General features: G+C 60.9%; 56 protein-coding genes and 2 pseudogenes (1 of these 58 cut by a window edge). 31 read left to right on the forward strand and 27 right to left on the reverse strand.

Features of this window, described 5'->3' with window-relative positions; all coding sequences use genetic code 11:
• The first annotated feature begins 67 nt into the window (after nt 1-67).
• Nucleotides 68-1,261 (forward strand): adenylate/guanylate cyclase domain-containing protein, encoded by a 1,194-nt coding sequence (locus J2X43_RS29890; protein ID WP_310301208.1) that lies wholly within the window; start codon nt 68-70, stop codon nt 1,259-1,261.
• Between the two features lie 150 nt (nt 1,262-1,411).
• Here J2X43_RS29890 and J2X43_RS29895 read toward each other — a convergent pair whose 3' ends face one another.
• Entirely contained in the window at nt 1,412-2,113 is a 702-nt protein-coding gene (locus J2X43_RS29895; protein ID WP_162698762.1) for a GntR family transcriptional regulator, read from the reverse strand.
• Between the two features lie 199 nt (nt 2,114-2,312).
• Between J2X43_RS29895 and J2X43_RS29900 the strand changes: the two genes are divergently transcribed.
• The 7 genes from J2X43_RS29900 to J2X43_RS29930 all read left to right on the forward strand — a co-directional run bounded on the left by J2X43_RS29900 (nt 2,313) and on the right by J2X43_RS29930 (nt 8,633).
• On the forward strand, nt 2,313-3,761 hold the full coding sequence (locus J2X43_RS29900; protein ID WP_310301387.1) for an aldehyde dehydrogenase family protein: 1,449 nt from the start codon (nt 2,313-2,315) through the stop codon (nt 3,759-3,761).
• Between the two features lie 140 nt (nt 3,762-3,901).
• On the forward strand, nt 3,902-4,852 hold the full coding sequence (locus J2X43_RS29905) for a substrate-binding domain-containing protein (RefSeq protein ID WP_112390077.1): 951 nt from the start codon (nt 3,902-3,904) through the stop codon (nt 4,850-4,852).
• A gap of 67 nt (nt 4,853-4,919) precedes the next feature.
• Nucleotides 4,920-5,939 carry an ABC transporter permease gene (locus J2X43_RS29910; protein ID WP_310301216.1) on the forward strand — a complete coding sequence of 340 codons (1,020 nt, stop codon included), beginning with the start codon at nt 4,920-4,922 and terminating at the stop codon, nt 5,937-5,939.
• Nucleotides 5,939-6,676 (forward strand): ATP-binding cassette domain-containing protein, encoded by a 738-nt coding sequence (locus tag J2X43_RS29915; RefSeq protein WP_112390075.1) that lies wholly within the window; start codon nt 5,939-5,941, stop codon nt 6,674-6,676. The genes J2X43_RS29910 and J2X43_RS29915 overlap by 1 nt, the downstream gene beginning before the upstream one ends.
• 27 nt (nt 6,677-6,703) lie before the next feature.
• Nucleotides 6,704-7,546 (forward strand): 5-dehydro-4-deoxy-D-glucuronate isomerase, encoded by an 843-nt coding sequence (gene kduI, locus J2X43_RS29920; RefSeq protein ID WP_112390074.1) that lies wholly within the window; start codon nt 6,704-6,706, stop codon nt 7,544-7,546.
• Complete coding sequence (gene kduD / locus J2X43_RS29925; protein WP_112390073.1) at nt 7,543-8,298, forward strand: 2-dehydro-3-deoxy-D-gluconate 5-dehydrogenase KduD; 756 nt, start codon at nt 7,543-7,545, stop codon at nt 8,296-8,298. Before kduI ends, kduD begins: the two co-directional genes overlap by 4 nt.
• A gap of 8 nt (nt 8,299-8,306) precedes the next feature.
• On the forward strand, nt 8,307-8,633 hold the full coding sequence (locus J2X43_RS29930) for a cupin domain-containing protein (RefSeq protein ID WP_112390072.1): 327 nt from the start codon (nt 8,307-8,309) through the stop codon (nt 8,631-8,633).
• Nucleotides 8,634-8,675: 42 nt separating this feature from the next.
• Here J2X43_RS29930 and J2X43_RS29935 read toward each other — a convergent pair whose 3' ends face one another.
• Nucleotides 8,676-9,725, reverse strand: a complete 1,050-nt coding sequence (locus J2X43_RS29935) for a LacI family DNA-binding transcriptional regulator (protein WP_310301229.1) — start codon at nt 9,723-9,725, stop codon at nt 8,676-8,678.
• 464 nt (nt 9,726-10,189) lie between these two features.
• On the opposite strand from J2X43_RS29935, the gene J2X43_RS29940 reads away from it, so the two are divergent.
• From J2X43_RS29940 to J2X43_RS29950, 3 genes are all read left to right on the forward strand, one after another.
• A complete protein-coding gene (locus tag J2X43_RS29940) occupies nt 10,190-11,152 on the forward strand; it encodes a sugar-binding protein (RefSeq protein ID WP_112390070.1) in 963 nt (320 codons plus the stop codon).
• 110 nt (nt 11,153-11,262) lie between these two features.
• Complete coding sequence (locus J2X43_RS29945; RefSeq protein ID WP_112390069.1) at nt 11,263-12,801, forward strand: sugar ABC transporter ATP-binding protein; 1,539 nt, start codon at nt 11,263-11,265, stop codon at nt 12,799-12,801.
• A gap of 34 nt (nt 12,802-12,835) precedes the next feature.
• A complete protein-coding gene (locus J2X43_RS29950) occupies nt 12,836-13,837 on the forward strand; it encodes an ABC transporter permease (RefSeq protein ID WP_112390093.1) in 1,002 nt (333 codons plus the stop codon).
• 186 nt (nt 13,838-14,023) lie between these two features.
• On the opposite strand, the gene J2X43_RS29955 is transcribed toward J2X43_RS29950, so the two are convergent.
• The 3 genes from J2X43_RS29955 to J2X43_RS29965 form a co-directional block, all read right to left on the reverse strand.
• Complete coding sequence (locus tag J2X43_RS29955) at nt 14,024-14,581, reverse strand: DsbA family protein (protein ID WP_112390068.1); 558 nt, start codon at nt 14,579-14,581, stop codon at nt 14,024-14,026.
• A 51-nt stretch (nt 14,582-14,632) separates the two neighbouring features.
• Nucleotides 14,633-14,965, reverse strand: coding sequence for a DUF6665 family protein (locus J2X43_RS29960; protein WP_112390067.1), 333 nt, complete (start codon nt 14,963-14,965; stop codon nt 14,633-14,635).
• Between the two features lie 131 nt (nt 14,966-15,096).
• Entirely contained in the window at nt 15,097-15,597 is a 501-nt protein-coding gene (locus tag J2X43_RS29965; protein ID WP_405049670.1) for a hypothetical protein, read from the reverse strand.
• Between the two features lie 142 nt (nt 15,598-15,739).
• On the opposite strand from J2X43_RS29965, the gene J2X43_RS29970 reads away from it, so the two are divergent.
• On the forward strand, nt 15,740-16,402 hold the full coding sequence (locus J2X43_RS29970; RefSeq protein WP_112390065.1) for a response regulator transcription factor: 663 nt from the start codon (nt 15,740-15,742) through the stop codon (nt 16,400-16,402).
• On the forward strand, nt 16,399-17,769 hold the full coding sequence (locus tag J2X43_RS29975) for a HAMP domain-containing sensor histidine kinase (RefSeq protein ID WP_112390064.1): 1,371 nt from the start codon (nt 16,399-16,401) through the stop codon (nt 17,767-17,769). Before J2X43_RS29970 ends, J2X43_RS29975 begins: the two co-directional genes overlap by 4 nt.
• Nucleotides 17,770-17,841: 72 nt before the next feature.
• Here J2X43_RS29975 and J2X43_RS29980 read toward each other — a convergent pair whose 3' ends face one another.
• The 13 genes and pseudogenes from J2X43_RS29980 to J2X43_RS30040 form a co-directional block, all read right to left on the reverse strand.
• Nucleotides 17,842-18,411 (reverse strand): dual specificity protein phosphatase family protein, encoded by a 570-nt coding sequence (locus J2X43_RS29980; RefSeq protein ID WP_112390063.1) that lies wholly within the window; start codon nt 18,409-18,411, stop codon nt 17,842-17,844.
• Between the two features lie 100 nt (nt 18,412-18,511).
• A pseudogene (locus J2X43_RS29985) lies at nt 18,512-18,661 on the reverse strand (two-component sensor histidine kinase); the annotation flags it as partial.
• Between the two features lie 61 nt (nt 18,662-18,722).
• Nucleotides 18,723-19,502 (reverse strand): ectoine/hydroxyectoine ABC transporter ATP-binding protein EhuA, encoded by a 780-nt coding sequence (ehuA, locus tag J2X43_RS29990; RefSeq protein WP_310301239.1) that lies wholly within the window; start codon nt 19,500-19,502, stop codon nt 18,723-18,725.
• Nucleotides 19,499-20,191, reverse strand: a complete 693-nt coding sequence (ehuD, locus tag J2X43_RS29995) for an ectoine/hydroxyectoine ABC transporter permease subunit EhuD (RefSeq protein WP_112390061.1) — start codon at nt 20,189-20,191, stop codon at nt 19,499-19,501. The genes ehuA and ehuD overlap by 4 nt, the downstream gene beginning before the upstream one ends.
• Before the next feature lie 12 nt (nt 20,192-20,203).
• On the reverse strand, nt 20,204-20,869 hold the full coding sequence (gene ehuC / locus J2X43_RS30000; RefSeq protein ID WP_112539097.1) for an ectoine/hydroxyectoine ABC transporter permease subunit EhuC: 666 nt from the start codon (nt 20,867-20,869) through the stop codon (nt 20,204-20,206).
• 62 nt (nt 20,870-20,931) lie between these two features.
• Nucleotides 20,932-21,783 carry an ectoine/hydroxyectoine ABC transporter substrate-binding protein EhuB gene (ehuB, locus tag J2X43_RS30005; protein WP_112390059.1) on the reverse strand — a complete coding sequence of 284 codons (852 nt, stop codon included), beginning with the start codon at nt 21,781-21,783 and terminating at the stop codon, nt 20,932-20,934.
• Between the two features lie 62 nt (nt 21,784-21,845).
• Nucleotides 21,846-22,862, reverse strand: a complete 1,017-nt coding sequence (doeB, locus tag J2X43_RS30010; RefSeq protein WP_112390058.1) for a N(2)-acetyl-L-2,4-diaminobutanoate deacetylase DoeB — start codon at nt 22,860-22,862, stop codon at nt 21,846-21,848.
• 4 nt (nt 22,863-22,866) lie between these two features.
• Complete coding sequence (doeA, locus tag J2X43_RS30015; RefSeq protein WP_112390057.1) at nt 22,867-24,045, reverse strand: ectoine hydrolase DoeA; 1,179 nt, start codon at nt 24,043-24,045, stop codon at nt 22,867-22,869.
• Nucleotides 24,042-25,055, reverse strand: coding sequence for an ectoine utilization protein EutC (eutC, locus tag J2X43_RS30020; RefSeq protein ID WP_112390056.1), 1,014 nt, complete (start codon nt 25,053-25,055; stop codon nt 24,042-24,044). Before eutC ends, doeA begins: the two co-directional genes overlap by 4 nt.
• Nucleotides 25,052-26,071: a hydroxyectoine utilization dehydratase EutB gene (gene eutB, locus J2X43_RS30025; RefSeq protein WP_162698764.1), complete on the reverse strand. Its 1,020-nt coding sequence runs from the start codon at nt 26,069-26,071 to the stop codon at nt 25,052-25,054. Before eutB ends, eutC begins: the two co-directional genes overlap by 4 nt.
• A gap of 71 nt (nt 26,072-26,142) precedes the next feature.
• The gene (locus J2X43_RS30030; RefSeq protein WP_112390054.1) at nt 26,143-27,591 is read right to left on the reverse strand and encodes a PLP-dependent aminotransferase family protein; all 1,449 of its coding nucleotides are present in this window, start codon (nt 27,589-27,591) and stop codon (nt 26,143-26,145) included.
• Between the two features lie 122 nt (nt 27,592-27,713).
• A pseudogene (locus tag J2X43_RS30035) lies at nt 27,714-27,800 on the reverse strand (ion channel); the annotation flags it as partial.
• Nucleotides 27,775-28,056 (reverse strand): hypothetical protein, encoded by a 282-nt coding sequence (locus J2X43_RS30040; RefSeq protein ID WP_310301249.1) that lies wholly within the window; start codon nt 28,054-28,056, stop codon nt 27,775-27,777. The gene J2X43_RS30040 and the pseudogene J2X43_RS30035, both read right to left, overlap by 26 nt.
• Here J2X43_RS30040 and J2X43_RS31230 point away from each other — a divergent pair.
• Nucleotides 27,937-28,299, forward strand: coding sequence for a hypothetical protein (locus J2X43_RS31230; RefSeq protein ID WP_405049671.1), 363 nt, complete (start codon nt 27,937-27,939; stop codon nt 28,297-28,299). The genes J2X43_RS30040 and J2X43_RS31230 overlap by 120 nt on opposite strands.
• A gap of 43 nt (nt 28,300-28,342) precedes the next feature.
• On the opposite strand, the gene J2X43_RS30045 is transcribed toward J2X43_RS31230, so the two are convergent.
• Nucleotides 28,343-28,813, reverse strand: coding sequence for a hypothetical protein (locus J2X43_RS30045; protein WP_112390052.1), 471 nt, complete (start codon nt 28,811-28,813; stop codon nt 28,343-28,345).
• Nucleotides 28,814-29,054: 241 nt separating this feature from the next.
• Between J2X43_RS30045 and J2X43_RS30050 the strand changes: the two genes are divergently transcribed.
• The 15 genes from J2X43_RS30050 (at nt 29,055) to J2X43_RS30120 (ending at nt 48,053) form a co-directional block, all read left to right on the forward strand.
• Nucleotides 29,055-30,590, forward strand: coding sequence for a DHA2 family efflux MFS transporter permease subunit (locus tag J2X43_RS30050; RefSeq protein ID WP_112390051.1), 1,536 nt, complete (start codon nt 29,055-29,057; stop codon nt 30,588-30,590).
• Between the two features lie 235 nt (nt 30,591-30,825).
• Nucleotides 30,826-31,857, forward strand: a complete 1,032-nt coding sequence (locus J2X43_RS30055) for a substrate-binding domain-containing protein (protein ID WP_112390050.1) — start codon at nt 30,826-30,828, stop codon at nt 31,855-31,857.
• Nucleotides 31,858-31,928: 71 nt separating this feature from the next.
• Nucleotides 31,929-33,473: a sugar ABC transporter ATP-binding protein gene (locus J2X43_RS30060; protein WP_112390049.1), complete on the forward strand. Its 1,545-nt coding sequence runs from the start codon at nt 31,929-31,931 to the stop codon at nt 33,471-33,473.
• Between the two features lie 28 nt (nt 33,474-33,501).
• Entirely contained in the window at nt 33,502-34,491 is a 990-nt protein-coding gene (locus tag J2X43_RS30065) for an ABC transporter permease (RefSeq protein WP_112390048.1), read from the forward strand.
• 1 nt (nt 34,492) lies between these two features.
• Entirely contained in the window at nt 34,493-35,497 is a 1,005-nt protein-coding gene (locus J2X43_RS30070) for a sugar-binding transcriptional regulator (RefSeq protein WP_112390047.1), read from the forward strand.
• Nucleotides 35,494-36,489: an aldo/keto reductase gene (locus J2X43_RS30075; protein ID WP_112390046.1), complete on the forward strand. Its 996-nt coding sequence runs from the start codon at nt 35,494-35,496 to the stop codon at nt 36,487-36,489. The genes J2X43_RS30070 and J2X43_RS30075 overlap by 4 nt, the downstream gene beginning before the upstream one ends.
• A gap of 12 nt (nt 36,490-36,501) precedes the next feature.
• Complete coding sequence (locus J2X43_RS30080) at nt 36,502-38,247, forward strand: glycerol-3-phosphate dehydrogenase/oxidase (protein ID WP_112390045.1); 1,746 nt, start codon at nt 36,502-36,504, stop codon at nt 38,245-38,247.
• Nucleotides 38,244-39,062 carry a class I fructose-bisphosphate aldolase gene (locus tag J2X43_RS30085; RefSeq protein WP_112390044.1) on the forward strand — a complete coding sequence of 273 codons (819 nt, stop codon included), beginning with the start codon at nt 38,244-38,246 and terminating at the stop codon, nt 39,060-39,062. The genes J2X43_RS30080 and J2X43_RS30085 overlap by 4 nt, the downstream gene beginning before the upstream one ends.
• Nucleotides 39,063-39,093: 31 nt before the next feature.
• Nucleotides 39,094-40,623, forward strand: coding sequence for an FGGY-family carbohydrate kinase (locus J2X43_RS30090; RefSeq protein WP_112390043.1), 1,530 nt, complete (start codon nt 39,094-39,096; stop codon nt 40,621-40,623).
• Nucleotides 40,624-40,625: 2 nt separating this feature from the next.
• Nucleotides 40,626-42,239 (forward strand): GMC family oxidoreductase, encoded by a 1,614-nt coding sequence (locus J2X43_RS30095; protein WP_112390042.1) that lies wholly within the window; start codon nt 40,626-40,628, stop codon nt 42,237-42,239.
• Nucleotides 42,240-42,600: 361 nt separating this feature from the next.
• Nucleotides 42,601-43,947: an LLM class flavin-dependent oxidoreductase gene (locus J2X43_RS30100; RefSeq protein WP_112390041.1), complete on the forward strand. Its 1,347-nt coding sequence runs from the start codon at nt 42,601-42,603 to the stop codon at nt 43,945-43,947.
• A gap of 26 nt (nt 43,948-43,973) precedes the next feature.
• Nucleotides 43,974-44,819 (forward strand): ABC transporter permease, encoded by an 846-nt coding sequence (locus J2X43_RS30105; RefSeq protein ID WP_112390040.1) that lies wholly within the window; start codon nt 43,974-43,976, stop codon nt 44,817-44,819.
• Between the two features lie 56 nt (nt 44,820-44,875).
• Nucleotides 44,876-45,880, forward strand: coding sequence for an ABC transporter substrate-binding protein (locus J2X43_RS30110; RefSeq protein WP_112390039.1), 1,005 nt, complete (start codon nt 44,876-44,878; stop codon nt 45,878-45,880).
• A gap of 11 nt (nt 45,881-45,891) precedes the next feature.
• The gene (locus tag J2X43_RS30115; protein ID WP_112390038.1) at nt 45,892-46,662 is read left to right on the forward strand and encodes an ABC transporter ATP-binding protein; all 771 of its coding nucleotides are present in this window, start codon (nt 45,892-45,894) and stop codon (nt 46,660-46,662) included.
• 35 nt (nt 46,663-46,697) lie between these two features.
• Nucleotides 46,698-48,053, forward strand: a complete 1,356-nt coding sequence (locus tag J2X43_RS30120; RefSeq protein ID WP_112390037.1) for an LLM class flavin-dependent oxidoreductase — start codon at nt 46,698-46,700, stop codon at nt 48,051-48,053.
• Nucleotides 48,054-48,116: 63 nt separating this feature from the next.
• Here the strand turns inward: J2X43_RS30120 and J2X43_RS30125 are convergent, their stop codons facing one another.
• On the reverse strand, nt 48,117-48,632 hold the full coding sequence (locus J2X43_RS30125) for a PAS domain-containing protein (protein ID WP_112390036.1): 516 nt from the start codon (nt 48,630-48,632) through the stop codon (nt 48,117-48,119).
• A gap of 268 nt (nt 48,633-48,900) precedes the next feature.
• Between J2X43_RS30125 and J2X43_RS30130 the strand changes: the two genes are divergently transcribed.
• Nucleotides 48,901-49,215: an IclR family transcriptional regulator C-terminal domain-containing protein gene (locus tag J2X43_RS30130; RefSeq protein WP_112390035.1), complete on the forward strand. Its 315-nt coding sequence runs from the start codon at nt 48,901-48,903 to the stop codon at nt 49,213-49,215.
• A 30-nt stretch (nt 49,216-49,245) separates the two neighbouring features.
• On the opposite strand, the gene J2X43_RS30135 is transcribed toward J2X43_RS30130, so the two are convergent.
• From J2X43_RS30135 to J2X43_RS30165, 7 genes are all read right to left on the reverse strand, one after another.
• Complete coding sequence (locus tag J2X43_RS30135) at nt 49,246-50,073, reverse strand: ThiF family adenylyltransferase (RefSeq protein WP_112390034.1); 828 nt, start codon at nt 50,071-50,073, stop codon at nt 49,246-49,248.
• Nucleotides 50,070-51,155, reverse strand: a complete 1,086-nt coding sequence (locus J2X43_RS30140) for a Gfo/Idh/MocA family oxidoreductase (RefSeq protein ID WP_310301265.1) — start codon at nt 51,153-51,155, stop codon at nt 50,070-50,072. Before J2X43_RS30140 ends, J2X43_RS30135 begins: the two co-directional genes overlap by 4 nt.
• Nucleotides 51,156-51,166: 11 nt before the next feature.
• Nucleotides 51,167-51,895, reverse strand: coding sequence for an amino acid ABC transporter ATP-binding protein (locus tag J2X43_RS30145; protein ID WP_112390091.1), 729 nt, complete (start codon nt 51,893-51,895; stop codon nt 51,167-51,169).
• 55 nt (nt 51,896-51,950) lie between these two features.
• Complete coding sequence (locus J2X43_RS30150) at nt 51,951-52,595, reverse strand: amino acid ABC transporter permease (RefSeq protein WP_112390033.1); 645 nt, start codon at nt 52,593-52,595, stop codon at nt 51,951-51,953.
• A gap of 9 nt (nt 52,596-52,604) precedes the next feature.
• Nucleotides 52,605-53,273, reverse strand: coding sequence for an amino acid ABC transporter permease (locus J2X43_RS30155; RefSeq protein ID WP_112390032.1), 669 nt, complete (start codon nt 53,271-53,273; stop codon nt 52,605-52,607).
• Nucleotides 53,270-53,719 carry a type II 3-dehydroquinate dehydratase gene (gene aroQ / locus J2X43_RS30160; protein ID WP_112390090.1) on the reverse strand — a complete coding sequence of 150 codons (450 nt, stop codon included), beginning with the start codon at nt 53,717-53,719 and terminating at the stop codon, nt 53,270-53,272. Before aroQ ends, J2X43_RS30155 begins: the two co-directional genes overlap by 4 nt.
• A gap of 96 nt (nt 53,720-53,815) precedes the next feature.
• Nucleotides 53,816-54,646 carry a transporter substrate-binding domain-containing protein gene (locus tag J2X43_RS30165; RefSeq protein ID WP_112390031.1) on the reverse strand — a complete coding sequence of 277 codons (831 nt, stop codon included), beginning with the start codon at nt 54,644-54,646 and terminating at the stop codon, nt 53,816-53,818.
• A 242-nt stretch (nt 54,647-54,888) separates the two neighbouring features.
• Here J2X43_RS30165 and J2X43_RS30170 point away from each other — a divergent pair, with 242 nt between their 5' ends.
• Nucleotides 54,889-56,404, forward strand: the 5' portion of a protein-coding gene (locus tag J2X43_RS30170; RefSeq protein WP_112390030.1) for a bifunctional sugar phosphate isomerase/epimerase/4-hydroxyphenylpyruvate dioxygenase family protein. It continues 371 nt past the right edge of the window; the window shows 1,516 of its 1,887 coding nt (coding positions 1-1,516); the start codon lies at nt 54,889-54,891; the stop codon falls past the right edge of the window.

Consider the following 56,404-nt stretch of genomic DNA (forward strand, 5'->3'; position numbering starts at 1 on the left):
CCTGTCGAAACTCGTTAGACATAAGCTTATCCTCAAGCCTGTGCTTGAGCCTTCCTGCTTATGCTGAGTGTCCGGTCGAAAGTGGGGGCAGTTCAGTCTCATAACCTGGATCATCGCGACAGGACTTGCCACCGATGATATCGACGCATTGCTCGACGGTGTTGCATCGCGTTTGATCGAAGCGGGCTATCCGCTTATTCGCGCGTCGATCGCAATGCCGTCGATCGACCCGAAGCAACGAGGCTTTTCGGTTGCCTGGTATCGCTCGTCGGGCATTTCGAAGGAAATCCAAGAGCACGGCGAGGAGGGGGATGCGCTCTTCCAACGATCGCCAATCTCCTATCTGCTGCAAAACCAGCTCGAGTTTGTTCGGTGGGCGCTGCCCGCGAACGCCGATACACCGCCGTTTCCAGTTCTGATGGAGCTCAGTGATCAAGGTGCGACCGAGTTTGTCATGAAGATCGCTCCCTTCCCCGGGGGGACCGCCCTGGCGGGAGCAAGCTTTTCGTTGGCGACCGACCAGGCCGGTGGCTTTTCCGAAAGCCAGATTGCCGGGTTTGAAAGCATCATGCCTGCGATGGCGCTCGCCTGCTGCCGGATTGCCACCACTCGCGTGGCAAAGGATGTGCTTGCCGCCTATACCGGGGAGAGAACAAGCGAGCTCATTCTGACTGGCCAGACCCAGCGCGGGGGCGGAACGGCGATCTTCGCCGCGATCCTTCTTGCCGACCTGAAGAATTTTACCTCCTTGAACGAACAGTACGAGCCGAACCTCATCGTCGATTGGCTAAACGAACACTTCGAAGCGATCGGACGGCCGGTCATTGATGAGGGCGGCGAGATTTTGAAGTTCATGGGTGACAGCCTTCTGGCCATTTTTCCGGCGCAAGCAGGCGACACGAGGTCAGCATGCGCAATGGCTCTAGCGGCCGCGCAAGGTGCAATACGATTGAACGAAAAGCTGAATGACCGCAGACGAGCGCGCGGCGAACCCGAGATTCCCGTCGATATTGCGCTTCATCTCGGCGAGATCTTCTACGGCAATGTCGGGACAGATCGCAGGCTCGATTTCACGGTCATCGGCAGAGCTGTCAACGAGGTGGCGCGGATCGAAAAATTGGCTGATAGTCTCGAATGCAACCTGCTCGCTTCGGCACTCTTTGCCTCTCAAACCGGCAATGCCTTCAGGCCCGCCGGCCATTTCAAGCTGAAGGGTGTAGAGCTTCCGGTTGAGATATTTACCTGGAAGGGCGAACAGTAGACACTCGCCGTCCGAAGCGGTGGCGCACAAGCGCAGCTGTATTGACGTCGATCTGGTCCAGCTCAACGCTGCGCCGCGGTCCAGCGTACGCTTCTGTCTGTCCAATGATCAGATCGCAGGCGTCAGGCTGAAATCAACAAGACCTGAGACTCATTCGAACAGGTCAGGATGATCGGCTTCGATCTGTGGCAGGTCTGACAGGATGCCGTTCAGATGCGCTCTCATCGCTGAGGCCGCCGCCTCGGCGTCACGCGTATCGATGGCTTCAATAATGGCCTGGTGTTCGGCAATCAGCCGCATCATCGAATCCGGATGGCGGAGCTGCAGATTGCAGACACGGTCCATATGGGCCTTGATGTCCGAAATCGCGTTCCATGCAAGGCTGCAGCCGGCACCTTCGGCGATCGCGATATGGAACTGTTCATCTTCCCGGCGAAACGCGTTGTGATCCTCGGCTTGCATGGCCGACGTCTGCCTGGCGATAATCGTGTCGATACGCCGCCGCGTCCATGTGTCGAAGCTCTCGCTGGCCCTGCGGGCGACGGCAGTCTCGAGTGCCTCGCGGACAAAGCGCGCTTCCATCATCTGGCGCGCGGAGATGCGCACGACGACGGTGCCGCGGTTCGGACGGATCTCGACAAGCTTTGATTTCCCGAGCGCGATGAGCGCCTCGCGCACCGGCTGGCGCGACACGCCCATGCGGGTGGCGAGATCCTGTTCGGACAGCCGCGTGCCTGGCGCCAATTCCAGCTGGATAATCAATTCGCGTAGGTCGCGCTCGACCTGGGCAGCGGCTGTCTCACCCGTTTCGACTTTCAGGGATTCCACGTTCATATTCTTGGCCGCCGTCATGCGTTGACATCCATCTAAAACCACCATACAGTACCATACAATTCAAACGCAACATAAATCCGGCAATCTCGAAGCCGGGCAAACAGGGAGGGGCCGGCGCCGCATGTCCGGCCTTTGAAAAGCAGTGCTATCCAATCTGTCCAACTTCATCGCGCCCGACTCCAGCGACCCGCGTCTTCGCATTAAATCCCGCTATCAGATGCTTGTCGATGGCAAGTCGATCGAGGCCTCTTCCGGCAAGACGATAGACCGCGTCAGCCCTGGCCATTCCGGCGTGGTGGTGGGCACCTGGCCGGATGCATCGGCCGATGACGTGAAGGCGGCGATCGCGGCGGCGCGGCGGGCCTTCGATACCGGGCCGTGGCCCCGCATGTCGGGCGCCGAGCGTTCGCGGCTCATGTTCAAGGTCGCCGATCTCATCCTGCAGAAGCAGGAGGAGCTGACGCTGATCGAAAGCCTCGAGGTCGGCAAGCCGATCGCTCAGGCGCGTGGCGAAATCGGGTTCTGCGCCGATCTCTGGTCCTATGCAGCGGGGCAGGCTCGTGCGCTCGAGGGGCAGTCCCACAACAACATCGGCGACGATCGGCTTGGGCTGGTGCTGCGGGAGCCGGTCGGCGTCGTCGGTATCATCACGCCGTGGAATTTCCCCTTCATCATTGCCTCGGAGCGCGTTCCCTGGGCGATCGGCGCGGGCTGCACCGTGGTGCTCAAGCCTTCGGAATTTACATCGGGCACCTCCATCCGCATGGCCGAACTCGCACGCGAGGCAGGCATCCCGGACGGCGTTTTCAATGTCGTCACCGGTTACGGCGATCCGGCCGGCCAGGTTCTCGCTGAAGACCCCGGTACGGATATGGTCGCATTCACCGGCTCGGTGCGCGTTGGCACGAAGCTCGGAGAAATCGCGGCGCGGAGCGTCAAGCGGGTCGGTCTAGAGCTCGGCGGCAAGGGGCCGCAGATCGTCTTTGCCGATGCCGATCTGGAAGCGGCTGCCGATGGTATCGCCTATGGTGTCTACCACAATGCCGGCCAATGCTGCATTTCCGGCAGCCGCCTGCTTGTGCAGGAGGGTATCCGCGATGCCCTGATGGAGCGGCTCCTCGACATCTCGCGCAAGGTTACGTTTGGCGATCCCTTGAATGAGCGCACCAAGATCGGGGCGATGATCTCCGAGGCTCATGCGCAGAAGGTTCACTCCTATGTCGAAGCGGGCGTCGAGGCGGGTGCAGAACTGCTGCTCGGCGGAACGCGGGCGGGCGAGGGGGCGGGCCTCTACTACGCGCCGACCGTCTTTGCAGGCGTCACGCCCGACATGTCGATCGCTCGCGAGGAGATATTCGGTCCTGTGCTGTCGACGCTGACGTTCAAGACAGCGGATGAGGCGGTGTCGATCGCCAATGCCAGCGAATACGGGCTCTCGGCTTCCGTGTGGTCCACCAATCTGGAGACCGCGCTGCAGAGTATCCGCCGCATTCGCGCCGGACGCTGCTGGATCAATAGCGTCATCGACGGAACACCGGAAATGCCGATCGGCGGCTACAAGAAGAGCGGCCTGGGGCGCGAACTTGGCCGCTACGGCTTCGACGAATATTCGCAATTCAAGGGAATTCACGTGACGCTGGGTCGCCCGGCGCCATGGTTCAGCTAGGCACGTGAACGAAGCCTGACACAGGAGGAGGGCTGCAACACTTGGGGGAAATCCCGGCTGGCGCGATCTTTGGTCGGAGCTCGCCAGCCGGGAATTGGGTCTTTCGACCCGCATTGCACATCCAAAGGGAGGATACGCAAATGAAATTGACCAGACTGAAATCCGCGGCACTTGCCGCGGCATGGGTAGCCTTGTGCTCGACGACTGCACTTGCAGCCGACGTCAAGGCGACGATGATCATCTACCTCGATCCGAGCGTCCAGTTCTTTAACCCGGTGGTGAAGGGTGCACAAGACGCGGCGGCTCAGTTCGGTGTCGATCTCGACGTCCAATATGCCAACAACGACCCGGTACGCCAGAACGATCTGATCGAGAGCGCGACGGCAAGCGGTGTCGATGGGATCGCAGTTGCGATTTCATCGTCGGATGCATTCGACAGCAGCATTTGCTCGGCGGTCAAGGCAGGCATCATCGTCATAGGTTTCAACAACGATGACCTCGAAGGCGCCAAGGGAAATTGCCGCCAGGCCTATGTCGGCATGGATGAATTTGCGTCCGGCTATGAACTCGGCAACCGCATGATCAAGGAGTTTGGTCTGAAGTCGGGCGATGTGGTCTTCAACCCGCGGGAAATCCCGGAAGCCAGCTTTGCGGTGGCCCGTGGGGGCGGCATCGAAAAGGCGATGACCGAGGCAGGCATCAAGGTCGAAACGGTTCGCGCCGGCCTCGACCCGGCCGAAGCCCAGAATATCATCGCCCAGTTCCTGATCGCCAACCCGAACGTCAAGGCATTGTTCGGCACGGGTTCGGTGACCTCCACGGTCGGTGCAGGCGCCATCAAGGATGCAGGGGTCAAGATACCCTTTGGCGGGTTCGACCTTGCGGTTGAGATCGTCAATGCGGTCGAAAGCGGCGCGATGTTCGCCACCATGGATCAGCAGCCCTATCTGCAGGGCTATCACCCGATCGCCCAGATTGCTCTGGCGAAGAAATATGGTCTGACGCCGACGGACATCGACACCGGGCAGGGCGCCTTCCTCGACAAGTCGCGGATTGGATCCGTCAAGCCTCTGATCGGAACCTACCGGTAATCCGATCCGACGAGCCTGCCGGCAGACCGGCAGGCTCCAGCTTTACCAAAAGATCGAGTCAAAAACCGTGACACCTATTATCGCAGACAGTGCCGCGCCACGCTCGCGGACCCAAAAGCAATCCGTTCTCAAGCAGATCATGGCGATGCCGGCGGGAGCGATCCTTCTCGTTTTCGTCGCACTGCAGATCGCCTGCATTCTCGGAGCGCTGCTCTATCCGGATGACTTTCGCTATCTCTCGCCACAGAACCTGACCATCCTGATGAAGGCGGTGCCCGTTCTCGGCTGCCTGGCGCTCGGCGCCGGCGTGCTGATGATCGCCGGGGAATTCGACCTCTCGATCGGTTCGGTCTACACGTTCACCGCAATCCTGATGGCGACATTGGTCGGCGCCGGCGTCAGCGCCTTCATCGCCGCCCCGGCCGGCATTGCCGCCGGCATGATGATCGGGCTCCTCAATGGCCACATCACCTTACGCTTCGGCCTTCCGTCTTTCATCGTCACCCTTGGTGGCCTGCTGTTCTGGCGCGGCGCGGTACTGCTCTACAATGGTGCCGTGCAGGTTCGTTTCGACCCTGACGCGGTCTTTTCCGCACTCTTCTCGGGAACGTTTCTCGGGATCAATGCGGCGTTCATCTGGATCGTGCTGTTCGTTATCGGCTTTCATTTCCTGACGCACCGCCACCGCTTCGGCAACCATGTCTTCGCAACGGGCGGCAATCGTGCAGCAGCCGAGGCCATCGGCATCAACACCAGCCGCGTCAAGCTCATCGCGTTCGCGATTGCCGGCGCCATGGCTGCGATGGCGGGCATCCTAGCCACCGCCCGTGTTGGCAGCGTGCAGCCGGGGCAGGGCGCCGGGCTCGAACTGCAGGCGATTGCCGCCTGCGTCATAGGCGGGCTCTCGTTGCGGGGCGGGCGCGGCTCGATCGCCGGCATTTTCCTCGGCGTCCTGCTGATCCACACGATGACCGACGTGCTGCTGCTTCTGAGAGCCCCGGGTTTCTATCTCGACATGTTCATCGCCACGCTCATCGTACTGGCGGCGATCTTCAATCAACTCATCGAGCGGCGGGCGGGCGTCTGATGTCGAAAGAAAATCTTCTTGAACTCCACAATATCTCGAAAAGCTTCGGTGCGCTGACGGCCTTGAGCAACCTGAGCTTCCATATCGGCGAAGGGGAGGTGGTGGGTCTGCTCGGCGACAACGGCGCCGGAAAATCGACCGCCGTCAATCTGATCTCCGGCATCCACAAGCCGACGGATGGCTATATCAGCGTCGACGGAAAGCGCACGCTGTTCACATGCCGGTCCGATTCTGCGGAGGCGGGTATCGAGACTATCTACCAGCATACGGCACTGGTCGATTCCCTCTCCATCACCCGCAACATCTTCATGGGCCGCGAACTGACCGATCGGTTCGGCTTCCTGCGGCAAGCAGAGATGCGCGACATCGCGATGGAGGTTCTTACGAACGCCGTTCATATTTCGGGTATCGATTCACCCGACACCCTCGTCGGTAATCTTTCCGGTGGACAGAAGCAGGCGGTGGCCATTGCCCGCGCGGTCCATTTCAAGAAGCGCGTCCTGCTGCTCGACGAGCCGACCTCCGCACTTTCAGTGCGGGAAACGGAAGCGCTCCTTAATCAGGTCTTGAAGCTCAAGGCCGAGAACGTTTCCAGCGTGCTCGTCACCCATAATCTCTATCACGCCTTCCAGGTCTGCGACCGGTTCGTGATCATGAGCCATGGCACGAAGGTCTTCGATGTCCCGAAGTCGGAAACAACCGTCGGGCAACTCACCGAATATGTCGTGCTCAATTGAGCGGCGATTGCACCGAAAGGCAGAAACGTGACCCTAAATGCCAGAGTACGTCAGGTCGTTGGCCCGCAGGATACGGCGCGGCGCAACACGCAGGAGCTCCGGGACGGTTTCGTCATCGATGATCTCTTCCAACCAGGCGCCATCAGCCTCACTTACAGCCACCTCGACAGGATGATCGTCGGCGGAATATCTCCGGTCGCAGGTTCGCTGGTTATCGATCAGGTCGCGGAAACCGGGACCGCCACGTTCCTCGAGCGCCGCGAGGCAGCCATCGTCAATATAGGCGGGCGCGGGACGGTCACCGTTGGCGGCACGCCATATCCGCTGGAGTTTCAGGAAGCGCTTTACGTCGGGATGGGCGAGGGGCCGTTGTCCTTCACGAGCGAGGACGCGGCTCATCCCGCGCTCTTCTACCTCCTGAGCGCGCCTGCCCATCGTGCCTGCGCGACCACACACATTACCCGGGATCTCGCACGCAAGGTGGCAGTCGGCTCGGCCGAGGAATCCAACGCGCGCACGATCAATCAATATGTACATCCGGACGTCTGCGAGAGCTGCCAGCTTCTTGTCGGGCTGACGATGTTCGAGCCGGGATCGGTGTGGAACACCATGCCGGCCCACGTGCACGACAGACGGATGGAAGTCTATCTCTACTTCGGCATGGCCGAACAGACGCGGGTCTTTCACTTCATGGGAGAGCCCGATGAGACGCGGCACGTCGTCCTGAAGAACCACGAGGCGGTCCTGTCCCCTGGATGGTCGATCCATTCCGGCGCCGGCACCGGCCGCTATGCCTTCATCTGGGCGATGGCCGGTGACAACATGAGCTTCACCGACATGGACAAGGTTCCGATGGAAGCGCTGCGGTGACGGCCTTCGATCTCAGCGGCCGTTGTGCCATCATAACCGGCGCGAACACAGGCATTGGCCAGGCGATTGCCGTGGGACTGGCAAGGGCCGGCGCCGATATCGTCGCGGTTGGACGATCATCCATGGCCGAGACCGAGGGAGTTGTCCGCTCGGCGGGACGCGACTGCCTCACAGTCCATGCCGATCTGTCGGCAGCGGGCGCGGCCGCTGAAGTCATGGAAAAATCGGTCGCGCTTGGCGCCAGACCGGATATCCTCGTCAACAATGCCGGCATCATCCGCCGGGCAGACGCTCTCGACTTCTCGGAGGCCGATTGGGACAACGTGCTGGACACGAACCTGAAGTCTGTGTTTTTCCTCTGCCAGTCATTCGCCCGCTCTGCGATCGCCGCAAGCCGCAAGGCAAAGATCATCAACATCGCGTCTCTGCTGTCCTTCCAGGGCGGCATCCGCGTCTCATCCTACACGGCCGCCAAGAGTGGCCTTGCGGGTCTGACGCGGCTGATGGCAAACGAGTGGGCCGCAAAGGGTATCAACGTCAACGCCATTGCGCCGGGCTATGTGGAGACGAACAACACGGAAGCTCTGCGGGCCGACCCCGAACGGAGCGCCGAGCTTCTGAAACGCATTCCGGCTGGCCGCTGGGCCAAGCCGGATGATATGGTCGGGGCGGCGATTTTCCTCGCCGCTTCGGCTTCCGATTACGTGCATGGCACAATCCTGCCGGTGGACGGTGGATGGCTGGCCAGATGAGAGGAACCATGAAGTATTATACGACGCCTGATGACGTATCCTGGACCGAGGTCGCGCCCGGCAACCGCCGCGCCGTTCTCAGCACTCGTCCCGAACTGATGCTGGTTGCCTTCAGCTTCGATGAAGGCGCGGTTGGCGCCTTGCATTCACATCCGCATACCCAGGTAAGCTACATCGCCGAAGGAACCTTCGACGTCACGATTGATGGCGTGACAAACCGATTGGGACAGGGAAGCAGCTTTATCGTCGCGCCCAATCTGGTCCATGGCGTGGTGGCACGCAGCAAGGGCCTGCTGATCGACACATTCACGCCGTGCCGCGAGGACTTTCTATGACCATCGCCGAGCAGTCGTTGCGCGAAATCGCCGATCGCGGTGTCAGGCCGTCTGCACCTTGAGATCGGCCTTGCTGCCTCCGGGCGAAGATACAGACGAACGTTTGACAAGGGAGCATTCGAGCTTCGTGATCTCATGACGCCGCTCGCGCGGCGGGACCGCTGTATCGAGATGCTCGATCGCCCATTCACCCATAGCCATATGGGGGAGAACCGATGTGGTCAGCGGCGGTATGAGGTGGCGGCAGATGTCCTCGTCGTCATAGCCGATGACGGATATGTCCTCGGGAATGCGCAGACGCTTCTCCTTGAGGGCCTCGTAGCAACCGACCGCCGTTCGATCGTTCTGGCAGAAGATTGCTGTCGGGGGCTCGGGAAGGGACAGAAGCCGCATCGTCCCGGAATAACCGGCGCTCGCAGACCAGCCGCCCTCGATGACAAGGTCCGGATCGAACGGAATGTCGGCCGTGGCGAGCGCGCGGCGATAGCCCGTCAGGCGATCCTGGGCCGCTTGCATCCAGGGCTCCCCGGTGATCGTCGCGATGCGATGGTGACCATGCGCGATCAAATGCTTGGTCGCTGTCTGGCCACCGGCGATTTCGCTCGGCACGACGGCGGGAAAAGCATAGTCGGACGTATAGCAGTTGAGCAGGACGATAGGGATGTCGAGGCCGTAGTAATAGGCCGGCATCTCCACTTCCCGCGTGAAGATCGTCATGTAGATAAGGGCTGAAATGCCGCTATCCGTCAGAGCCTTGATCGCTCGCGGCTCCATGGCCGGATCGCCGAGCGTCTGGGCGACGAGAAGCACATTGCCTGCGTTCCAGGATGCCTGACGCGCTCCTTCAATCGCAACGACGGCCTCCGGACTGGTTCCCAGCTGGTCAACGACGAAGCCGATAACGCCATCCAGTTTGGAGAGGGATGCGGATCCCGAAGATACGGAAAATGTCGGCGCCACGTAGCCAAGTTCACGGGCCGCTTCGATCACCCGGTCGCGGGTCTGCTGAGACAGCCGCGTCCCGGCCGTGTTGTTGAGGACGAGAGAGACGGTCGCCTGGGAACATCCCGCCGCTTTGGCTATGTCGGTCATCGTGACCCTGGCACCTTGGCGCCGGCCCCTGCGTTTCGCCGCCTTGTCCGCGGCGGATCGGAGCTGACCATCTGCCGCGCCTGTCCTCTTCATAGCGATGCCTCGATCCCGTTTGCGCAATGTATCGGCACGAGCTTTGAAAATGCAGCTCGCCCACACGCTAATTTTTATTAGCATCAAGCAACGCAACTCGGCAACTGGCGCTTAGAGAATTAGCCCGATTGTGCGATGCAATATAAAATCAGGCTTATTTTGGCTAAAATCGACTGTATCAGTCATGATTGGAAACGCGCATTGCTAATAATTAATGATAATACTATTTACGAACTGGCATTACTCATATACCTTCGCGTCTGTGGTTGGACGGAGCGTTTTCTCACATGCGAGAGGCCCTGGAGGGGGTTGCGCGATGGACTGCTGCGGGTTGGAACCAGGCTCGGAGGTGGGCCAATGGGAGGATTATCATGACATACCTGACACGTGGTGCGGCAGCTTTTGCAGCCGGGCTCATGCTGAGCTCCGTCTTGACGACAGCGGCCTTTGCCGCCGACAAGCCGACACTCGCTTTCGTCGTCAACGGCGCCTCTGACTTCTGGAAGGCTGCCGAAGCGGGCGTCAAGAAGGCGCAGGCCGAGCTTCCCGACTTCAACATGGAGCTGAAATATCCGGAGCAATCCTCCGTCGCAATTCAGCAGCGCCTGATGGAAGATCTGGTGACCGCCGGGGTCAAGGGGATCATGGTCTCCGCCGTCGATCCCAAGACATCGACAGACGGTCTGAACAAGATCGGATCGCAGACGGCCCTCTTTACCACGGACAGTGACGCGCCGAATACAAATCGCGTTGCCTATATCGGCTCATCAAATATCGATGCCGGCAAGCAGGCCGCCGAAATCGCCAAGAAAGCGATGCCGGATGGCGGCAAGTGCATCGGCTTCGTCGGTCTGCTGGGTGCCGATAACGCCAAGGAACGTATCCAGGGCATGAAGGACGGCCTTGCCGGCACGAAGATCGAGCTGACCGACGTGCGTGGTGACGATATCGATCAGACCCGTGCCAAGAAGAACGTCGAGGATGCCCTCGTCGCGAGCCCCGACGTGACCTGCATGGTCGGTTTCTACTCCTACAACACGCCGAGAATTTACGAGGCACTCCGCGAGGCGGGCAAGCTTGGCCAGATCACCGTTGTCGGCTTCGATGATGACCCGATCACGCTCGGCGGTGTGAAGGAAGGAACGATTGCCGGCACGGTCGTGCAGCAACCTTACATCTGGGCCTATCAGGGCATGAAGCTGATGGCCGCCTACGTCAACGGTGACAAGTCGGGCGTTCCCGACAACAAGCTCATCATCGTCCCGACAAAGGTGATCGGCAAGGACGACGTTGACGCCTATGCCGCGAACCTCAAGGCGATGGCCGGTAACTGATGACGATCTGACAGCGGCGCCGGCGCAAGCCGGTGCCGCTGCGTGCCCATTGCCCGCAGCCGGAAAAGGGTAGCGGGCAGTACTGAAGAGCACACAGCCTGTGGATCGACATGAACGATTTGACTGAGACCGCGCCGTCACGCGAAGCGCCGCCATTTTTGAGCTTGCTGGGGATCGGCAAAACCTATCCGGGCGTCGTCGCCCTGGACGGTTTCTCGATGCATGTGAGCCCCGGCGAAGTGATCGGTCTCGTTGGCGAAAACGGTGCCGGCAAATCGACGCTGATGAAAATTCTCGGTGGTGTCGTGAAGCCGGATCGCGGCACGATCCTGATCGACGCGGAGGAAAGGTCTGCCCTTTCTGTCGATAGCAGCCTCGGATCAGGCATCGCCTTCGTTCATCAGGAGCTCAACCTCTTCGATAATCTTGACGTTGCAGCCAATATCTTTCTCGGCCGGGAGCCGCTGCGGGGAGGGCCATTGAAGCTGGTCGACCGGCGGCGTCTGAGAGCAATGGTTGCGCCGCTTTTGAAGCGCGTAGGAGCGAATTTTTCCGCCGATACGCCCGTCGCCTCTCTTTCACTCGCCCAGCAGCAGATGGTGGAGATCGCCAAGGCGCTGTCGATCAACGCACGGCTGGTGATCCTCGACGAGCCAACCTCCAGCCTGCCGCTGGCTGAAACCGAGAAGCTGCTTTCCGTGATATCGGCGCTGAAGGCTGACGGAATCAGCGTCATTTTCATTTCCCATCGCCTGCACGAGGTCGAGCGCGTTGCAGACCGGGTGGTCGTTCTCAGGGATGGGACGCTGGCCGGCACACTCGCCAAAGGCGAGATCAACCACGATCAGATGGTCAAGCTGATGATCGGGCGCGCGCTCACGGCGAGGGACGCCGAACCGCAACGGGCGCCAGGTAAGGTCGCCCTGAAGACTACAGACATTCGTTCTGCCGCCTATCCTGCCAGAACCGTCAATCTCGACATCCGTTATGGCGAGATCCTAGGCCTTGCCGGCCTTGTTGGCTCCGGCCGCACCGAGCTTGCCCGCATTCTCTTCGGGATTGACCGCAGCTACGGCGGCACCACCGAAATGGATGGCCGCGAGATCAGGCTGACCTCAGCCACGAAAGCCGTCGAGGCCGGCATCTTCCTGGTTCCCGAGGATCGCAAGCTGAGCGGGATCCTTCTGGATCTGCCCATTGCGCAGAACATATCGCTGCCTAACCTTCCCGCGTACTCGCAAAACTTCATGGTCTCCTCGAGGCGGGAGACAACGGGCGCGGAAGTCCAGCGCAAGCGTCTCGGAATTAAGGCGCCATCGGTCTCGACCCGGACGGGCACATTGTCTGGAGGCAACCAGCAGAAGGTTGTCCTTGCAAAGTGGCTGGCAATGAATCCCAAGGTGATGATCTTCGACGAGCCGACCCGCGGTATCGACATCGGCGCCAAGAACGAGATTTATATGCTGATGCGCAAGCTGGCCGACGCCGGCGTCGCGATCCTGATGATATCAAGCGACATGGAGGAGGTGATCGGCGTGTCCGATCGCATCGCTGTCATGCATGAGGGCCAGATTTCGGGCATTCTCGAAAAACAAGACTTCACGCAGGAAAATGTCCTTCTGCTGGCTGTCGGCAAAGCGATACACTGATGGCCGCGGCTATCGCCAATAGGGAAACGCCATGATGAGTAAGAAAGATCTGGGGCTGCTTCTGTTGATCGTCGTTGTCGGCATCGTCGTGACGCTGATCAACCCGCGCTTCCTGCTGCCGATCAACCTTGCCAACACGTCGAACCTCATCGGTCTTTTCGGAATCCTGTCGATCGGGCAGGCCTTTGTCATCATCACGGGCGGCATCGAGCTCTCGGTCGGATCGCTGGTTGCGCTGCTTGGCGTGCTGTTTATCGATTTCGTCGCCGTGCAGAACATGCCATGGACGATTGCGCTGCCGCTTATCCTCGTTCTGGGCGGTGTTCTTGGCGCCATCCACGGCTGGCTGATCACCAAGCTTAACCTTCAGCCCTTCGTCGTGACGCTGTGCGGGTTGCTGATCTATCGTGGTGCGGCCCGCTTCTATACCGGAGACGGCACTGCGGGTTTCGGCTTCGGCCAGAACTTCCCGACCCTTGAGTTCCTGACAGCCGGCCGGTTCTACGGCGTTCCGAACACATTCATCGCCCTTGTCGTCATCGCTGTTATCATGTGGGTGGTCCTGCACCGCTCGGTCTTTGGCCGGTATCTCTACGCCATCGGCAAGAACGAGGAAGCCGCCAGATATTCCGGCATCCACACCGGCAGGATGGTGATGATCGCCTATGTCATCTGCGGCGTGCTGACAGCGCTTTCGGCGATCTATTTCGCGATGTACACCCGCTCGATATCGCCGGCGAGCCACGGCCAGTTCTATGAGCTCTATGCGATTGCTGCCGCGGTGCTTGGCGGATTTTCCCTGCGGGGCGGCGAGGGCTCTCTGATCGGGGTCATCCTTGGCACTATTCTGCTCCAGGAGCTGCAGAACCTCGTCAACCTGCTTGGAATACCGTCGTCGCTGAATTTCGCGGTCATGGGCGGCGTCATTCTGATCGGGGTGCTGATCGATCAGCAATGGAGTGCGATCCGCGCGCAAAGACGGCTCGTTTCCGCCGCCCGCCAGGCGGAGACGCGCCAATCGGCACCTGTGACGTGAGTTCCTTTCTGGCGCTGCTTGGTACGGAGCTGGAACACGCCTTGTACCGGCGCCGTTAGGCGAAAGGGTAGGTACGGTATCGCTCAGGGACCTCACCGGCGCACCAGATTTCTGGCCGCCGGGTAGGCGTAAGGCGTAAAGCGTAAGGCTTCAGCTACCCGCTGCCCCGGGAACTGGACAGTCTGCTCAGCTTCCAAGTTTCCTTGCCCAGACCTCAATCTCGTCCCCGCTGCCGAGATCTGGCTGTACCAGGCCGTTGACCATAAAAGTCGGCGAGACATGGATGCCGTTCTGGCGGGCATATTTGGCGTGCCATTTGACCTCGCGGTCGAGATCGGGGATGGCGAATGCTTCCGAAACCCGGATGCCGCTATAGTCTTCGATCCGCCTGATAATGCCGTTCGGCGTGGCGTCCATGTTGGGCCCGCCGGCATGATGTGCGAATTCGAACTCCTCGCGATGATCGCCCACTGCTGCAAGCACCTTTCTCGCGCTTTCCTTTCCGCCCTCAAGTGTCGAGGCAGCCAGGATAGCTCTGACAATGACGCCCGAAAACATATGCCAGGGTTGCGACTGGAGCCGGATCTTGACAGTCAACCGGTCGTGTCCGGCATGCGAAAGAAGCCCGTCCAGTTTACGGAACGCCTTGACGGAATAGGGGCAGGTCGGCTCCAGGAAGACCTCGAAGGTCTGCGGGCCACTGCCCCATTCCAGCGGGTCGGCTTTCCAGTTCGTTATGCTCATGCCCTGAAGTCCTTCGGTTTGAAGTCTGATGATGGGTGGACGGCTGCGATGTCATCGCCGCGGTGTTGCGCCGAGGCGCGCGAGAACGTTGTCCGGAATACCGTAGCGCTGGATAACCTCGCGCGTGTTGCGCAAACCGCAGATATCCCGTTGCACGAAAAGCGCCCAGACCGCCTGCGCAGCCGCATCGACCAACCGCTCGCGCTCAACCGGCTGCACGCCGCCCTCTTCTGCCGTCTTCAAGGCGGAAAGCGCCTGCTCGACCGATCGGCCTTGCCGGCCAAGTGAACTTGCGCGCTCGGCCGCCAGTTCATATTCAAGGGCGCCAAAACCGGTTTCGACCAGGTTCGACGCATTCAAGCTGCGGGGTGGGCGCATAGTCAGCCGGTTCGATAAAACATCATGTTCGTGATCCTACACGATCTGTGGCCAGGTCCGGAACCCCTTCTCGGGGGTGACGGACGCGCGCCGGCGAATTGCTTCAACGGCGCGCCTGATGCAGTTTTGCCGAGCGGTCAGGGCTTCATCTTGCGCAACATGTCGGCGATTGGCCCGCCATGCGGGGGAGGTCCAGGCGGCGGGCGAAGGGCGTCGGTCTTGCCATCCTGATGAACGACGTAGCTCGCATGCAGGAACCCGTCGTCGAAGCGGCCCTGGACACTGATGGGTTCGCCGACAGCAACGAGCTTGCCGTCATCGCCGGCCGGACCGGTCTCGATCAAGGCCTTGCCGGTTTCGTCTTGAACGATGAACTTGTTGCCGTAGATCTCCGTGACCTTGCCTTTGAGCGTCACCATGCCCCAATCGTCCTTAAGGCTGGAGATCGAGGTGGGCGTCAAGGGCGCAAGCTCGATGCCGGGCCGGGTGAATTTCATTGCCGCGGCACCGCCGGCCGCACCGATTGCAAGAACCGCAAAGGCCGCAATTCCGAAAGCCGCCAGATGCGTTGCCGGTCGGCGCGAGCCGCGCCTGCGGGCCGGTCGCTCAGGCGAGGTGTCGGGAGCGTCGTTTTCCATGGACATGATGCTGTCTCCAGTTCGTTGTGACTGGAGGATGATAGGCGTGTCCGGATCGACGCAGGCTGAACGTCGCGGTTCAGTTTCAGTTAAGCAAACGCGCCCTAGTTCTCACGAAGACATCAGAGAAACTGGGTTCACGATGCGCGTATTGCTGGTCGAAGACGACGACGATCTTTCCAGGCGGATTGCCGCCAGCCTGCGGACGGAAAACTTCGTGGTGGATGTCGCCAGGAACGGAGAGGATGCCGAGCACGCTGGCCTGACGGAGATCTTCGACGTCGCCGTTCTTGACCTTGGCCTCCCGAAGATCGACGGCGTTGCGGTTCTCAAATCCTGGCGAAGTGCGGGCAGGTCGCTTCCTGTCCTCGTGCTGACGGCCCGCGACGGCTGGCCCGACAAGGTGGCGGCTTTCAAAGCGGGGGCGGACGATTACCTGACCAAACCCTTCAGGGTGGAGGAGCTCATCCTGCGTCTTCGGGCGCTGGTCCGGCGCTCGACGGGCCATGCTTCGTCGCAGATATCGTGCGGCGATCTTACATTCGACGCGCAGCTCGGTACATTTGATCTGGCTGGTCTTCCGCTGAAGCTGACCGCATTCGAATGGCGGGTCCTGTCCTGCCTGATCCTTCGCAAGGACGCGATCGTCGACAGGCGAGAACTCATCGAACGGGTCTACGAGGGCGATGCCGACGTGGATTCGAATTCCATCGAGGTGATCATCGCCAGGCTCCGGCGCAAAATCGGCAGCGACAGGATCGAAACGGAGAGGGGGCGCGGCTACAGGCTGACGGATATTCGATGAGAGTACCGTTGCTGTCTTCGCGCCGCACGATCGCAGGCCGCCTGATCGCCTTCTCCGTCCTCTACGCCGCCGCAGCACTGCTCATCGCCTCGCTGGTCTTGTGGTTCATCGTTGCCGCCGTGGTCCGGGAGCAGGTTGATCAGCGGCTCGACATGCAGATCGACGCGGTCAAAAGCGCATTATCAGTAAACGCGGATGGAAGTCTTGCTCTGGCAGGTAATCTCGACGGGCCGCCGTTCGATCGCCTGGGTTCGGGATGGTACTGGCAGGCGCGCGTGGGCGAGCACCGCATTGCTTCAAGATCTCTGGCCGATGGCAGCGTCTCGGACCCGCCGCGCCCGTTCGATTGGCGCCGGATCCTGACGGGGGATCCGCAGCCTGCCGAAGGCTCCAGTGACCGGGGTCAGGCTCTGCATTTTCGCGTCGGCCAGGTGTTCGTTGGAGGTGTTTCGGTTGAAGTCCTGGCGGCCGCGCCGCGCCATGCCCTGACCGCGCCCGCGTTGCGCGCGCTGTCCTACCTGATCCCTGCCATGGTGGTTCTCGGCTGTTGCCTGGTCGTGGGGATAGTTCTGCAGGTTCGCTACGGTCTTGCACCCTTGCGCACGTTGTCTGGGCAGCTCTCTGAGATTTCGGCAGGGCGCCGCCGAGACCTTTCGCCTGCAGAAGTCGAGGATCTTGATCCTGTCGTCAACGACATCAATCGATTGCTCGACGACAACAGGGCGCGGTTGCAGGAAACAAGGCTGCAGTTCGCGAACCTGGCACACGGACTGAAGACACCTGTGGCCAGCCTTTACCTCGCACTTGATGACAAGAACGATCCAGGCCGAGAGGCGCGTCAGCTTGTCGAGCGTATCGACCGGAAGATTCGGCATCATCTCGGAAGTGCCAGAGCCGTTGCCGCCGGAGGTGGTTTGGGCTTTGAAACCGAGGTGCGGCCCAGGGTGAATGACCTGCTTCAGGTCATGTCGGCGATCTACGTCGATCGCAAACTCGCGGTCGCCAATGGCGTCATCGACGACGTTGTCGTCAACTGCTCGCCAGAGGACGTCGACGAGGTGATGGGTGCCATCATCGACAATGCCTTCAAATGGGCGGCGACATCCATCGTTGTGAAGGGCGTGCGCGAAGGGAAAATGCTGCTCTTGACTGTCGAGGATGATGGGCCGGGCATCGACGCTGGCCGTCTGGCCGAGGCGGTCTCACCTGGCGTGCGGCTGGATGAGACTGTGCCCGGACACGGTTTCGGCCTCTCGATAGCACAGGAGCTCGTCGGGCTCTTCGGCGGCAAGCTTCATCTCAAGCAGAGAGAAGGTGGAGGACTGGCAGCAACCGTTGCATTCCCGCTGTCGATTACCCTGCCCTAGGCGACCGCTGGCTATGTCGCGCAGACGTTTTAGGATGCATTGGCGCCCCTCCCGGGAGCCATCGGGGCCTGATCAGCCCTTCTGTTCGAAGTGCTCTTCCAAATCTTCCCAGCTGACGTCCATTGGCCAGGCCGCCGAGATCAACGGAATGGCGACGTGACCGTAATAAAATGAAAGTTGGCCCTCGGCCTTGCTTTCGCCTTCGCCAGCGATCCGGCTCGTATAGATCGCGGAGATCAATCCGGTTCGATCGGATCCCGATTGGCAGTGAATCAGGATCGGTTTCGGCGCGGCAGCCATAATTGCCACGATCTCGTCGGCGCGTGTCGGCGCAAGTTTTTTCGAAGCCGACATTCCGAAATCGACATGTTCGACGCCGAGTTCCTGGGCTGTTTGGATTTCCGCCTGATACCAGGCCGCGTTCTGCTTCTCTCCACGCAAATTGATAATGGTCTTGATGCCGTGTTCCTTCACATAGGTATCAAGCTGCGAAGGCGTCGGCTGTGCAGAGCGGTAGAGCTGCCCCTCGATGACAGTGTGAAAGTTGCCGACGACCTGGAGGTAGACCGCGTAGCCGCCCAGAGCTCCCGCGACCGAGAAAGCCATCCCGAATGCAATGGAGAGTTTGGTCCGGTTCTTCATTTTTGCCTCGCAAATCGCTCGCTACGAGGCAGATGGAGTGATTTCCTGACGGACACCTGAATGTCGGTTTCATGACTATTTGCAGAAGAACGCAGCGCAATCAGGCTGCCCATGCCGCGGCATCAAAGCAGACGTTGACCGCCAATCCAGGTGCGTCATCTGCGAGGTCTATATGGGCAGAATGCAGATCGGCGATGGCTCTTACGAGGCTGAGACCCAGTCCGTTGCCCGGCGTGGTGCGGCTCTTGGAAGCGCTGTGCTCCGCTTCCGTTATTCGTTTCCTGAAGCGGAGCAAGCGTCGGAAGCGGGATCTACGCCAAAACCGACGAGAGAAACTCCCGCGTGCGCTCTTCGCGTGGCGTGCCGAATATCTCGTCGGGTGCGCCCTGTTCGCAGATACGTCCCTTGTCGAAGAAGCAGACGCGGTCCGAGACTTCCCGGGCGAAGCGCATCTCGTGGGTGACGAGCAGCATGGTCAGGTCATGCTCGTGCGCCAGGCCGCGGATCACCGCAAGCACTTCGCCGACCAGCTGAGGATCGAGCGCCGAGGTCGGCTCATCGAAGAGAAGCACCCGTGGGCGCATCGCCAGCGCACGGGCGATTGCCACGCGCTGCTGCTGGCCGCCGGAGAGCTGGGAGGGATAGAAATCCTTCTTGTCGGCCAGCCCCACCATATCGAGCAGCTTGAGCGCACGCGCCTCGGCCTCGGCCCGCGCGATGCCGAGTACCCGGAGGGGCGCCTCGACGACATTGCGCAGAACGGTCATGTGGGGAAACAGGTTGAAGCTCTGGAACACCATGCCGACATGGTTCCGGATCTGGCGCAGATGGCTTTCTGAGGCCTTGAATGGACCCTTGCCGTGCGGTTCGTGATAGGACAGGCCCTGTAACGTCAGCTTGCCGTCCTGAAAGGGCTCGAGTGTCATGAGGATGCGCAGCACGGTCGATTTGCCCGAACCGGATGGGCCGATCAGTGTCACCTTCTCGCCCTGCATGACGCTGAAGTTGAAGCCGTCGAGGACCGTCAGGGGACCGAAGCGCTTCGCGACATTGGAAAATTCGATGATGGGCGGATTGTTGTTTTCGGTCATCGCAAGGGGATTCCTGCTTTCGGAAGAGCTTTCTGTAATCGGTGGAGACCGGCCGAGCAGATCAGCGTCAGGAGAAGGAAGATCAGGCCGACAAGGGTCAGCGGGACGAGATATTCGAAGGTGCGCTCGCCGATCATGTTGGCGAGGCCCATCATTTCCATAACGGTGACAACAGACAGAACCGGCGTTTCCTTGATCATGGCAACGAGATAGTTGCCCATCGCAGGAACAATGCGCGGGATGGCCTGCGGGATGATGATGTCTCGATAGGCCTGCATGCGCGTCAGATTGAGCGCCGTTGCCGCTTCCCACTGGCCGCGGGGTACAGCCTCGATCCCGCCTCGATAGACCTCCGAGGTATAGGCCGCATATTGCAGACCGAGCGCCAGCGCGCCGGTGAGAAAGGCGGGTAGTACGACGCCGAAATCGGGCAGCACGTAATAGAGAAAGAACAGCTGCACGAGCAGCGGCGTGTCGCGCAGGAACTCGACGATGAAGGCCGTTGTCCAGGAGATCGCCACCACGCGGCTGCGGCGCAGCAGCGCGAAGACGAGACCAAGCACGAGCGCGATGGCAAAGCCGGCGGCCGCCGCCTTCAACGTGACCGTCAGGCCGATCAGGATGATGGGCAGGATCGAGCTCGTAAAGGTGAGCCACGTCGTCGTATCCCATTCATATCCGTACATCATGTGATCAAATCCTCACGGGCGGGGCATCGGCGGGAAGGCATGGCCGCGCCGCACGAAACGCTCGATCACGCGGATCGCCACCATCAACACCAATGACATGGCGAAGTAGCAGACCAGCGTGATCGAATAGATGCTGGCGCTATCCAGCGTGATGTTGCGGATCGATTGTGCCGCGAAGGTGAGATCGGCAATCGAGATCAGCGATACGAGCGAGGAGAGCTTCAGCGTCTCGATCGCCAGATTGCCGAAAGCCGGCATCATCTCGACGATCGCCTGCGGCAGCGAGATGCGAAACAGCGTCTGGAAACGGCTGAAATTCAGGGCGCGGGCGGCCTCCTGCTGTTGCACCGACACGGATGTCAGCGCGCCGCGGACGATCTCGGCACCGTAGCCGCCGGCATGTGCCGCCAGCACTAAAATTCCGGTGGTGATCGGATCGAAGCTCAGCCCGACAAGCGGCAATGCGTAATAGAACCAGAAAAGCTGGACGAAGAGCGAGGTGCCGCGAAAAAGCTCGGTGTAGCAGAGCGCGACGGTCCTCAGCACCGGTCCGCCCTCGACGCGCAGGATGCCGAAAACGAAGGCAAGCACCGCGCCGACGGCGATCGAGGCCAGCGTGATCGTCATCGTGATCATCGCACCGTGCCAGATCATCGGCAGGTAGGCTGTCCAGTTCATGCGGAAGTCTCCTGGTCCTTAGGAGTGGCGCCCGATCAGCGGTGATCGAGCGCCTTTTGCCGTTACTTGCCGGCGCAGAGGTCTTCGACCTTCTTGCCCGCCGCCGCAGCGATGCTCTGTTCGGATACACCGTACTTGGTCAGGATCGCCTTGTACTCATCCGTCTTGCGGAACTCGACAAGAGCGGCGTTGAAGGCATCGCGCAGTTCCTTGTCCTCGGGGCGGAAGGCAAAGCCGCCATAATTGCGGACCGGCGCCTCCTTGACGATCGGATCCTCGAACGGCGCGGCCTGCTCGACCTGTGCCTGGCCCTTTGCCAGTGCCGCGACAGTCAATTCCGTCGCTGCATAGGCGTCGGTGCGGCTTTGAACGGTCGGGATCGCGTCGGCATTGGCCGGAATGAAGACGATCTGCTCATCCTTGACGCCGACGGCGCGCAGGAAGTCGACATTGTTGGCGCCCGAAACGACGGCAACCGTCAGCGACGGGTCTTTGGCGATATCGGCATAGGTCTTCAAGCCCTTTGGATTGCCCTTCTTGACGAGCAGGCCTTCGCCATAGGAGGAGTTCGGCTCGGTGAAGGCAACCTGCTTGCAGCGTTCCGGCGAGATATTCTGCTCGGCGGCGGCAAAATCGAAGCGCTTGGCCTTGAGGCCGGGGATCAGCGTACCGAACGGCGTCACCGTCCAGTTGATCTCGGCAATCCCCATGGATTTCAGCACGGCGCTGGCGACATCCGGGCCGATACCGGCAGAGGTGCCGTCGGGCTGCATGTAGGAATAGGGCACTTCGTTGGCCGTGGCAGCGCGGATATAGCCCTGCTCCTTGACCTCTGCGAGCGTCAGGGCGCTGGCAGATGTTACGCCCAGGATCAGGGCAAGGGCGGAAAGGCCGGCGATCGTCTTGATAGGCATGCGAATTCTCCTCTGGTTATGGTTTGCGGTCCGTTTTCGGATCTCGCGTCGGTTTCTCTTGGTTATGTCTCTCCCGTGACCGTGGCGATCACGGAAAGGCAGTCGCCGGCCTTTATCAGGCCGGGTACGTGGCGAGCCGCGAGCACGCCATCCATGGCGGCGCGGTACTCGATCGGTGCGAGGCCGGTCTTGCCGGCCGGATAGACGCGGGCAATGACCTCGCCGTTTCTCACGGGATCACCGAGATCTACAGCGAAGGCGATCAGTCCCTCATCCTCGGCAAAGGTGAAGCAATCGCTCGATGGCATATCCAACCAACGAGTGGGCGTGACATTCGGTTCACCCGAAAGGATCCCGGCATGCCGCAAAAGATTGAGGCTGCCCCGGCGCGCAATCCCGATCGAGCGTGCCGTGGCCGTCCCGGCGCCGCCGAGTTCGGTGGTAACGAAGGTCTTGCCCATCTCTTCGACCGTTGTGTCGAGCATGCCGACAGCGTCGATCTCCAGCATCCTCATGGAGAAGGGGGCAGCGAAGGCGGCGACGGCATTAAAGCAGCGCGCCTCCTGATCCTTGTCCGGGAGTTCGTGCGCGGCGGTATAGGGCAGGAAGTCCAATGTCCTGCCGCCCGAGTGGAAATCGAGAACGATATCGGCGAGCGGGAGCAGATGTCGCGTGACGTAATCGGCGATCTTCTCGGTCACCGTGCCATCTGGGCGGCCTGGAAAGCTGCGGTTCAGGTTTCCCCGATCGATGGGCGACGTCCGCGTTCCGGCGCGAAAGGCTGGATAGTTGAGCGCCGGAACGATGATGATGCGACCATTCACTTCGGAAGGATCCAGGGTCTGCGCCAGTTCGAAGAGTGCCGCCGGCCCTTCATACTCGTCGCCATGGTTGGCGCCGGTCAGAAGTGCCGTCGGGCCTTTGCCATTGGCGATGACGCAGATCGGGATCATCACCGAGCCCCAGGCGCTGTCATCACGGCTATAGGGCAGGCGCAGATGTCCGTGCTGCACGCCCTTTGCGTCGAAATCGACGGAGGGCGTAATCGGCGAGGGACGGAGCGCAGCGCTGGTCGGCATCGCCTCAGCCCTTCACGAACAGTTGGCGCGGCACGTTCGACAGGCATTCCACGCCGGTCTCGGTGATCGCTATACTCTCGGTGATCTCAAGCCCCATATCTTCCAGCCAGAGGCCGGTCATGAAATGGAAGGTCATGCCGGACTTCAGCTCGGTGCGGTCGCCGGGGCGCAGGCTCATGGTGCGCTCGCCCCAATCTGGCGGGTAGGAAAGCCCGATCGGATAGCCGGTGCGGTTGTCCTTGATGATCCCGTATTTCTTCAGGACGGCGAAGAAGGCGTTGGCGATATCTTCGCAGGTGTTGCCAGGCTTGGCAGCCGCAAGACCAGCTTCCATGCCTTCCAGCGTCGCCTTCTCGGCATCGAGAAAGGCTTGCGTCGGCTTGCCGAGGAAGACAGTGCGCGACAACGGGCAGTGATAGCGCCTGTATGCGCCTGCGATTTCGAAGAAGGTGCCTTCGCCTGAGAGCATCGGCTTGTCGTCCCAGGTCAGGTGCGGCGCGGAAGCGTCGGCGCCTGATGGCAGAAGCGGCACGATTGCCGGATAGTCGCCGCCGAACTCCGGCGTTCCCCGGATGCCCGCGTCATAGATTTCGGCAACGAGATCGCATTTGCGCATGCCAGGCTCGACCACCTCGACGATGCGCTTGTGCATAAGTTCGACAATCTTGCCGGCCTTTCGCATGTAGTCGAGTTCGGTCGGGCTCTTGACGGCGCGCTGCCAGTTGACGATGCCTGCGGCATCCTTGAAGCGGGCATTCGGCAGGTTCTTCTGCAGCGAGGCGTAGGCAGCCGCAGAGAAGTAGTAGTTGTCCATTTCTACGCCGACCGTGAGGCCCGACCATTTGCGCTCGTCGATGATCTGCGAGAGCAGATCCATCGGGTGCCGTTCGGTCGACTGCACATAATGATCGGGATAGCCGACGATGTTGTGGTGATGGAGGTAAGCGGTGCGCTTGGCGCCGTTGGCGTCCTGCTTGCGGCCGTACCAGATCGGCTCGCCTGATGGCGGCACGAGAACGCATTGATGCACATAGAAGGACCAGCCGTCGTAGCCGGTGAGCCAGTGCATGTTCGACGGGTCGGTAACGACAAGCATATCGATCCCGGCCTTTTCCATCGCATTACGGGTCTTGGACAGGCGCTCGGCATATTCCGCACGCGTAAAGTTCAGCGTCACACTCACGCGGCATCTCCCATTTCTCTTTTGTTTTCGATTGTCTGGCCGCTATCTGCCGCGACGGCGCGGCTGACGGCCAGATTGGCGATCGCGGTGTCCTGCACGCCGGTCCCCGTCAGGTCGGCGAAGGTTATGCCTTCGGCACTTACGCGGCCCTTTGCCTTGCCGGCGATCACAGCTCCGAGTTCGGCGAATTGCTGTTCCGATGTGGCAAAACCGGCTTTGATGGCGTGGTGCAACTCGCCGAGAATGCATGTCTGCGACAGCCGGTCAGCAATGTAGGTGGTGCGGGCGAAGACGGCCGGATCGATCTCGTTCTTGTGTCCGGAATCCGATCCCATCGCCGTCAGATGCTGGCCGGGTTCGAGCCACTCGGCCATCAGGACGGGCTTCTCGGCGGGCGTCGTGGTGACGATGATGTCGCTGCCGCGTATGGCCTCGCGCGGATCGGCAACGGCGGCAACGTCGATCCCGTATTGCCGTGCGCAGTCTGCGGCCAGCTTCTCTGCTTTTGCGTGATCACGCGCCCAGATGCGCGCCGATCTGATGGGCCGCACCAGCATCAGCGCCGCAAGCTGCAACTGCGCCTGCATGCCGGCGCCGAAGATCGTGGCGACGGAGGCATCGTCTCGCGCCAGATGGCGGGCGGAAACGGCACCGGCCGCCGCGGTGCGCACATCGGTCAGGTAGCCATTGTCGAGAAGAAGTGCTTCCACCAAGCCCGTCTTGGCGCTGAACAGGATCATCAAGCCGTTGAGGCTGGGAAGGCCAAGCTTCGGATTGTCGAAGAAGCCGGGGCTCACCTTGATCGCGAAGCCGTCAAAGCCTGGCACATAGGCCGTCTTGACGTCCACTTCGCCGCGGAACTCGGGAATGTCGAGACGCAGAATCGGCGGCATCGCAACCGGCTGGGTCGCCAGCGCCAGAAACGCCTGCTCGACGCAGTCGACAGCGGAAAGATCGAGGCTGACGACGGCACGCAGGTCTCTTTCCGTCAGGATCCGAATACGGCTCATGCGGCGCCTCCCGCGATGATCTTCTGGTGAACCCCGGCGTCGATATTGCCGCCAGAGATGATCAGGGCCGTGGTGCCGGAGAGCGCGACCTTGCCTGCAAGGATGGCGGCGATGCCAATGGCACCGGCACCCTCGACCGTCTCGCCTTCTTCGCGCGCGGCATGGCGAATGCCCATTGCGATCTCGTCTTCGGTCAGCAGTACGACCTCGTCGAGCAGGTCGCGGCACAGCTGGAAGGTCACGCGGTTCGAGAGGCCGATACCGCCACCCAGCGAATCCGCCAGCGTCTCTTCCTCGCGCACGGCAACAGGTCTGCCGGCGGCGATCGATGCATGCATCGCCGCGCCGCGCTCCATCGAGATGCCGATGATCCGCACCCGAGGCTTCAGCGACTTGACCGCGACAGAAATGCCAGCCGCCAGCCCGCCGCCGGAAAGAGGGATGAGAATGGTCGAGAGATCCGGCAGGTCCTCGACGATCTCGAGGCCGATCGTGCCTTGGCCGGCAACGACGTCGGCATGGTCGAACGGCGGGATCGGCGTCAGTCCATGGCTTGCGATGAGCCGCTCGACCTCGTCCTGCGCATCGTCCTGCGAGACGCCGACAATGCGGATGTCCGCACCCAGCGCCTTTATGGCTTCGACCTTGTTGGCGGGCACCAGCGACGACATGCAGATCGTTGCCGGGATGCCAAGCGCGCGCGCTGCAAAGGCGACTGCCCGGCCGTGATTGCCGGTCGAGGCGGTGACGAGACCACGCTCGCGTGCGGCCAGATCGAGCGAGAGGATGGCGTTCGTCGCGCCGCGCAGCTTGAAGGCGCCGATCGGCTGGCGTGTCTCGAGCTTCAGATGAACGGGTTGCCCGGCATGCCTGGAGAGTGCAGCGGAGTGAACGAGCGGCGTGCGCGTCACGCGGTCCCGGATGCGGGCGGCAGCGCGCTCGATATCAGCCAGGCTAACCGGCAGCGTCTCGTCGTCTGTTGATCTCGGCAGTGTCTCGCTCTTCATGATTGTCATGTTGAGAGCGAAGTAAAATCATGTCAATTATTATATTGTAATGATTCAATGATTGTGCCAAGAGCCGGACGTCAGCCGATGGAACCAACGTCATAGACGGGCGGCAGCTGCTCGAAGGCCTGCCGCACGGTCGCCAGCGCCTTCCTGAGGCTCTTGTGGCTCATTCGTCCGCCAAGGCAGATGCGGATGCCGCCGCCGTGGCCGGGGCCTGCAATGAAAGGCTCCGATGGCGTGACAGCGACCTTCTGGTTGGCGAGGGAGCGCACCAGGCCGTCCTCGGTCCAATGTTCAGGCACTTTCAGCCAGGCGCAGAGTGACAGCGGGTGGCTGGATGCGAAATGGGCGCCGAGGATTTCGGCGGCGATGGTTTGGCGCGCGCGTGCTTCCTCCCGCTGTATTGTCAGCAAATGCTGCGCCGTGCCGTTCTCGACCCAGCGCGTGGCGATTTCGGCGGTCAGGTAGGTGCCGCTCCAGCTCGACACGCGCAGAATGGAGGCCGCGCGGATGGAATAGGCGGGTGGGACGACGAGATATCCGACCCTGAGGCCCGTCAGCACCGTCTTGGTGAAGCTTGTGGCGAAGAAACCGAGGTCAGGCAGCAGCTCGCTGATCGAGGGCAGGTCCTCCTCGATCATCAGCCTGTAGACCTCATCTTCGACGACGAAGACGCCGTAACGCTGGGCGATCTCCGCGATCGCGCGCCTGCGCGCCGCGCCGGCAACGTGGCTGGTCGGATTGTTAAGCGTCGGAATGAGGACCAAGGCCCGTACGCTACCCGCGGCGCAGGCGGCTTCCAGGGCATCGGGCAAAATTCCTTCAGCATCGGTGGGCAATCCCTTCAGGCTGAAGCCGAGGATATTGGACAGGCCGATGATGCCGTGATCGGTGAGATTTTCGCACAGCACGACATCGCCGGAGCGGATGATGCAGCTGAGCGCAAGGAAGATGCTATGCGCCGCTCCGTTGGTCACCAGGATGCGCTCGGCGCCGGCGCTGACGCCCATCGGCCGCAGCCAGAGCTGCGCTGTCTCGCGATGGCGGTCGAGCCCGGCGATCGGACGGCAGGGCCGCATGAAGCTGGCGATATCGCTGTCTGCGAGCTCGCGGAAGATTTCGCGGGAAGCGTCCTCATGCGCGTCTAGATAGACGGCGCGGATGATGGAAAGGTCTAGCACTTCGTTTTCGCTGTGGTCGAGCATCATCCGGCCTGCGCGGTCGGTCACGCGCGGCCTGACGAAGGTGCCACGGCCGATCTCGCCACTGAGATAGCCGAGCCTTTCTGCTTCCTTGTAGGAGAGGCTGACGGTCTGGACCGACAGCCCGATTTCGCGCGCCAGATCGCGATGTGTCGGCATCCGATCCATCGGCTTGAGAAGGCCGGAATCGATATCGGCGATGATACGCTCGGTCAGAGCCGAATGCTTCGTCTCGCCCTTTTGCTTTGCTAGGCTCGGGCGCCAATTGACCGGTTTTGTCGCGGAAATTGGTTTTGTGGCGAGCGGATTGGCTTGGCGGCGCATGAATTGTCTCGTTCTAACGGAAAGTATTTCATGACATTATGCACGTTCCGAACAAAAAGATGAAGCGCCGAGCATAGTGAGCGGCATTCCTCACGACCCTTCGTCCGGTATATTCAGGATTTCGGCGTCGTGATGTCTCCAAACCCCGCCGCCGTCACGGTCACGACGGTGAAGTAGAGCGCATCAACGAAGCCTTCGCCTCCCGCTCTTATCGAAGAACGACTGAATGACGGAGCCTGTCCTGGTAAGGGCTTCGCTATCTAACACGATGGTGCCGCTGAGCGGACCCATGCCCGGATCACCGTCGACCTGGAAGGCACGGCGCGCGCCGGCGGCGGCCTGTTCCTGTCCGCGCGCGACTTCGACCGTCTTGGCGATCTGATCCGCCGCGGCGGCGCACGCGACGGAAAACAGATCATTCCCGCGGACTGGATCCGCTACACCACGACCGGCGGCAGCCGTCATGCCTGGACAACCGGCAACTTCGCCCCCTGGCTCCCCTCCGGCTCCTACCGGAACCAATGGTACCAGACCGGCAACGCCGACGGCGCCTTCTTCGCACTCGGCATCCACGGCCAATGGCTCTTCGTCAACCCGCGCGCAGACCTCGTGATCGTCAAATTCTCGTCACAGCCGAATCCGGTGGATGATGGCCTGAAGCAGATGAATATGGCGCTATTCGATGCGATTGCGGAGATCGCTGGATAGGGCGGTGGTAACGCAGGCGGCGGAAGCTCGCCCGCCGGCGGCGTCAATTGTCCCCGGCGAATTCGACGGATGAGATTTCGACCGACCAATCCAGGTCGCCCGGCGACGGGTTGCCAGGCAGGGTTTGAAGGCCGCGATACGAATTGAGCGCCCAGCACGTGCCGTAGGTCTCATGCGGTCCGATGATCTTGTAGCTGGACAGGTAGTCCGAGTAGGTTTCGATGCTGAAACCTGGACGTTTGGCGATCAGGCGAAAACGCACCGTGTTGATCGCGCGGTCCGATCCGTTGGAAAGTTCGACGAAAACCGGCTTGTCCGCTGTCTCACAGCCGCGCGTTGAACTCTTGCCCACCACGAGCCTTGCCATGTCATCGCGACCGGACTGTTGGGAGTAAAAATATGCGGCAATGCCCCCGCCGGCGACAATGAAGACCGCAAGAGCAAATAATGCAGGCCGGGGAAACAGAAAGAAGAAAACAACAAATACAACGACGGCAACGATCAACAATATCATCTGGCGATGCCCCTTTGATGATGACCTAGTGTCATTGGCCCGGACATGCAAGGCTGGGGCCTGGGATGATCGTTTCATCCGCTAGCTATCGGCGCGTATAGGGCCATGCCATTGTGGCAGGAGAGGTTCGTCCTCGCCTTCGGATCTGCGGCTCGATGCCCTCTTGTTTTCGATTGCCAATGCCGTGACGCTGACGGTGCGCCAATCGGATCGATAACGCGGCTCTCTGGAGGGCCAGACAATGCCTGATGTTGCAGACGCCAGTTCGAAGCCCGTGCTCGTGTGGACCGGCTTTCTGGCGATGTGCATAGGCATGTTCATGGCCATCCTCGACGTTCAAGTCGTTGCGACTTCGCTGCCGACAATCCAGTCAGCGTTGGCAATCGACCCGGACCAGATGAGCTGGATACAGACCGCCTACCTGATCGCTGAAGTGGTCGCGATACCCCTGACCGGTTTTCTGACGCGCCTCCTCAGCATGCGGTGGCTGTTCGTCGCCTCCCTGAGCCTCTTTGTTGTCGCGTCGGCCGGCTGCGCCACGAGCGGCAGTTTTGACGGCCTCGTTGCCTGGCGCGTTCTTCAGGGCTTCTCCGGCGGCACATTGATCCCCTCGGTATTCTCGGCGGTCTTCATCCTTTTCCCCGCGGAGCGGCAGACAATTGCGACGACTATTGCCGGCGTCCTCGCGGTTCTCGCGCCGACGGTCGGGCCTATCGTCGGCGGCTGGCTGACAGAGACCTATTCGTGGCACTGGCTGTTTCTGGTCAACGTCATCCCTGGCATCCTCGCGGCACTGGTTGCCGCGCGATCGCTGCCGCGGGAAACCGGCGACATTTCCGAGCTCCGAAACCTTGACATATCAGCGCTTATGCTGATGGCGGCGAGCCTCGCATCACTGGAAATCGCCTTGAAGGAGGCTCCGACCAGCGGCTGGGGGTCGCTCTACGTCATCTCGCTTCTCATCTTGTCGATCGGATCGGGATTTGCCTTCGCCGCGCGGACGTTGCGCCGGTCGCGGCCGCTGGTGAACCTCAACAATTTCCGCGACCGGAACTTCCTGGCGGGATCGATCCTCAGCTTCATCCTCGGCATCGGCCTGTTCGGATCGGTCTATCTGATGCCGGTCTTTCTGGCTTTTGTCCGCGGACATAACGCCCTGGAGATCGGCATGGCCATGCTTGTCACCGGGATAACCCAGCTTGCGACGGCACCGATCGCCGTGGCGCTGGAAAAGCGCGTGGATGCCAGGCTGTTATCTGCCTTCGGCTTTGCGCTGTTTGCGGCGGGTATCGCCATGAGTGCCTTCCAGGATCCACGTTCCGATTACGATGCGATGTTCTGGCCGCAGGTTGTCCGCGGCGCCGCGATCATGTTTTGCCTTCTGCCGCCAACGCGCCTGGCGCTCGGAACGCTGCCACCAGACCGGGTCCCGGATGCGAGCGGGCTCTTCAACCTGATGCGCAACCTCGGCGGTGCCATCGGCATCGCCCTAACCGACACGATCATCTATACCCGGTCGGATCCGCTGGGGCAGGCGCTTTTGGTGCGGCTGCAGGCTGGGGATGTAAAGGCCGCGGCATTCGCCGGAATTCCAATGCAAATGATCGCCGATCAAAAAGGACCGCTGAGCGAGGAGACGATGGCGGCGATCGACCCGCTTGTGCAAACCGCGGCAACCGTTCTGGCCCTCAACGAGGCATGGATGGTCATGGCCGTTCTTACGGCGTGCGCGATGCTGTGTCTGCCCTTTGCCCGAAGAGTTGCTTCGGCCGGCTGATGCGGCAAGCTGTGATCAAGCGCGGAATACTTGTCCACCAAAACATTCCACGGTTTAAGGCCTCACTTCTCGGCTTCTTTATGAAATATATTTCATTGCGTGAATTATATTGACAGTACTCATTGCCTCAAGCTAACTGACATTACCGGCGTTCGAGGAGGAAATCCGGTTTCACTAAAAAGGCGCAAGCGCGCCATCGGCTTTTTGGGAGGGGCTTCGGCCTCGAGGAGGAACTTTGCGCAATTTTCTAGGAACGACTGCGATAGCCCTTTTGGCTGCCGCGACATTGAGCACTGCGGCATCGGCAGCGGAAACGGATAACCCGTTTCGTTGCAAGCCGGGCGAAAAATACGTCATGAACGTTATGGTTTCGGGCGTCGAATACTGGTTTCCGGTCTATGAAATGTTCAAGCAGGCAGGTCAGCAGCTTGGTTGCGAGACCGCCTATACCGGCACACCGGAATATGACGTCAACAAGCAGATCGCGACCTTCGATCAGGCTCTGGCTCAGAACCCAGCCGGAATTCTCGTTCACCCGATGAATTCCGACCCCTTCATCGAGCCGATCAACCGGGCGATCGACCAGGGCACGGCCGTTGTCACCTTCGCGGCGGATTCACCGCTTTCCAAGCGCATTTCCTTCATCACCTCGGACAACACGCGCGAAGGCACCTATGCCGCCGATGCGATTGCCGAGAAACTGGGTGGCAAGGGCGAGTATGCGGTTCTGGAAAATCCCGGGCAGGACAACCACGACAAGCGCATTGCCGCCTTCATCGCCCGCATGGATGAAAAATATCCGGACATGAAGCTCGTCGGCCGGGCTGCTTCGAACCAGGATCCGAACAAGGCCTACCAGGGCCTGATGAGCCTGGTTCAGGCACATCCGAACCTCAACGCCGTCTTCATGCCGGAAGCGAACTCTGCAATCGGTGCGGCTCAGGCCAACAAGGAAAGCGGCGGCAAGATCCTGGTGATGTGCGCCGACGTCAACGCCAATATTCTCGACATGATCAAGGCAGGCGAAGTGTTCGGTTCGATCAATCCGAACCAGGGCATGCAGGGCTACATGGGCTTCATGATGCTTTGGCTTGCCAAGCATCCCGAACTGATCGATCCGATGAACGATGCCAAGCGTTCGGGCTTCAACCCGATGAGCATTCCCTTCGTCGACAACGGCCTGTCGATCGTGACGGCTGCCAATGCCGATGATTTCTATTGGGACAAGTATCTGAAGCGCCGTGGTACCAAGGGTATCGAGGAATAAGCTTTCAGCAAGGCTGCCCGGGATGAGGAGATTCCGGGCAGCCACGCAAAGCAGGAAGGAGGGAGATTGTCATGGTTCACGCGCCGGTCTTGGAGATACGCAATGTCAGCAAACGCTTTGGCGTGATCAAGGCCCTGACAGAGGTGACGTTTTCCCTTGAAAAGGGCGAGGTTCATGCTCTCTGCGGTGAGAATGGCGCGGGAAAATCGACGTTGATGAACATCATCGCCGGCGTATTGCAGCCGAATGAGGGAGAAATCCTTGTCGATGGCGCAGCGGTCAAGATCGCTTCCCCTGCCTTTGCCCAGTCGCTGGGTATCGGCCTCGTTCACCAGGAAATCGCGCTCTGCCCGGATGCGACGGTTGCCGAGAACATGTTCATGGCGGCAACCAACCGCCGCCGCTCGCCCTTCATGAATTTCGCCAGGCTGGAGCGCGAGGCGCAGGCGGTGATGAACCGCCTTGCTCCGATCGACGTCCGCCAGAAGGTCTGCGATCTGCCGATCTCGAGCCAGCAGCTGGTCGAGATCGCCAAGGCGCTGACGCTCGACTGCCGCGTCCTGATCTTCGACGAGCCGACGGCGGCGTTGACCGAGGCTGAAGCGCAAGTATTGTTTGGCATCATCAACGATCTGAAAGCCCAGGGCATATCGATCGTCTATATCAGCCATCGCATGGCCGAGATCTTCAGTCTCTGCGACCGGGTCACCGTCTTTCGCGACGGACGTTATGTTTCGACGGAGAACGTGTCCGAAATCACGTCGGAAGACATTGTACGCCGTATGGTCGGCCGCGAAATCACGCAGCTCTATCCCGAAAAGCAGCCTGTTTCCGAGCGCGGGGGAGAGCCCATTTTGTCCATCCGCGATCTCGGCGACGGCAAGCGCTTCCATGATGTCAGCTTCGAGCTGCGGAAGGGGGAAATCCTGGGGATCGGCGGTCTGATCGGCTCCGGCCGGACGGAGATCGCGGAAGGAATCTGTGGCCTGCGCACAGTAACCGAAGGCGACGTCAAGCTGGAAGGCAAGGCATTGCGGACGGCATCCTATGCAGATGCGGTTCGGGCGGGCGTGGTCTATCTGTCGGAGGATCGCAAGGGTTCTGGCGTCTTCCTCGATCTGTCGATCGCGCAGAATATCGCCGCTCTCGATCTGAAATCGCTGACCGGGCGGTTCGGGCTCCTGAACACGAAGGCGGAGGCAGAACGGGCAACGGATCTCGCGCGCCGCCTGGGCGTCCGCATGGGTGGCATCGACATGCCGGTCTCATCGCTTTCCGGCGGCAACCAGCAGAAGGTGGCGATCGCCAAGCAGCTGGCAGTCGATCCGAAAGTTATCCTCATGGATGAGCCGACCCGCGGTATCGACGTCGGCGCCAAGTCCGAGATTCACCGGCTGCTTCGCGATCTCGCGCGGTCCGGGATCGGCATCGTCGTCATCACCTCGGAGCTGCCCGAGCTGCTCGGTCTTTGCGACCGGGCGGTCGTCATCCACGAAGGCCGGGTTGCCGGCGAACTCGAAGGCGAGGCGATGACCGAAGAGGCGATCATGCGGCTGGCCTCCGGTGTCGGCACGCGGCAACACTTCACAACAAGGGCATCAGAGCATGCCGTCTGAAGAAAAAGCAGGGGCAGGAGACCAAACAATGACAGATCACGCATTGGCGGCGGCGAAGGAGCGGCCCTCTTCCTGGAAGAGATTCGGAACGATGCGGGAGGCGGGGCTGATCGCCATCATTCTCGCACTGTGCGTACTCATGAGTTTCGCCTCTCCACACTTTCTGACGCTCGGCAATTTCAGGGCCATGCTGATGTCCTTCTCGGTGGAAGGCATCGTTGTGGTCGGCATGACCATCCTTCTGATCGTCGGCGGTATCGATCTTTCCGTCGGGTCCGTCGTCTGTTTCTCGATGGTGCTGTCGGGCTCATTGTTTCTCATGGGCCTCGATCCGTGGAGCGCGTCGCTGATCGGAATTCTCGCGAGCGCGCTGATCGGTTGCGCGATGGGTTTCTTTGTCACGATCATCGGGCTCAACCATTTCATCACATCACTCGCGGCGATGGTCATCGTGCGTGGGGTCTGCCTGATCATCACAAAGGGAACGCCGCTCTCGCTGTTCACGCTGCCACCGTCGTTCAAGGCGATCGGGCAGGGAACCTTCTACGGGGTGCCTTACGTCATCCTGATCTTCGTGGCGGTCGTTGCCATCTTCGATTTTCTGCTGCGCCGGGCGACCGCCTTCCGCAAGGTTTTCTATACCGGCAGCAATGAAAAGGCAGCGCTCTATTCCGGGATCAAGACAGACCAGGTGAAGTTCTGGGTGACGGTTCTCTGCGCCACGCTGTCAGGTGTCGCCGGCGTCATCTACATGTCGCGCTTTGGTGCGGCCACCCCGACCTTCGGCGTCGGCATGGAGCTTAACATCATCGCGGCAGCTGTTATCGGCGGTGCATCTCTCAGCGGCGGTTCCGGGACGATCCTGGGCGCTATCCTCGGCATTGCGCTTCTTTCGGTCGTCACCAGCTCGCTGATCCTGCTCGATGTCTCGGTTTACTGGCAGGACATGATCAAGGGCTGCATTCTGCTGGCGGCGGTTTCCATCGACCATTTCCTTCACAAGCGGAAGGCTATCTGACATGCGGATTGCAAAACCGAAATCTCCCGCCGCACCGCGCGAAGAAATCGTCATTGCGCGGCAGATGCATCAAGCTCTTGTGCTGCACTTTCTTGAAGGACTGACGCAGGCGCAAATCGCCGACCGGCTTGGCATCTCGCATGCCACCGTCAACCGGCTGATCAAGCGCGGGCGCCAGCTCGGCCTCGTTGAAATCAAGATCAAATCGCCGGTCGAGCCGTTGGTCGACATGGAAGAACAGCTTCTGGCGCTCGGCGGCATCAGCCGTGCCATCGTGGTGCCGACCGTCTCCGACAATCCGCAGACGGCTTTGCAGGCGGTTGGCGAGGCGGCAGCACGTCTGCTTCTGGAGCAGATTGCCGACGGGGACACGATATGCATCACCGGTGGCAAGGGCGTCAGCGCTGTCGTTGCCGGTCTTCAGGCGCCGCGCCGTTTCGACGTCGAAGTCATTCCGGCAACGGGATGTGTGCAGGGCAAGCACTATACCGATGTGAACCACGTCTCGACGATGATGGCGGATAGGCTGGGTGGCCGGTCATACCAGATCCACGCGCCTCTCTTTGCCGATAGCGCAGCCGAGCGCGGCATGCTGATCAACATGCGTTCGGTTGCCGATGTCTTCAAAAGGGCGCGTGAGGCCAAGGTGGCGATCGTCGGCATCGGCTCGATCCTCTCCGACGACTCCAGCTATTACGATCTCCATCCGTCTTCCAGCACCGACCGCGCCGCGATCGAGCGCTCGGGTGCCTCATGCGAACTGCTTGCTCACTTGCTCGATGACGCAGGCGATATCTGCGACTACAGCCTCAACCGTTCTCTCGTGTCGCTGACGCTGCCGGAATTTGCGTCGATCCCGACGAAGATCGGCGTGGCAAGCGGGCCGAACAAGGCGGGTCCTATCCTCAGCGTCATGCGCGGCCACCATCTCGATACGCTGGTCACCGACGAGGCAACCGGTGCACGCGTTCTGGCGCTTGCAAGCTCGGAAGGACGACGCGCATGAGCGGGCAGCAATTGATACGCGAAATCGGATCTTCGGGCGTCGCCGCCTCGGCGGTCGGCCTTGGCACCTGGGCTATCGGTGGCTGGATGTGGGGCGGCACGGACGAGGCGGAATCGATCTCCGCGATCCAGGCCTCGCTCGACGCCGGTGTGACCTTGATTGACACGGCGCCGGCCTATGGTCTCGGCCGGTCGGAAGAAATCGTTGGCAAGGCGCTCGCCGGCCGCCGCGACAAGGCGGTCATCGCAACGAAGTGCGGCCTGGTCTGGCATACGGACAAGGGAAAGCATTTCTTCGATCAGGACGGCAAGCCTGTTCACCGCTATCTCGGCCGGGATGCGATTTTCCATGAAGTCGAAGAGAGCCTGCGCCGCCTCGGCACCAACTATATCGACCTCTACATCACCCATTGGCAGGACCCGACGACGCCGATCGAAGAAACGATGCGGGCGCTCGAAGACCTGAAAACATCGGGCAAGATCCGCGCGATCGGCGCCAGCAACGTCAGCGCCGACGAACTCAAGGCTTACATCTCCGCCGGTGGCCTGGATGCCATCCAGGAGCGTTTCAGCATCATCGACAGGGAGATCGAGGCCGATCTGTTGCCGCTGACCGGCGCAAACGGCATCGCGACGCTGAGCTATTCTTCTCTGGCGCTTGGCCTACTGTCCGGCGCGATTGGGCCTGAGCGGGTCTTTTCCGGGGATGACCAACGGCGGGACAATCCGCGTTTCTCTGTGGCTAACCGCGAGAAGGCGCTGGCTTTTGCCACGGCCATCCGGCCGGTCGCCGACAAGCACAGGGCCAGCATCGCGCAGACGGTCATCGCCTGGACGCTTGCCCAGCCCGGCGTCACTTTCGCGCTTTGCGGCGCCCGCAATCCGGCACAGGCGATCGACAATGCCCGGGCCGGAACCATACGGCTGGACGCGGAAGATCAGTCGGCCATCGACGCAGCCATCTCAGCGAAACTGACCGATATGGACAGGTAACGGATCGCCATCATGAATCGTGAAGAGACGTTGGACGGGCTTCGCCAAAGCCCGAAAGTGGACGTGTGTGTCATTGGCGGCGGTATCAACGGCATCAGCGTCTTCCGGGAGTTGGCGCTGCAGGGCGTCAATGTGCTTCTCGTCGAGAGGCACGACTACTGCTCGGGTGCGAGCGCGGCGTTGTCACGCATGGTGCATGGCGGCCTTCGCTACCTGGAGAATGGCGAATTCAAGCTGGTGCAGGAATCGCTGATGGAGCGTGACCGGCTGCTGCGCAACGCCCCGCACTATGTTGCCCCTCTGCCGACGACCGTGCCGGTTTTCGATATCTTCTCGGGGCTCGGCAACGGCATCGTCCGCTTCCTGGGATTGACCCGCCGGCCAAGCCGCCGCGGCGCTGTTGCGATCAAGGCGGGGCTCAGCATCTATGACTTCCTGATCCGCGAGCGGGCCATGATGCCGTTCCACCAGTTTCGCAGCCGGCGGGCCACTCTCGCCCGGTGGCCGGCGCTCAATCCTGATATCCGAAGCTCCGCAACTTACTACGACGCCTGGGTGAGCCACCCGGAGCGGCTTGGCATCGAACTGCTGGAAGACGGATTGTCGGCGCAACCACAGGCGCGTGCATTGAACTACGCGGAGATCACCGGGAAAGACGGCGGCTATGCCCTCCGCGACAGTATCGACGGCAGGTCGGTGGCGATCGAGCCGTCACTCATCATCAACGCAACGGGCGGATGGATCGACATTACCAACAACACGCTCCTTACGCCGGATGCCCGCCCGGCACCTCTGATGGGAGGAACCAAGGGCTCGCATCTCATCATCGACAATACGGCTCTCTACGATGCGCTTGCCGGCCACATGATCTACTACGAAAACGAGGATGGCCGGATTTGCATCCTGTTTCCCTATCTGGGCAAGGTGCTGGTCGGCTCCACTGATATTCGCGTCGAAGACCCGGAACCGGTGCGCTGCGAGGCCGACGAGCGCGACTATATCCTCCAGTCGCTTGCCTTCGTCCTGCCGGGGATCGAGATCCGGCTGGAAGAGATCAGCTTTCAGTTCTCCGGCGTGCGGCCGCTGCCGGCGAGCACGGACAGTTTCACCGGCCGAATCCCACGCGATCATTTCTGCACGGTCATCGACGCCGATGACGGTGGTGCGGCGGTGGTGTGCATGATCGGCGGCAAATGGACGACGTTCCGGTCCTTCGGCGAACTGGCAGCAGACATCGCGCTGGAACGGCTGGGCAGGCAGCGGCAGATCTCGACCGCTGACCGGGCAATCGGCGGCGGGCGGAGATTTCCACTCGATCGTGCAGCCTGGATCGCTGAAGCCGCGGCGGGAAAAGGGCTCCCCGCGGCGCGCATGGCAGCGCTTTTTTCTCGCTACGGCACAGAGGCGGAGGCGATCGCGAGCTTCATCGCAGCCGCACCCGATGCAAGCATGCCGCATGCAGACTACTCGGCGCGCGAACTGCTTTTCCTTATCCGCAACGAAGCGGTCGAACGGCTGGACGATGTGCTTCTCAGGCGAACGACGCTTGCCATAAGCGGCAACCTGTCCCTGCAAATGGTGGATGCCGTGCTCGATCTTCTTGCAACCGAGAGATCCTGGACACCGGCGCAGCGCGAGGCCGAACGCGCCCGCTTTCTCACCCTCTTGCGCGAACGTCACGGCGTTGCCGAAAGCACACTTTTCGAACGGAATGAACAAAGGAGCATGGAATGCGAAACAACAGCAAAGTCCGGATGAACAGACTGTTCGGTGGTGGCCGTTGCCTGGACGTGGCGATCGATCATGGAGTGTGCAACGAGCCGTCGTTTCTGAGCGGCTTGGAAGACATGCAAACGGTGGTCAAGGCTCTGGTCGATGCGGCACCCGATGCAATCCAGATGAATTACGGCCAGGCCGACCTGCTGCAGGATGTTGCGGGCAAGGACAAGCCGGCGCTGGTCATGCGCGTCGATATGGGCAATCCGTACAACAGCACGCGCCACCGCCACATGTGGGCCGTGCTGCAGAACGAGGCGGAACCTCTGATCGGCGCCATCGAGATGGACGCGGCCTGTGTCGTCGTCAATCTGTTCATGCTGCCGGATGAGCCGGATCTGTTCCGCCAATGTGTCCAGAACATCGCCCGCATCCGTGCGGATTGCGACAAATACGGCATGCCGCTGATGATCGAACCGCTGGTGATGCAGCCGGTCGACAAGGCCGGCGGCTATATGGTGGACGGTGACGCCGACAAGATCGTCACCCTGACCCGCCTTGCCCGTGAGATGGGAGCCGATATCGTCAAGGCAGACCCGACGACCAATGCCGAGGATTATCACCGGGTTGTCGAGGCGGCGCGGTGCCCGGTGCTGGTGCGTGGCGGCGGCAAGGAAGACCTTCGTGCCGTCTTTGGCAAATCGGCGGCCTTGATGCGGCAGGGCGCGGTCGGCATGGTCTATGGGCGCAACATCTATCAGCACGCCAACCCCAGCGCGGTTGTTCGAGGATTGATGGCGATCGTGCATGACGATGCTGGCGGCGAAGATGCCTTCGAGCTTTATCAGCGCGGCTAAGAGTGAACAAGAACCTTGGGAGGGGTTCCGCATGGCACGTTATCTACTGGGGCTGGACGCCGGCAACACGGTCATCAAGGCCGTGATTTTCGACACGGAGGGCAATGAAATTGCCGCCGCATCCGCGGAGGGACACAGCCGCATGCCCCATCCCGGCCACGTAGAGCGTGGGCTCGACGAACTCTGGTCGAATGCCCGCAAGGTCATTCGCCGCTGCATTGAGCAGGCCGCCATCGAACCCGGGGATATTGCCGGCGTCGGCTGTGCCGGTCATGGAAACGGCCTCTATGCACTGGATCGGGGCGGAGAGCCGCTGCTCGGCATCCAATCGCTCGATACGCGAGCCGCTGCTCTAGTGGAGGAATGGCAGTCGCAAGGCGTCGGCGATCGGACACATCCGATCGCCCGGCAGCGTCCCTGGCCATCGCAGACGCCAACCTTGCTGGCCTGGCTGAAGCGTCACCGGCCGGACCTGTTCAATCGTATCGGCACGGTTTTCCTCTCCAAGGATTTCGTCGTCAACCGGCTGACCGGCCGTCGTGTCAGCGATGTGTCCGATATGTCCGGAGCTGGCCTGCTCAATCTTGCCGAGCGTCGCTATGACGCCGCACTAATGGAGGCCTACGGTCTTGGTGACCACATGGATCTCCTGCCGCCGCTGATCGAAAGTGCGGATATCGCCGGTACGGTGACTGAAGAAGTCTCCCGGCAAACGGGACTTGCCACGGGCACGCCTGTGGTCGGCGGGCTGTTCGATGTGGTCGCGTCGGCCCTCGGTTCTGGCGTGTCGCGCACCGGCAGTGCGTCGATCATCGCAGGTACCTGGAGTATCAATCAGGTTATCATTGGCGGTCCTGACCTCGACGGGCCGGTCTTCATGTCATCGACCTTCGATCGCACCCGCTACATGGCGATGGAGAACAGTGCTACCTCAGCTGCCAATCTCGAATGGCTGGTCAAGGAGTTCTTCGAGGGCGATCACTCAGCGGCCAGTTCGCCATTTGACGCATGCTGCGCGCTGGCTGGGGCGATCGATCCGGCCGCAGACGATCCGCTCTACCACCCCTATCTCTATGGTGCTCAGCAGGACGGCCATGCGCGCGCCGGATTCTACGGCATTGCGGGTTGGCATAGCAAAGGCCATCTGGTGCGCGCCGTGCTCGAAGGTGTCGCGTTCGGTCACCGTCAGCATATCGAGACGATCCGGAAGGCAGGCGCAGTCTTCAACGAAGCGGTGCTGTCAGGGGGTGGATCGCGAAGCCTCATCTGGCCACAGATCTTCGCCGATGTGCTTGGCGTTCCCGTCACCGTTGCCCGCTCGCGTGAGACCGGCGCACTTGGCGCTGCGATCGCGGCCGGCACCGGCGTCGGTCTTTTCGCAGACTTTGAAGCAGGTGCCGAAGTAATGGTCCGCGTTGAGCGGCACTACCGGCCGGACACCACGCTGGAAGCGCATTATGCACGACGCTACGCGCTCTACACCGACATCGCCGAGGCGATGGCGCCCCTTTGGCGGCGGCTGACGGCAGTCCCTCCTGCTTCGGCGGAGGCCGCGGCTTGACCATGCACAGAGATGAGACGCCGGTTGATGCAGGAACCTATGACTTCATAATTGTTGGCGCTGGATCGGCAGGGTGTGTCTTGGCAAACCGGCTGTCGGCCAATCCAAACAATCGCGTTCTGCTTCTGGAAGCGGGCGGAAGTGACCGTTACCACTGGGTCCATATTCCGATCGGATACCTCTTCTGCATGGGTAATCCGCGGACGGATTGGATGATGACGACGATGCCGGAGACTGGCCTCAACGGGCGTTCGCTTCCCTATCCGCGCGGCAAGCTTCTCGGCGGCTGCTCCTCGATCAACGGAATGATCTACATGCGCGGCCAGGCCGCCGACTATGATGGGTGGCGTCAGGCGGGCAATGCCGGTTGGGGCTGGGACGACGTCCTTCCATATTTCCGCAAGTCGGAAGACAACTACCGGGGAAGTTCCGAAATCCACGGCGCGGGCGGTGAATGGCGGGTGGAGCGTCAGCGCCTCTCATGGCCCGTTCTCGATGCCTTTCGGGATGCGGCCGAGGAACTCGGCATTCCAAAGACGGATGATTTCAATGGGGGCGACAACGAGGGCTCCGGTTATTTCGAGGTCAACCAGCGGGGTGGGATGCGCTGGAACACCACAAAGGCCTTCCTCCGGCCCGCCATGAGACGCCCCAATCTCCGCGTCCTGACCGCGGCGGAAACGGAAAAACTCCAGTTCGACGGCCGGCGGGTCACCGGCGTCCGCTTCCGGTCGAACGGTAAAATGCATCATGCGCAAGCTTGCCGCGAGGTCATCCTTTCCGCCGGCGCGATCAACTCGCCGAAGATATTGGAGCTCTCCGGGATCGGCAGACCCGGTGTTCTTCAATCGGCCGGAATCGATGTGGTTCACCCGCTTGATGGCGTCGGCGAAAACCTGCAGGACCACCTGCAAATCCGCACGGTCTTCCGTATCGAAGGCGCAAGAACGCTGAACCAGCTCTATCACAACCTTCTTTCCCGCGCGGGAATGGGGTTGGAATATGCACTGCGCCGCTCCGGCCCTCTTTCCATGGCCCCGAGCCAGCTCGGCATCTTCGCAAAAAGCGATCCGTCGCTGGCAACCGCGGATCTTGAGTATCACGTTCAGCCGCTCAGCACCGACAGGCTCGGCGAGCCGCTGCATCGCTTCCCTGCCGTCACGGTCTCTGTGTGTAACCTCCGCCCCGAAAGCCGCGGCACGGTCCATATCTCAAGGCCAGACACGTCGGCAGTTCCGGATATAAGGCCAAACTATCTCTCGACCGCCGGCGACCGTATCGTTGCGGCGAGATCGATCCGTCATGCCCGCAGTCTGATGCAGGCCAAGGCAGTGTCGCGCTTCGCGCCCAAGGAGATGCTGCCGGGCGCAGAGTTTCAGAGTGACGAAGACCTGATCCAGAGAGCGGGCGATATAGCGACGACGATTTTTCATCCGGTTGGAACGTGCAGGATGGGAAGCGATGAGCATGCAGTCGTGGATCAGGAATTGCGTGTCAGAGGGATTGTGGGGCTGAGGGTCGTTGATGCGTCTGTCATGCCGACGATTGTGTCGGGCAATACCAATTCACCTGTCATTATGATCGCCGAGAAGGCCGCCGACATGATTGCCAATTAGCCGGGCTGGCGTGTTTCGGCACCGCCCGAGACATTGAGCCACGCCAGGCAAACATCACGCGTGCTTCTTGCCATCAACGATGGTTTGCCGAATGTATCGGACATCGCCCTGGAGCCTGAATTGATCGTCCGAGGCAGCACCCGATAGAGATAGCTTCGGGAGAACTGCGCCTTCCGCGAAGCTATTCGGCTCGCCGCCTTTACCGATATGTCCGGCAAATTAGAAAAATAATTTAGCGGGTGGGAACGCGAAGGAATTAATAGCCTATCAAATTTCTAGATTTCATCGAATTTTATGTCGCGTTCCGATGCTTCCGACGGCCGATCCTTAGCCATCGCAAATGGAACCGAGGAGGAATTCGGTGGCACGACAGATCAGATTGGGCGCGTTTCTACCTGGCGGTGGCCAGCATATTGCTTCGTGGCGGCACCCGGATCAGCCGGTCGATGGCGCAACCAACCTCCAGTTTCATATCAAGCTCGCGCAAGAAGCCGAGCGCGGTCTGTTCGATGCCTATTTCCTGGCTGACGGGCTCGCGGTTGCCTTTGGCGGCGGCATCGAAGGCGGAAACGCAAGGGTCGTCGGATTTGAACCCGTGACACTTTTCTCCGCTCTTGCGCCGTTTACCAAGCATCTGGGCTTCATCGCCACGGCTTCGACGACCTATGAAGAGCCATATTCGGTGGCCCGCAAGTTCGCCTCGCTTGATCTGATTTCCGGCGGACGAGCGGGATGGAACGTCGTCACGACAGCGACGGAAGCAGCAGCCCGGAATTTCAACCGGGACCAGCAGCTTCCCCATGCCGCACGCTACCGCCGCGCAGCCGAGCACGTGAGTGTCGTCAAGAAGCTCTGGGAAAGCTTCGAGGACGATGCCTTCATCCGCGATCGCGAAAGCGGTGTCTATTTCGACGTGAACAAGGTGCATCGCACAGATCACCGCGGCGAGCATTTCAAGGTCGAGGGACCGCTGAATGTCAGCCGCTCCTCGCAGGGTCACCCGGTCATCGTTCAGGCGGGCCAGTCCGACGACGGCCGCGACCTTGCCGCGGCTACCGCCGAGGTGATTTTCACCGCCCACCAGAAGCTCGATACCGCGCAAGAGTTCTATCGCGACATCAAGGCCCGTGCCCGGGCGCATGGACGCAATCCAGCTCATGTTCTGGTCATGCCGGGCGTCTCGCCATTTGTCGGCCGGACGGAAGCCGAAGCGCGCGAAAAATACGAACGTCTGACGAGCTTGATCATCGAGGAAGACGGTCTTGCGCTCATCAACGCCTTGAGTGGCGGCGAGCTTGATCTTGCCGGCGCCGATCTCGATGGCCCACTCCCGCCAGCGCCGCCGACGGAAGGGATGAAAAGCCGCCAGGACTTGATCCGCCGCATCGCCGACGAAAACAACTTCTCGATCCGGCAACTTTACCAGTGGATCGCCTCGGCAAGGGGACACTACACGATCGTCGGCTCGGCCGTGCAGATTGCCGACACGCTTCAGGAATGGTTCGAAAATGAAGGCGCGGACGGCTTCAACATCCTGCCGCCGTGGCTGCCCACTGGCCTGACAGACTTCGTCGATCTGGTGATCCCGGAGCTGCAGCGCAGAGGCCTGTTCCGCACCGCCTACGAGGGAAACACGCTCCGCGGCAATCTTGGCCTTCCTTTCCCGCATACCCGCTGGGCAAGCGCAGCGTCTGAAGCCGCAGAATAGCAAAAAGCCAACAAGGAGATATGCAGATGGCAATCAATGATGACCAGCCAGCCGTATTGCAGGGCTTTCAGGCCGGAGCTTTCTGGCGGGAAGGGGCAGGCAGAGAGTTTCTGTCTTTCACCGGAAACATCTTCTCACGCTGGGGGCTTCTCATCGCATTCGCCGTCTTCTGGCAGATCGCACCGTCAATGGGCTGGACCAACAAGGCCGTCCTGCCGCCGCTCAGCATCATTGTCCAGGCGCTCTGGAACGGAATTGCCGCTGGTACCTTCTCGAATGATATCCTGATCAGCCTGCAACGGGCCGGTATCGCCTTCGGAGCGGCGGCTGCCGTCGGTATCCCGCTCGGGCTGTTCATGGGGCAGATCCGCGTCATCGAGCGCGCTCTCGACCCGATCCTCCAGCTTTTTCGCCAGACCTCTGCGCTTGCGCTCTATCCTGTCTTCATTCTGCTGCTCGGGCTTGGCGAAGCGTCGAAGATCTTCGTCATTTTCTGGGCGACGCTGTTCCCGATCCTCCTGTCGACGATCGGCGGGGTGAAGCAGGTTGATCCCAAGCTCCTCGAAATGGCACGCGTTTATGGCGCCGGCCGGTTGACCATCTTCCGCCGCGTCGTGCTGCCGGCTGCATTGCCCCAGATTTTCGTCGGGCTGCGCCTTTCCGCCACGACGGCCCTCCTGCTCTTGATTGCTGCGGAGATGATCGGCGCGAATTCCGGCGTCGGTTTCCAGGTCATGAATGCGCAATACAACTTCCAGATCCCGATGATGTTTGCCGCGATCCTGCTTCTGGCACTGCTCGGGCTATCCGCGAACTTCGTCCTCGAACGCCTGCAGGCCCGGCTTTGCCGTTGGACCAGGGTCAAGAACTGAAACGCATGCTTCTCAGCCCGACAAAGCGCTGATCCACCAAAACTCAGGAGATTGTAATGCACATTCTGCGCCGTTCCGGCGGTCACGCCCTCGCGCTCACCGCCGGCCTCTTTCTTGCCGCTTCCACCAGTTTCGCTGCTGCTGCCGAACCGGAGCAGGTGACGATCCGGTTCCTTGCCAGCCAGGGTGGCCTTGCTGCCCACGAGCTGGCGGATGCGCTGGGCTACTTCAACGGCACCGGCATCACGCTCAAGAATGTCGGTTACGCGCAGGGCGGTCCGGCATCGCTCTTTGCACTCGCCTCCGGCGATGTCGAGCTCGGCAGCGCTGCGACGGCAGCCGTTTTGAATTCGGTCGCCAGCGGCAATGATTTCATCGCGGCCTATGCTTCGAACGGCATCAACAAGACGACGGAAAGCATTTTCTACACGCTTGAGGGAAGCCCGATCCATTCGATCAAGGATCTTGCCGGCAAGACGATCGCCGTCAACACGCTTGGTGCGCATCTGGACTACACGGTCCGTGAGGCGCTCCATTCGGTCGGCCTTCCCGAGAATGCCGCAAAGCTCGTCGTCGTGCCGGGCCCGCAGCTCGAGCAGGTCCTTCGCTCGAAGCAGGTTGATATCTCCGCGTTCGGCTATTGGCAGAAGACCTTCGAAGGCGCTGCCCTGAAGAATGGCCCGCTGCAGAAGGTCTTCGGGGATACCGACGTTCTCGGCGAAATCGCCGGCGGCTTCGTCGTTCTGCGCCGCGATTGGATCAAGGAGCATCCGCAGGCTGCCAAGGTCTTCGTCGAAAAATCCGAAGCGGCCCTCGAATATGCGCGCCTGCATCCCGAAGAGACGAAAGCCGTCATCGCAAAGGTGCTCGCTTCGCGCGGTGAGAATGCCGATATCGCCCAGTATTTCACCGGCTACGGTGTGCGCGAAGGTGGCAAGGCGGTGACCCGCGATCTGCAGTTCTGGATCGACATCCTGGCACGCGGCGGCGTTCTTCAGCCGGGCCAGCTCAAGGCCGGGGATATTCTCTACAATCCTGCCAACTTCGCAGTCGCGAACTGAGGAGATAAGCGATGAGCATCGCCGAACCGGCAGTCCGTGGCGAAGTCACGATCCGAAACCTCTCGAAATCCTATTCGATCAAGGGCCGTCGTCTCGACGTGCTTCAGGGCGTCAGCAATCACATTCGCGCTGGGGAAAGTCTTGCGATCGTCGGTGCATCAGGGTCGGGCAAGACAACGCTGCTTCGGGTGCTTGCGGGGCTTGAGGATGCCGATCGCGGCGAGGTTCTGATAGACAGGCAGCCGGTTCGCGGTGTTGGCCGCGACCGGGCGGTTATCTTTCAGGAACCGCGGCTGCTGCCTTGGCTGAGCGTGCTCGACAATGTCGCCTTTCCGCTGGAAAATCGTGGGCTAGGCAAGTCGGAAGCCCGTGCAAGCGCCAGGCATTACATCAAGCTTGTCGGCCTCAGCGACTTTGCCGATGCCCTGCCATCGCAGCTTTCGGGCGGCATGGCGCAACGCGTCGGCATCGCGCGGGCGCTTGCCGTCAAGCCCGAGATCCTGCTGCTGGACGAGCCGTTCGGAGCGCTCGATGCGATGACGAAAATCACCATGCAGGAGGAGCTGGCGCGCATCTGGCGCGAAGAGCGGGTGACGATGATCCTCGTTACGCATGATCTCGAGGAAGCCGTCTATTTGGCCGACAGGGTGCTGATCCTGCCCAAGGACAAAGGCGGGCGGACGCGCGAGATCGAGGTCGATCTTCCAAGGCCGCGAAACCGCAGCGAGCCGCGCTTCGTGCGGCTGCGCGAACAATTGCTGAATGAATTTGGCCTGCATTGATGGCGCGCCGCAAGCGCGTTTGAAGGGAGACTTTTATGCCTAGACGTGACCGCCAAATGAGCCTCGGTGCTTTCCTGCTGTATACGGGACATCATGTTGCCGCATGGCGCCACCCAGGCGCATCCGACAGCACCCGCTTCCGGGACTTTGCGCAATTCGCACGCATCGCCGAAGATGCCAAGTTCGATGCTGTCTTCCTTGCAGATGGCGTCAGCGCCCGTATCAACGATGCGGCGGCCGCGAGCCGCAAGGCTCATTCCGGGTTCTATCCCTTCGAACCCGTCACGTTGCTATCGGCCTTGTCGGCGGTCACGAGCCGGATCGGCTTGGTGGCGACGGCATCCACCTCTTTCTCCGATCCCTACAACCTTGCGCGGCAGTTTGCGTCGCTCGATCATCTTTCGGATGGCCGGGCAGGGTGGAACCTCGTCACCTCTGCGGATCAGGGCGCCGCCTTCAACTTCAGCCGCGACGCCATCATTGCACATGCCGATCGTTATCGGCGAGCTGAAGAGTTCGTCGATGTCGTGACCGGCCTGTGGGATAGTACCGATGATGACGCCTTCAGCCGCGACCGGGAGAACGGGATCTATTTCGATCCCGGCAAAGTCCGCGCGCTTGACCACCGCGGCACCTTCTTCCAGGTGCGCGGACCGCTGAATATTCCCCGACCTCCTCAGGGACGGCCTGTCGTCATCCAGGCGGGCTCCTCCGAGCCGGGCAAAGAGCTTGCGGCACGAACGGCAGAAGCGGTTTTTACAGCACAGCAGACATTGGCGGGCTCGGTTGCCTTCTATAGCGATCTGAAGGGGCGTCTCTCGAAATACGGGCGCTCCGCGGATGACCTCAAGATTCTGCCCGGAGTTTTCCCCGTCGTCGGAAAGACCAGGCAGGAAGCGAGCGACAAGTTCGAGCAGTTGCAAAGCCTTCTTGAGCCGTCTGTCGGGCTGGACATGCTCGCCGATCTTGCGGGCGTGGAGGACATAAGGACGATGCCGGTCGATCTGTTGATATCGGATCTGCCGGAGACCGAGGGCGGGAAGAGCCGGAGGGCGCTTTTCCTCGAGCTTGCGGCTCGCGAGAACCTGACGCTTCGTCAGCTTTACGAGCGCGTGGCGGGCGCCCGCGGCCACTGGCAGATTGTCGGTTCCGCCAAGGAAATCGCCGACGAATTGGAGGAGCGTTTCGTCAACCATGGGGCCGACGGTTTCAATATCATGTCACCGGCGCTGCCCTGGGGCCTGTCGGACTTCGTGGGGCTCGTCGTCCCGGAACTGCGCCGCCGCGGCCTCTTCAGGCAGGAATATCAGGGGCATACGTTGAGGGATCATCTCGGTCTTTCCCGGCCAGGCTTGCAGCAGGGCGCACTTCCGAAGGTGGCGGCCGAGTGATGTGAGGGCCCGCGCGCTACGGCGATCGCTTCGGATGCCGTGCGGGAAACGCGGCGCCCGTTCTCAGTGAATGGACGTATCGTGCTCGGAACGCCGGCCGTAACGGCGCAGAGCTTGGCCTAAAAGCTCCACCATTTCCATTTCGCCGCATTGCCGCGCCAGATCATGCGCCTGCAGGCAATGCCAGAAGAGCCTCTCCGATGGCATCGGCTGGCCGATTGACGGGTAGACAATGCCCGCATAGTGCGAGGGCGTGCCGTTCGCGTCTCGAAAGCATCGCCCGAATGCCGAGACGCCGACCTCCGTGGCATCCGGCCGCACGATCCGGTAGTCGCGCTGGTAAGCTTCGCCCGTGACGATCGCTTCGTGAATGGCCTTGGCAACATCTGGTCTGTCGTCCTCGCGGATGCGGTCGAGAAACCGGACGATCGGCAGACCACGCTCGGCTTCGCGCGAATCCAGCCCAAAGAGATCGGCCAACGCGGCATCTGCATAGACAGTGTCGTCGCTCAGCTGCCACATGAATATCCCGGCATCGGCGGACCGCGCTGCAGTGTCTTCGGTCATATAGTCGTTCATCCGGCCGCCGCCCCAAACTGAAACATTTTACGGTCCTTTAATCTCATCTGCGGAATCGTTTTGCTATCCCGAGAAATCGGGATGCGGGCAAATATTTCAAAGCGTTAGCTTTCTAACATTGATCGGCATTGCGACGCCTGTTCGGAGTTCGGCCTTCACACAATTGGTGCATTAAACTGCACATTGTCGGCGTCCTCCGGCGTTCGGGATACGGTTTCCGGTCAAAAGGGGCGTTCTTCCACATCAGGGCAGCCGCCACGCAGCAGAGATGCCACTGATCTGGTACAGCTTCGGAACGGCTCCTGCAGCCGAGACCGTGCGAAAGCGCGGCTATGCAACAGATCTGCAGGAGCTAGAGAACGGCGTCTGCTGTGTTGCGGCTCCCATTCGCGGCCGGTCAGGCGATGTCGCCGGCGCGATTTCCGCCTCGGCGGTGGAACTGCGGATGACGCCCGAGCGCATCGCGTTTCTTGGGCCGGAGCTTTCCAAGGTTGCAACCGATATTTCCCATCGGCTGGGCTGGCGCTCTCCCGATCAGGGCAATCGCGGCCATTCCGAATTCAACGACGTTTTCAGCGACTGAGGGCAGCTCGCCCCGTTCTCGATCTCATGGTCAGATCCGCGCGACGGCACGCAGCTCTTCGGCGGTCGTGACGGGAAAGCCGAAGAATTCGAGATAGGCCGGAATCTGCTCGAAGAGCATGTCGGTGCCGACCTGGAATTTGCAGCCTCTGTCGCGCGCGGCGTCAAGGAACGGCGTGATCTCGGCTTTCATCACGACTTCGCCGACGAAGGTTTCCGGCGATAGACGCGAGACATCGACGGGCAGCGGATCGCCCTTGCGCATGCCAAGCGGCGTCGCGTTGACGACGATGTCGAAACCATCGGGATCATTCGATCCTGACGTTACCGCCGTTTGCGGATAGTGTGCGTTCAACCGGGCCTTCAATCCATTCAACGCTGTCTCGCTGGCGTCGTGAAGCGCAATGTGCTTTACACCCGCGGCGGCAAGGGACGCGGCAATCGCCGATCCGACGCCGCCGGTACCGACGATCAGGACGCTTGTGCCTTTGACCCGCTGGCCCTTGCGGACCAATCCACGGACGAAACCTTCACCATCGAACATGTCGCCGATCAGCTGGCCGTCAGCGCCGAGCTTCACCGCATTGCAGGATCCGGCCACCTTCGCATTTGTCGAGATCTCGTCGAGCAGGCCCATCGTCGTGGTCTTGTGCGGCATGGTGACGAGGGCGCCATGGATATTGGAGAGGCGGAAGACCAGCTTCAGAAAATCGGGATAGTCCTGCGCCTTGCAGCCCATCGGCACGACGACGGCATCGATGCCGTGCTTGTCGAAATAAGGATTGTAAATCAGCGGCGCCTTGAAGGTTTCCGTGGGGTAGCCGAGATGGGCAATCAATCGGGTCGTGCCGCTGATCATGACAACCGTTCCTTCTCGCGCCGTGCATCGGCCTTGAGGTGAACGGTCATCCCTGAACGCGCCGATGCCTTGATCGCTTCGATGACGCGCAGTGTCTCCAGACCTTCCCGTCCGCTGACGAGTGGATTGGCGTTGCCACAGATGACGTCGCAGAAGTGATTGAGCTGAGCGGCAAGTGGCTCGACGGCATCGAAGGGCAGGCGCTCCTTGACGAGGCGTTCCAGCCAGTTCGCGGCCCCGGCGTTTGTCCAGAGCGTCATTTGCGGAATGGAGAGCGAGCCGGCGGTGCCGCCGATCTGATAGCATATCTGATCCTGCCGGGGATAAGACGGGTTCTCACCCGCCGTCATTTCCCAACTCCAGGGTGATGCTGCAGCGTCCGACACGTTGAACGTGGCGAGGACGCCGCTTTCGAAGCGCATCACCACGACAGCCGTGTCTTCGACCGGATACCCACGTGCCGAACTTGACTGCATGGCGTGTACACTTTCGACATTCCCGAAGAAGTACCGGAAGAGATCGACGTCATGGATCATGTTGATGAGGATCGGGCCGCCGCCTTCTTCGCGCCGCCACTGAACGGTGAAGTAGTCTTCCGGCTTGGCAACCCAGAAGGTGCCCTGCGCCGTCAGCACCTTGCCGAGCCGTCCCGTCTCCAGAGCGGCTTTGACGGCTTGAACCATGGGGTTATGGCGGCGGTGATGACCGACGAGGATCGGCACACCTGCGGCCTCCGCCGAGGTAACGATGATTTCGGCGCCAGCGGCATCGTCGGCGATAGGCTTTTCGATGAGCGCCGGCAGTCCTGCTCGAACCGCTTCAAGGGTATTTTCGACATGCAACTGGTTCGGTGTCGCGATAACAACGCCGTCGAGCGAGCCGCCTGCGAGCGCTGCGGCAAGCGAAGGAAACCATGGCGCCTTCTTCCCTGCCGCATATTCGCGGGCCGCGTCCGTTGGATCGATGATCGCGGCAAGTGCCGTGCGCCGTTCGGCGCCGATCGCCTCGATATGGCGCTTGCCGATCAGGCCCGCGCCCATGACCGCGATTTTCAGGGATGCCGTCTGCTGGTGGGTCGCCATTGCACTCGAACCTAGTTACGCAGGATTTCGCCAAGAAACTGGCGGGTGCGCTCGTGGCGCGGATTGGTGAAGAACTCGGCCGGGTGCGCCTCCTCGACGATCGCGCCGCTGGCCATGAAGATGACCCGGTCGGCGACCTGCCGCGCGAAGCCCATTTCATGGGTCACGCAGATCATCGTCATGCCCTCTTCGGCGAGACTGATCATCGTATCGAGCACTTCCTTGACCATTTCCGGGTCAAGCGCCGAGGTTGGCTCGTCGAACAGCATCACCTTCGGGCGCATGCACAGCGCCCGGGCGATCGCCACACGCTGCTGCTGGCCGCCGGAAAGCTGGACCGGATATTTGTTGGCCTGCTCGAGGATCTTCACTCTGGCGAGCAGCGAGCGGGCGCGTTCCTCGGCTTCGGCCTTTCCTGCGCCAAGCGCCCGCATCGGTGCCAGCATGCAGTTTTCGAGCACCGTCAGATGCGGGAAGAGATTGAACTGCTGGAAAACCATGCCGACTTCGCGGCGGATCGCATCGATCGCCTTGGCCTGGTTGCCAAGCAGGATGCCGCCAACGCGGATCTCGCCTTTTTCGTAGCTCTCCAGATGGTTGATGCAGCGGATCAAGGTCGATTTGCCGCTACCCGAGGGGCCGCAGAGCACGATCCGCTCGCCGGTGCGTACCGACATGTTGATGTCGTGCAGCGCCTGAAATGCGCCGTACCATTTCTCCACGTGGCTCATGGTGATCATGGTTTCGGTCGATGATGTGGAAAGGCTGGTCATGGTCTGGTTCCCATCGCGGCGGTCAGCGGGCGGCAGAGGCGGCGAAGCGCCTTTCAAGCCGCGCACCAAGGATCGTCAGCGGGCAGCACATCAGGAAATACAGCGCGCCGACGATGCCGAAGACGGTCAGCGGCTCAAAGATCTGGTTGGAGATCATGTTGCCGGCGCGGGTGAGCTCGGTGAAACCGACGATCGAGGCGAGCGACGTTCCCTTGATCAGCTGTACGAGGAAGCCGACGGTGGCGGGGAGCGAGATACGGATCGCCTGCGGCAGGATCACGTCCTTCATCCGCGACATATATTTGAGGCTGAGGGCCTTTGCCGCCTCGGTCTGGCCGCGCGGTACGGCATCGATGGAGCCGCGCCAGATTTCGCCGAGATAAGCACTGGCATGGAGCGTCAGGCCGATGGCGACCGCCAGCCAGGCGTCGAGCTTCAGCCCGATAAGGGCGAGGCCGTAATAGACGACGAAAAGCTGCATCAGCAGGGGGGTGCCCTGGAAAACGGCGATATAACCGGCCGTCGCCCGTTCCAGCAGCGGGATCTGCGACGTGCGCGCCAGCGCCACGCCGAGCCCGGCGATGCCGCCGCAGACGAAGCCGATGGCCGAAAGAAGAACGGTCCATTTCAGGCCGATCAGGAGGAAGACGAATTCTTCTCTGCCCATGGTTGCCTCCTACTTGACCGGATAGGTGAAATAGCGGGCCGAAAACAGCGCGAAGAGGCGCATCATCAGCCAGGAGATGACGAGGTAGAAAAGCGTCACCGTGAAATAGACCTCGAAGCTTCGGAAGCTGTCCGACTCGATGCGCTGGGCGACGGATGTCAGTTCATAGGCCGAGATCGCCGAAACGATGCTGGTCGAGAGCGTCAGTAGCACGAACTGGCTGGTCAGCGACGGGAAAATCGCCCGCAATGCCGGCTTCAGGATGATAAGACGGAAGACCTGTGCCTTATGCAGGCCAAGCGCCAGCCCGGCCTCCATCTGGCCCTTGGGCACCGATTGCACGCCGCCCCTGATGATCTCGATCGCGTAGGCGCCGCCATTGATGCCGAGCGCAATGATCGCCGTCGGCGTCGGATCGAGCCGGATGCCGGCAAGCGGCAGGGCGAAATAGAGGAAGAAGATCTGCACCAGAAACGGCGTGTTGCGGATCAGCTCGACAAAACCAATGATCAGCCAGCGGACCGGTTTCAGCGGGGAATCCCTCAGTGCCACGCCGCCAATGCCGATGACGATTGCGAGCAGCATGCCGCAGATCGCCAGGAGAAACGTGCCGAGGCAGCCAAGCAGGAGGCTCGGAAGTCCATCGATGACAGGCGTAAAATCCAGCTGGTAGTTCATGTTTTCGCCGCTCCCACCATACCTGCCATAGCATCGATGGCGAGTTCATAGCCGCGGGCGCCGAAACCGATCATGATGGCGGTGGCGATGCGCGACACGAGGGACTTGTGGTAGATTTCCTCGCGGGCATGGACATTGGAAATATGCAGCTCGATCTTCGGCGGATCGAAGGTTTTCAAGGCGTCGAGAAGTGCGATCGAGGTGAATGTATAGGCCGCCGGATTGATAATGATACCGCAGGCTTCCTTGCGGGCCTGATGGATGCTTTCCACCAGTTCCCCTTCGAAATTGGTCTGGCGGAAATCGACCTCGAAACCCAGGCTCGTTGCCTTGGAGAGGCACATCTGCCGGATATCGGCGAGCGTTGTTGAGCCGTAAATGCTGGGCTCGCGTTCACCGAGCAGGTTCAAGTTCGGTCCGTTGAGGACGAAGATGGTCTTGGTCATGTCGCGAATCTCAAACGGGATAGATTTCGGGCGCAGGGCCGGATTGGCGGGCATCGCGATGCCCGCCTTGGGTTTGGATAGTTGCGAGCTTTTGGCTCAGTTGACGGCGAACGGAATGCCTTCGAGCTTCTCCGGGAATTCCGGTACCGGCACCTTCATCCACTTGTCGTAGATTTTCTTCAGCTCGCCATTGGCCTTGATCTTGTCGACGAAGGCGTTGATCGAGGCGTTGATTTCCTTCTCGCCAAGGCGGGTGCAGGCGCCGTTGTAGAGCTTCTGGAATTCAAGCTTGTTCTCGAATTCGCCCGGGCGGGCCTTCTCGACGCGATCCATGTAGAAGATGTTGCCGCCGAGGGCCTGCACCTGGCCGGAGACCAGCGCCTGGACGCTCGGTGCATCGCCATCGAAGCGGCGGATGGTTGCCGTCGTCGGGGCGTTCTTGGTCACCTGCGTGTCCTGTGCAGCGCCTTTGGCTACGCCGATCGTCAGGTTTGCCATGTCGTCGTTGGTTTTGATCGACATCGTTTTCGGCGCGATCAGAACGATGGCATTGGCGACATAGGGCTTGGAGAACTGGACGGCCTTGGCGCGGTCCGGCAGCATTGCCATGGTGGCGAACAGCACGTCCACGCGGCCGGTCGTCAGGGCCGGAATGCGGTTATTGACCTCGAGCGGCACGAATTCGACCTCGACGCCGAGTTCCTTGGCATAGAGCGCGGCGATGTCGGCGTCGAGACCATCCTGCTTGCCGGCGCTGGTGACGAAGCCCCAGGGCGGATTGTCGCCCTGAATGCCGACGATCAGCTTTCCGCGCGCCTTGATTTCGTCCGGTGTGATGGCGGCTGCCGGGTTCGCGAGCCCGATCGCGGTCACGAGAGCCGCTGCTCCCAGCATCGCATTACGGCGTGTCAGCATCGATTTGAACATGTGTTTCCTCCTCCGTTAGCCGGCCGTCCGACTGCAGCAGTCATCCTCTCCCCGACCGTATGCCGCCATAATTGCCAGAGGCGCGATTTCAAATCAACCTATTTTTCATAAAACCTATGATGATTCATAATTCACCAACTGAATTGAAATCCTCACGACATTCTGCATAATGCCTATAGCCGATTTCCGCGGATACCTGCGTAGCCGCCCATCCGGCGGCACAGCATGAAAGGATTCCAGATATGAAGACCTCGATTGCCACCGTGAGCATCAGCGGCGAGTTGCCCGAAAAGCTCGAGGCCATCGCCAAGGCTGGTTTCGACGGCGTGGAGATTTTTGAGAACGACTTTCTGGCCTATGACAGCAGCCCTGCCGAGGTCGGCCGCATGGCGAGAGACCTCGGTCTGGAGATCACGCTGTTTCAGCCTTTCCGCGACTTCGAGGGCATGCCGGAGCCACTGCGCGGCCGGACATTCGATCGCGCCGAGCGCAAGTTCGATGTGATGCAGGAACTCGGAACAGACCTCGTGCTCGTCTGCTCCAATGTGTCGTCCGTAGCCCTTGGCGGCATCGACCGTGCCGCCGCCGATTTCCATGAGCTCGGAGAGCGCGCGGCGCGAAGAGGGCTGAAGGTCGGCTACGAAGCACTTGCCTGGGGCCGCTTCATCAACGACCATCGCGACGCCTGGGAAATCGTGCGCCGCGCCAATCATCCCAATATCGGGTTGATCCTGGACAGCTTCCACTCGCTGTCGCGCAAGATCGATGTCAATTCGATCCGTTCCATCCCGCCGGAAAAGATATTCATCGTCCAGCTCGCCGATGCACCGCTGATCGACATGGATCTGCTCTATTGGAGCCGTCATTTCCGCAACATGCCGGGAGAGGGCGATCTGCCGGTCTCGGCCTTTGCCGAGGCGGTCGCCGCAACCGGCTATGATGGCTATTTTTCGCTGGAGATCTTCAACGACCAGTTCCGTGGCGGTTCGACGCGCGAAATCGCGGCCGATGGCCACCGCTCGCTGATCTATCTCGGTGACCAGGTCAGCCGGAGCACCAAGACAGCAATCGGGGCCTCCATGCCGCCGCGTGCCCCCGCCGAAGGGATCGGTTTCATCGAGTTCGCGACCGACGAGGACGAGGCCGGCGAACTCGAGGACCTGCTCAAGGCGCTTGGTTTCCGCAAGGCGGGCGTGCATCGCTCCAAGAGGGTAAGCCTTTACCAGCAGGGCGCGATCCGCATTCTCGTGAATGTCGATCCGGCCGGTTTCGCCAACGCCGCCTATGCTGTGCATGGCACTTTTGCTTACGCAATGGCACTGGTTGTCGATGATGCCGACGCGGCCTACAGGCGGGCGCTGGCGCTGGATGCCGAGCCTTTCCGCCAGACCGTTGCCGGAGGCGAGCTGGAAATCCCAGCCATTCGCGGTGTCGGTGGGGGGCTGATCTATCTGATCGACGGCAAGAGTCCGCTCGGCCATTTTTCCGAAATCGATTTCGAACCGGTGGAGGACGATGGCAATGCGGATGCAGGGCTTCTCGATGTCGATCACATTGCGCAGACCGTTTCCTACGACGAGATGCTGACCTGGATGCTGTTCTACACCTCGATCTTCGAGACCCGGAAAACGCCGATGGTCGATATCATCGATCCCGGCGGCGTGGTGCGCAGCCAGGTCATCGAAAATGCCAGCGGATCGCTTCGCATCACCATGAACGGCGCTGAAAATCGCAGAACGCTTGCCGGTCACTTCATCG

The sequence above is a fragment of the Rhizobium sp. BE258 genome, assembly GCF_031457345.1.
GTDB lineage: Bacteria > Pseudomonadota > Alphaproteobacteria > Rhizobiales > Rhizobiaceae > Rhizobium.

Excerpts from the sequence above, each read along its gene's own strand:
- J2X43_RS30105 (WP_112390040.1), top strand. The coding sequence starts at position 43,974 with ATGGCAATCAATGATGACCAGCCAGCCGTATTGCAGGGCTTTCAGGCC.
- J2X43_RS30090 (WP_112390043.1), top strand. The coding sequence starts at position 39,094 with ATGGCACGTTATCTACTGGGGCTGGACGCCGGCAACACGGTCATCAAG.
- ehuC (WP_112539097.1), bottom strand. The coding sequence starts at position 20,869 with ATGAACTGGACAGCCTACCTGCCGATGATCTGGCACGGTGCGATGATC.
- J2X43_RS30115 (WP_112390038.1), top strand. The coding sequence starts at position 45,892 with ATGAGCATCGCCGAACCGGCAGTCCGTGGCGAAGTCACGATCCGAAAC.
- J2X43_RS29975 (WP_112390064.1), top strand. The coding sequence starts at position 16,399 with ATGAGAGTACCGTTGCTGTCTTCGCGCCGCACGATCGCAGGCCGCCTG.
- J2X43_RS30045 (WP_112390052.1), bottom strand. The coding sequence starts at position 28,813 with ATGATATTGTTGATCGTTGCCGTCGTTGTATTTGTTGTTTTCTTCTTT.
- J2X43_RS30030 (WP_112390054.1), bottom strand. The coding sequence starts at position 27,591 with ATGCGCCGCCAAGCCAATCCGCTCGCCACAAAACCAATTTCCGCGACA.
- J2X43_RS29980 (WP_112390063.1), bottom strand. The coding sequence starts at position 18,411 with ATGAAGAACCGGACCAAACTCTCCATTGCATTCGGGATGGCTTTCTCG.
- J2X43_RS30150 (WP_112390033.1), bottom strand. The coding sequence starts at position 52,595 with ATGGGCAGAGAAGAATTCGTCTTCCTCCTGATCGGCCTGAAATGGACC.
- J2X43_RS30130 (WP_112390035.1), top strand. The coding sequence starts at position 48,901 with ATGCCACTGATCTGGTACAGCTTCGGAACGGCTCCTGCAGCCGAGACC.
- J2X43_RS30070 (WP_112390047.1), top strand. The coding sequence starts at position 34,493 with ATGCGGATTGCAAAACCGAAATCTCCCGCCGCACCGCGCGAAGAAATC.
- J2X43_RS30075 (WP_112390046.1), top strand. The coding sequence starts at position 35,494 with ATGAGCGGGCAGCAATTGATACGCGAAATCGGATCTTCGGGCGTCGCC.
- J2X43_RS29950 (WP_112390093.1), top strand. The coding sequence starts at position 12,836 with ATGAGTAAGAAAGATCTGGGGCTGCTTCTGTTGATCGTCGTTGTCGGC.
- J2X43_RS30165 (WP_112390031.1), bottom strand. The coding sequence starts at position 54,646 with ATGTTCAAATCGATGCTGACACGCCGTAATGCGATGCTGGGAGCAGCG.
- J2X43_RS30040 (WP_310301249.1), bottom strand. The coding sequence starts at position 28,056 with ATGACGGCTGCCGCCGGTCGTGGTGTAGCGGATCCAGTCCGCGGGAAT.
- J2X43_RS30085 (WP_112390044.1), top strand. The coding sequence starts at position 38,244 with ATGAACAGACTGTTCGGTGGTGGCCGTTGCCTGGACGTGGCGATCGAT.
- J2X43_RS29935 (WP_310301229.1), bottom strand. The coding sequence starts at position 9,725 with ATGACCGACATAGCCAAAGCGGCGGGATGTTCCCAGGCGACCGTCTCT.
- J2X43_RS30125 (WP_112390036.1), bottom strand. The coding sequence starts at position 48,632 with ATGAACGACTATATGACCGAAGACACTGCAGCGCGGTCCGCCGATGCC.
- J2X43_RS29895 (WP_162698762.1), bottom strand. The coding sequence starts at position 2,113 with ATGACGGCGGCCAAGAATATGAACGTGGAATCCCTGAAAGTCGAAACG.
- J2X43_RS29915 (WP_112390075.1), top strand. The coding sequence starts at position 5,939 with ATGTCGAAAGAAAATCTTCTTGAACTCCACAATATCTCGAAAAGCTTC.
- ehuA (WP_310301239.1), bottom strand. The coding sequence starts at position 19,502 with ATGACCGAAAACAACAATCCGCCCATCATCGAATTTTCCAATGTCGCG.
- J2X43_RS30120 (WP_112390037.1), top strand. The coding sequence starts at position 46,698 with ATGCCTAGACGTGACCGCCAAATGAGCCTCGGTGCTTTCCTGCTGTAT.
- J2X43_RS30155 (WP_112390032.1), bottom strand. The coding sequence starts at position 53,273 with ATGAACTACCAGCTGGATTTTACGCCTGTCATCGATGGACTTCCGAGC.
- J2X43_RS30135 (WP_112390034.1), bottom strand. The coding sequence starts at position 50,073 with ATGATCAGCGGCACGACCCGATTGATTGCCCATCTCGGCTACCCCACG.
- J2X43_RS30080 (WP_112390045.1), top strand. The coding sequence starts at position 36,502 with ATGAATCGTGAAGAGACGTTGGACGGGCTTCGCCAAAGCCCGAAAGTG.
- J2X43_RS30065 (WP_112390048.1), top strand. The coding sequence starts at position 33,502 with ATGACAGATCACGCATTGGCGGCGGCGAAGGAGCGGCCCTCTTCCTGG.
- ehuD (WP_112390061.1), bottom strand. The coding sequence starts at position 20,191 with ATGATGTACGGATATGAATGGGATACGACGACGTGGCTCACCTTTACG.
- ehuB (WP_112390059.1), bottom strand. The coding sequence starts at position 21,783 with ATGCCTATCAAGACGATCGCCGGCCTTTCCGCCCTTGCCCTGATCCTG.
- J2X43_RS30060 (WP_112390049.1), top strand. The coding sequence starts at position 31,929 with ATGGTTCACGCGCCGGTCTTGGAGATACGCAATGTCAGCAAACGCTTT.
- J2X43_RS29905 (WP_112390077.1), top strand. The coding sequence starts at position 3,902 with ATGAAATTGACCAGACTGAAATCCGCGGCACTTGCCGCGGCATGGGTA.
- eutC (WP_112390056.1), bottom strand. The coding sequence starts at position 25,055 with ATGAGCCGTATTCGGATCCTGACGGAAAGAGACCTGCGTGCCGTCGTC.
- doeB (WP_112390058.1), bottom strand. The coding sequence starts at position 22,862 with ATGCCGACCAGCGCTGCGCTCCGTCCCTCGCCGATTACGCCCTCCGTC.
- J2X43_RS29965 (WP_405049670.1), bottom strand. The coding sequence starts at position 15,597 with ATGGAAAACGACGCTCCCGACACCTCGCCTGAGCGACCGGCCCGCAGG.
- aroQ (WP_112390090.1), bottom strand. The coding sequence starts at position 53,719 with ATGACCAAGACCATCTTCGTCCTCAACGGACCGAACTTGAACCTGCTC.
- J2X43_RS29955 (WP_112390068.1), bottom strand. The coding sequence starts at position 14,581 with ATGAGCATAACGAACTGGAAAGCCGACCCGCTGGAATGGGGCAGTGGC.
- J2X43_RS30050 (WP_112390051.1), top strand. The coding sequence starts at position 29,055 with ATGCCTGATGTTGCAGACGCCAGTTCGAAGCCCGTGCTCGTGTGGACC.
- J2X43_RS30095 (WP_112390042.1), top strand. The coding sequence starts at position 40,626 with ATGCACAGAGATGAGACGCCGGTTGATGCAGGAACCTATGACTTCATA.
- J2X43_RS30145 (WP_112390091.1), bottom strand. The coding sequence starts at position 51,895 with ATGATCACCATGAGCCACGTGGAGAAATGGTACGGCGCATTTCAGGCG.
- eutB (WP_162698764.1), bottom strand. The coding sequence starts at position 26,071 with ATGACAATCATGAAGAGCGAGACACTGCCGAGATCAACAGACGACGAG.
- J2X43_RS29940 (WP_112390070.1), top strand. The coding sequence starts at position 10,190 with ATGACATACCTGACACGTGGTGCGGCAGCTTTTGCAGCCGGGCTCATG.
- J2X43_RS29900 (WP_310301387.1), top strand. The coding sequence starts at position 2,313 with ATGCTTGTCGATGGCAAGTCGATCGAGGCCTCTTCCGGCAAGACGATA.
- J2X43_RS29945 (WP_112390069.1), top strand. The coding sequence starts at position 11,263 with ATGAACGATTTGACTGAGACCGCGCCGTCACGCGAAGCGCCGCCATTT.
- J2X43_RS29970 (WP_112390065.1), top strand. The coding sequence starts at position 15,740 with ATGCGCGTATTGCTGGTCGAAGACGACGACGATCTTTCCAGGCGGATT.
- J2X43_RS29930 (WP_112390072.1), top strand. The coding sequence starts at position 8,307 with ATGAAGTATTATACGACGCCTGATGACGTATCCTGGACCGAGGTCGCG.
- J2X43_RS30110 (WP_112390039.1), top strand. The coding sequence starts at position 44,876 with ATGCACATTCTGCGCCGTTCCGGCGGTCACGCCCTCGCGCTCACCGCC.
- J2X43_RS30140 (WP_310301265.1), bottom strand. The coding sequence starts at position 51,155 with ATGGCGACCCACCAGCAGACGGCATCCCTGAAAATCGCGGTCATGGGC.